This window comes from Pseudomonas sp. TH15, from assembly GCF_016651105.1.
Taxonomy (GTDB): domain Bacteria; phylum Pseudomonadota; class Gammaproteobacteria; order Pseudomonadales; family Pseudomonadaceae; genus Aquipseudomonas.
The window spans coordinates 5,223,962-5,280,705 of record NZ_JAEKEL010000001.1 but is presented as its reverse complement, the minus strand read 5'-3'; the positions used below and the strand labels follow the sequence as shown (position 1 = coordinate 5,280,705).

Genomic DNA, 56,744 nt, shown 5'->3' with positions numbered 1-56,744 from the left:
TCTATAATTCGCCCCACTTCCGGCGCAGTCGAAACGGAAAACTCCTTGAGATTCAATGAGTTATGTAGGTTTCGGCGGTAGGTTGCTTCAGTTCATCGAAGCCAAAAGGAAGTTGAAAAAGAGGTGTTGACAGCAGCGTGTAACGCTGTAGAATTCGCCTCCCGCTGACGAGAGATCGGAAGCGCAAGTGGTTGAAGTTGTTGAAGAATTCTTCGAAAACTTCTGAAAATAATCACTTGACAGCAAATGAGGCTGCTGTAGAATGCGCGCCTCGGTTGAGACGAAAGATCTTAACCAACCGCTCTTTAACAACTGAATCAAGCAATTCGTGTGGGTGCTTGTGGAGTCAGACTGATAGTCAACAAGATTATCAGCATCACAAGTTACTCCGCGAGAAATCAAAGATGTAACCAACGATTGCTGAGCCAAGTTTAGGGTTTCTTAAAAACCCAAAGATGTTTGAACTGAAGAGTTTGATCATGGCTCAGATTGAACGCTGGCGGCAGGCCTAACACATGCAAGTCGAGCGGATGAGAGGAGCTTGCTCCTGGATTCAGCGGCGGACGGGTGAGTAATGCCTAGGAATCTGCCTGGTAGTGGGGGACAACGTTTCGAAAGGAACGCTAATACCGCATACGTCCTACGGGAGAAAGCAGGGGACCTTCGGGCCTTGCGCTATCAGATGAGCCTAGGTCGGATTAGCTAGTTGGTGAGGTAATGGCTCACCAAGGCGACGATCCGTAACTGGTCTGAGAGGATGATCAGTCACACTGGAACTGAGACACGGTCCAGACTCCTACGGGAGGCAGCAGTGGGGAATATTGGACAATGGGCGAAAGCCTGATCCAGCCATGCCGCGTGTGTGAAGAAGGTCTTCGGATTGTAAAGCACTTTAAGTTGGGAGGAAGGGCAGTAACTTAATACGTTGCTGTTTTGACGTTACCGACAGAATAAGCACCGGCTAACTCTGTGCCAGCAGCCGCGGTAATACAGAGGGTGCAAGCGTTAATCGGAATTACTGGGCGTAAAGCGCGCGTAGGTGGTTTGTTAAGTTGGATGTGAAATCCCCGGGCTCAACCTGGGAACTGCATTCAAAACTGACAAGCTAGAGTATGGTAGAGGGTGGTGGAATTTCCTGTGTAGCGGTGAAATGCGTAGATATAGGAAGGAACACCAGTGGCGAAGGCGACCACCTGGACTGATACTGACACTGAGGTGCGAAAGCGTGGGGAGCAAACAGGATTAGATACCCTGGTAGTCCACGCCGTAAACGATGTCAACTAGCCGTTGGGAGCCTTGAGCTCTTAGTGGCGCAGCTAACGCATTAAGTTGACCGCCTGGGGAGTACGGCCGCAAGGTTAAAACTCAAATGAATTGACGGGGGCCCGCACAAGCGGTGGAGCATGTGGTTTAATTCGAAGCAACGCGAAGAACCTTACCAGGCCTTGACATCCAATGAACTTTCCAGAGATGGATTGGTGCCTTCGGGAACATTGAGACAGGTGCTGCATGGCTGTCGTCAGCTCGTGTCGTGAGATGTTGGGTTAAGTCCCGTAACGAGCGCAACCCTTGTCCTTAGTTACCAGCACGTAATGGTGGGCACTCTAAGGAGACTGCCGGTGACAAACCGGAGGAAGGTGGGGATGACGTCAAGTCATCATGGCCCTTACGGCCTGGGCTACACACGTGCTACAATGGTCGGTACAAAGGGTTGCCAAGCCGCGAGGTGGAGCTAATCCCATAAAACCGATCGTAGTCCGGATCGCAGTCTGCAACTCGACTGCGTGAAGTCGGAATCGCTAGTAATCGTGAATCAGAATGTCACGGTGAATACGTTCCCGGGCCTTGTACACACCGCCCGTCACACCATGGGAGTGGGTTGCACCAGAAGTAGCTAGTCTAACCTTCGGGAGGACGGTTACCACGGTGTGATTCATGACTGGGGTGAAGTCGTAACAAGGTAGCCGTAGGGGAACCTGCGGCTGGATCACCTCCTTAATCGACGACATCAGCTGCTCCATAAGTTCCCACACGAATTGCTTGATTCATTGAAGAAGACGATAAAGAAGCAGCCCGAAATTGGGTCTGTAGCTCAGTTGGTTAGAGCGCACCCCTGATAAGGGTGAGGTCGGCAGTTCGAATCTGCCCAGACCCACCAATTTTGCTTGTGTGGGACACCTGTAGAAATATGGGGCCATAGCTCAGCTGGGAGAGCGCCTGCCTTGCACGCAGGAGGTCAACGGTTCGATCCCGTTTGGCTCCACCACTACTGCTTCTGTTTGTTGAAAGCTTAGAAATGAGCATTCCATCCTGGTGATGGTGAATGTTGATTTCTAGTCTTTGATTAGATCGTTCTTTAAAAATTTGGGTATGTGATAGAAAGATAGACTGGACGTTACTTTCACTGGTAACGGATCAGGCTAAGGTAAAATTTGTGAGTAATTGCGAATTTTCGGCGAATGTCGTCTTCACAGTATAACCAGATTGCTTGGGGTTATATGGTCAAGTGAAGAAGCGCATACGGTGGATGCCTTGGCAGTCAGAGGCGATGAAAGACGTGGTAGCCTGCGAAAAGCTTCGGGGAGTCGGCAAACAGACTTTGATCCGGAGATGTCTGAATGGGGGAACCCACCTAACATAAGTTAGGTATCTTAAGCTGAATACATAGGCTTAAGAAGCGAACCAGGGGAACTGAAACATCTAAGTACCCTGAGGAAAAGAAATCAACCGAGATTCCCTTAGTAGTGGCGAGCGAACGGGGACTAGCCCTTAAGTGGCTTTGAGATTAGCGGAACGCTCTGGAAAGTGCGGCCATAGTGGGTGATAGCCCTGTACGCGAAAATCTCTTAGTCATGAAATCGAGTAGGACGGAGCACGAGAAACTTTGTCTGAATATGGGGGGACCATCCTCCAAGGCTAAATACTACTGACTGACCGATAGTGAACTAGTACCGTGAGGGAAAGGCGAAAAGAACCCCGGAGAGGGGAGTGAAATAGATCCTGAAACCGTATGCGTACAAGCAGTGGGAGCAGACTTGTTCTGTGACTGCGTACCTTTTGTATAATGGGTCAGCGACTTATTTTCAGTGGCGAGCTTAACCGAATAGGGGAGGCGTAGCGAAAGCGAGTCTTAATAGGGCGTCTAGTCGCTGGGAATAGACCCGAAACCGGGCGATCTATCCATGGGCAGGTTGAAGGTTGGGTAACACTAACTGGAGGACCGAACCGACTACCGTTGAAAAGTTAGCGGATGACCTGTGGATCGGAGTGAAAGGCTAATCAAGCTCGGAGATAGCTGGTTCTCCTCGAAAGCTATTTAGGTAGCGCCTCATGTATCACTGTAGGGGGTAGAGCACTGTTTCGGCTAGGGGGTCATCCCGACTTACCAAACCGATGCAAACTCCGAATACCTACAAGTGCCGAGCATGGGAGACACACGGCGGGTGCTAACGTCCGTCGTGAAAAGGGAAACAACCCAGACCGTCAGCTAAGGTCCCAAAGTTATGGTTAAGTGGGAAACGATGTGGGAAGGCTTAGACAGCTAGGAGGTTGGCTTAGAAGCAGCCACCCTTTAAAGAAAGCGTAATAGCTCACTAGTCGAGTCGGCCTGCGCGGAAGATGTAACGGGGCTCAAACCATACACCGAAGCTACGGGTATCACCCTCGGGTGATGCGGTAGAGGAGCGTTCTGTAAGCCTGTGAAGGTGAGTTGAGAAGCTTGCTGGAGGTATCAGAAGTGCGAATGCTGACATGAGTAACGACAATGGGTGTGAAAAACACCCACGCCGAAAGACCAAGGTTTCCTGCGCAACGTTAATCGACGCAGGGTTAGTCGGTCCCTAAGGCGAGGCTGAAAAGCGTAGTCGATGGAAAACAGGTTAATATTCCTGTACTTCTGGTTATTGCGATGGAGGGACGGAGAAGGCTAGGCCAGCTTGGCGTTGGTTGTCCAAGTTTAAGGTGGTAGGCTGAGATCTTAGGTAAATCCGGGATCTTAAGGCCGAGAGCTGATGACGAGTTATCTTTTAGATGACGAAGTGGTTGATGCCATGCTTCCAAGAAAAGCTTCTAAGCTTCAGGTAACCAGGAACCGTACCCCAAACCGACACAGGTGGTTGGGTAGAGAATACCAAGGCGCTTGAGAGAACTCGGGTGAAGGAACTAGGCAAAATGGCACCGTAACTTCGGGAGAAGGTGCGCCGGTGAGGGTGAAGGACTTGCTCCGTAAGCTCATGCCGGTCGAAGATACCAGGCCGCTGCGACTGTTTATTAAAAACACAGCACTCTGCAAACACGAAAGTGGACGTATAGGGTGTGACGCCTGCCCGGTGCCGGAAGGTTAATTGATGGGGTTAGCTAACGCGAAGCTCTTGATCGAAGCCCCGGTAAACGGCGGCCGTAACTATAACGGTCCTAAGGTAGCGAAATTCCTTGTCGGGTAAGTTCCGACCTGCACGAATGGCGTAACGATGGCGGCGCTGTCTCCACCCGAGACTCAGTGAAATTGAAATCGCTGTGAAGATGCAGTGTATCCGCGGCTAGACGGAAAGACCCCGTGAACCTTTACTATAGCTTTGCACTGGACTTTGAATTTGCTTGTGTAGGATAGGTGGGAGGCTTTGAAGCGTGGACGCCAGTCTGCGTGGAGCCAACCTTGAAATACCACCCTGGCAACTTTGAGGTTCTAACTCAGGTCCGTTATCCGGATCGAGGACAGTGTATGGTGGGTAGTTTGACTGGGGCGGTCTCCTCCTAAAGAGTAACGGAGGAGTACGAAGGTGCGCTCAGACCGGTCGGAAATCGGTCGTAGAGTATAAAGGCAAAAGCGCGCTTGACTGCGAGACAGACACGTCGAGCAGGTACGAAAGTAGGTCTTAGTGATCCGGTGGTTCTGTATGGAAGGGCCATCGCTCAACGGATAAAAGGTACTCCGGGGATAACAGGCTGATACCGCCCAAGAGTTCATATCGACGGCGGTGTTTGGCACCTCGATGTCGGCTCATCACATCCTGGGGCTGAAGCCGGTCCCAAGGGTATGGCTGTTCGCCATTTAAAGTGGTACGCGAGCTGGGTTTAGAACGTCGTGAGACAGTTCGGTCCCTATCTGCCGTGGACGTTTGAGATTTGAGAGGGGCTGCTCCTAGTACGAGAGGACCGGAGTGGACGAACCTCTGGTGTTCCGGTTGTCACGCCAGTGGCATTGCCGGGTAGCTATGTTCGGAAAAGATAACCGCTGAAAGCATCTAAGCGGGAAACTTGCCTCAAGATGAGATCTCACTGGAACCTTGAGTTCCCTGAAGGGCCGTCGAAGACTACGACGTTGATAGGTTGGGTGTGTAAGCGCTGTGAGGCGTTGAGCTAACCAATACTAATTGCCCGTGAGGCTTGACCATATAACACCCAAGCAATTTGAGTACTCGAAAGAGCATCAGATTGCGGTGTGTGAAGACGAAACGAACCGAAAGTTTGACCGCCCTTAAAGGCAGCACAAAACACCGAAAACTATCCCATACCCAATTTGCTGAAGCGAGGCCATCTGGCCACGATTCGGTACCCGAATTTCTTGACGACCATAGAGCGTTGGAACCACCTGATCCCATCCCGAACTCAGCAGTGAAACGATGCATCGCCGATGGTAGTGTGGGGTTTCCCCATGTGAGAGTAGGTCATCGTCAAGATTAAATTCCGAAACCCCTATCTGCGTATGCAGGTAGGGGTTTTGTTTTGCCTGCAGGAAAGTCTTCTTCACCTTATGACGGCCCCAACCGTCGCACGCGCTGCCATTGGAGCAAATCGTTCTGAAGTGACCGTGCAGTTTTTGGTATGGTGCAGCTCGTTTTTTAACGGACTGATTACAACGCTGAGGATCGGCACCCCCTTCATCGTCAAGAGCTGCTGCAGAAATGCCTGAACCGATACCCATCAAGGATCACGAAAAAGAGACGCGCCTGGTCAATAAAAGACTGATGGCCTGCGCCTTGTTTGTGGTCGCCATCACCTGCGCACTGGTGGTGCGCATGTACGTTCTGCAAGTGGTTGAGTTCGACTACCACTCGACCATCTCCGAAAACAACCGCGTCCACGTTTTGCCGATCACCCCGACGAGAGGGCTGATCTATGACCGCAATGGCGTGATCCTGGCGGACAATCGGCCCAGCTTTAACCTGACCATCACCCGCGAACGCGCCTCCGACGTCAAAGGCGAGTTGGATGAGGTGGTCAACCTCCTGCATTTGCCAGCCGAAGACCGCACGTTGTTCGACAAGGCTATGAAGCAGGCACGGCATCCGTTCGTGCCGGTAACCTTGTTCTACGAGCTCACCGAAGAGCAGATCGCCGTTCTCGCGGTTAACGAGTTCCGCCTACCGGGGCTTGATGTCGAACCACAGTTCGTCCGTCATTATCCGTTGGGCGTGCACTTCGCCCACTCGATCGGTTACGTCGGTCGCATCAACGAGAAAGAGTCCAAGGCTCTGGACGGGGTGGAATACCGTGGCACCCAATCCATCGGCAAGACCGGTATCGAAAAATTCTACGAGTCCGAGCTGCACGGCCACGTCGGTTATGAAGAAGTCGAAACCAACGCTCAAGGCCGCGTGCTGCGAGTGCTCAAGCACACCGACCCGACGCCAGGCAAGAACATCGTTCTAAGTCTGGACGTCAAGCTTCAAGAAGCCGCCGAGGATGCCTTGGGTGACCGTCGTGGCTCAGTGGTCGCGCTCGATCCGTCGACTGGCGAAGTGCTGGCCATGGTCAGCAAGCCAAGCTTCGATCCGAACATGTTCGTGACCGGCATCAGCTTCAAGGAGTACGCGGCGCTGCACGATTCCATCGACCGGCCACTGTTCAACCGCGTCCTGCGTGGCCTCTATGCCCCCGGCTCAACCATCAAGCCAGAAGTGGCGATTGCCGGTCTTGACGCCGGCGTGGTCACCCCACAAACCCGCGTTTTCGATCCTGGTTACTACCAACTGCCAGATTTCGATCACAAGTACCGCAACTGGAACCATAGCGGCGACGGTTGGGTAGACATGGACGCAGCGATCATGCGTTCCAACGACACCTACTTCTACGATCTGGCGCATAAGCTGGGCATCGATCGACTACACGACTACATGGCCATGTTCGGGCTGGGTGAGAAGGTGTCCCTGGACATGTTCGAAGAGTCTGCCGGTCTGATGCCATCTCAAGCCTGGAAGCGCGCCACACGCCGTCAGCCATGGTTTCCCGGCGAAACCGTGATTCTCGGCATCGGCCAGGGCTACATGCAGGTCACACCGTTGCAGTTAGCCCAAGCCACCGCGTTGATCGCCAACAAAGGCGTTTGGAACCGACCGCACCTGGCCAAGACTGTCGACGGCGTAGCCCCAGTGGATGCGAACCCGATGCCGAATATCCTGCTCAAGGATCCGCGTGACTGGGAACAGGTCAACCACGGTATGCAAATGGTGATGCACGACCCTCGCGGCATTGCCCGAGCGGCCGCGGTGGGGGCTCAGTACCGAATCGCCGGCAAGAGTGGTACCGCGCAAGTGGTGGCGATCAAGCAAGGTGAGCGTTACAACCGGGCGAAAACCCTGGAACGTAACCGCGATAACGCCTTGTTCGTCGGTTTCGCGCCGGCCGAACATCCGAAGATTGTGATCTCGGTGATGATCGAAAACGGCGAGGCCGGTGGTCGTGTGGCCGGTCCTGTGGTGCGGCAGATCATGGACGCCTGGCTGCTCGATCAGGACGGCCATCTCAAGCCGCAGTACGCCACGCCCGCCAAACCGCCGGGCGATCCTCACGTCTAACTGAAACCGGCAACGGCTTCCTGGCACTGGCTCATGCAAGTTGAGCAGGTGCTGGAAGCCGTCGAGTTACGATTCGTCGGGCAACGTACTATTTGCAGCGATAGCCCTCGGGCATTGTGACGCTGTAGTTGCGTTGTACGCGGTCCTCGAAATTCAGGTTCTGCAGCCCTTGCTCTACCAGGAAGGTTTCGACCTTGGCTGGCTGGCAGTCTTCGTTATAGGACGAAGCCCGCAACAGGTAGACCGCACGTTTGCTCACTTCATCCTTGGCAGTCGCAATGAACGTACTGAGGGTGGTGTAGCCGGTTCGCTCCGAGGTACCTACCGGGCCATAAGTGGTGTTTGGCGTGCTTGTGCAGGTCAGCCGGTCATCTTTTTTCTTACTGTTCTTGCACACAGTCGAGGTGCTGGTTGCCACCTGCCCATAATCGGTAGCGGTATAGCGATAAGACACCTGTCGGCTGCTGACATCGAGGGTGACGGTCATTTTGATCGGAGCGTGCTTTTGGGGTAGATCAGTGTCGGTATAGACCTCCTGAAAGCCCTTTTCTTTTAACGCATTCACCATGTCTCGAAGATAGTAGCGGGCATTCAGTGCGCTTTCATCGCTGCCATTGGCAGACGTCACAAGAACAGTGGCCTTGCGGTCAAATTGATAGTCCGGATCAGGTGTTGCATTGAGTGCCACTTCTAATTGTGTGGCGCAGCCGCTGAGTAACGCCGTCAGCCATAACAGCGCGCAGGAATAGTAACGGGACATGAAATAGAAACCTTACAACCAAGAATTGAATAACAGTTAAACGGTTGGGACTTGCCAAAAACAACTCGCCGCCATGAGCAGGCTCAGTCTTTCTGGAATTCCAGCAGATCGCCTGGCTGGCAATCGAGCGCGGCACAAAGCTTGTCGAGCGTTGCTATCTTCACGCCTTTGACCTTGCCATTTTTCAGTAATGACAGATTGGCCTCGGTGATCCCGAGCAGGGCGGCCAGCTCTTTCGAGCGAATTTTTTGTGTGGCCATGACAACGTCAAGGCGGACGATAATGGTCATTCTATTGTTCTATATGTATTGACTTTGCTCATCGCTGAGTACTTTTGCATCTCGCATGATAATTGAAAACAAACAGAGCAATACGCCTTTGACAATCTCGTAGGCGGAAGAGGAAGACAGGCCGATCGAGAATTGAAAAATCCGCTCCCCAGGTGGCAGATCTATCGACAACGCCAAACCCTGCAAGGTCTCTACCAGCGGGTAGGCTGCCGGAGAAATGATGCACAGTACTCCGACTCGCCACAAGAGCCTGATATTGCGTTCGGTCCAGGTTTCACCGCGCGACAAGCGCAGGAAAAACAGCCCTGTCAGCCATAACGCGTAGGCCGATAACGCAACGGGCAGGAAGTCCAGAAAGACGATTAGCGCAGTGACCAGCGGCGATAGCCAGGTGTCGGGATTGAGCAGCGCGCCTTCGACAAACGGGTCAAGTAATTGCGGCGAGTTTTCAGCAAACGCATAGAGCAAGGCTGCCAGCATTTCGTCCGTTTTAGAGATCCAGAGCGTAGCGCTACCGCCAACCTCCGTGGCGCCCAGGATCCAGACAAGGATCGCTGCCAGCAGTCCGACCCAATGCATGCGCTGCAGCGCCACGCCGTTGATGCGAGTACTCATGAAAATTCCTGGTTGTGTCGTAAGAGTGATTGATTTTCGATGCTAAATTATCGATTTGCAATAATTAATTGTGCTTAAAGGCGTCTGCAATGCCCTGCACAGCAGCTTTTCGGGCGTTCACAGGAGATGGATAGGATCCGGGCTCATCCACCTGGCGGAACACAAGTGCCCCGCAGTGCTTGCCATCGCCCTGACGTTAACGTAAAGATTGGCATCAGGGCGCTGATTTCAAAAAGCGCCGAGCGGACCGCTGCGGAGCGCTTGATGACACTCATAAAAACAACACATCCCAAACCGCAACAGGAAGCACGGCTGGCCCGGGAAAAGCTTCACCTCGAAGGCGAAGTCCCCGATGGCGTATTGCGTGCGGAAATCGATGCCTCGTGGCGGCGCAGCCTCAGCCACGGCGTGCATTTCAACGGCAAACACGAACTGAGCCTCGAATCGAGCGCCAGCCTTGAAGTGTTGCTGGCGAGCAATCGCCTGCTGATCGACGCCGCGATGCCGGCCATCGATTACCTGGCCGAGCGCCAGGGCAAGGAAGGGCTGATTATCCTCGCCAACTCCGACGCGACCATCCTCGCCGTCGAAGGCCGCGCCGACCGCCTCAAGGGCTCTGGCCTGCAAGACATCACCCTCGGTGCCTGCTGGAGTGAAGCCGCTCGCGGCACCAACGCCCTCGGCACCGCATTGGTCGAAGCCCGACCGACCCTGATCGATTGCGGCGAACATTACCTGGATCGGCTGAGCGATTTCTCCTGCACCTCAGTGCCGATCCACTGCCCGCAAGGCGACATCCTCGGCGTCCTCGACCTCACTCGCGAAGGCCCACTCGGCCGGGTTCACGACAGCACTGCGTTGTTGGCCATGGCCGTCAGCCAGATTGAAAGCCGGGTGTTCAACGCCAGTTATCCGGATCAAATCGTCCTCGCATTCCACAGCCGTCGGCAGTACCTCGAATCGCCGTGGCAAGGCCTGCTGGCGGTGAGCCTCGGCGGGCAGATCCTCGCGGTCAGCGCCCAGGCCTGCCAATTGCTGCGCGCCGAGCGTTCGGCACTGGTGGGGCACCGCTGCGAGGAGTTTCTCGGGGTCGATGGCCTGCAACTGCTGGCCCGGCTGCAACAGGGCGGCATCGGCAGCCTGCAAACCGCCAAGGGCGAATTCTTCTACAAAACCCTGCGTGCACCGCAGCGTTCGATCAACGTCGGCACCACGCCGCGCCCGGTTGCCAAACCCGCCAAACCACAACCGGACCTCGAATCCCTGGCCGGCAGCAATGTCCGTTATGCCCGCGCCTTGCGCATGGCCCGACAAGGCCTGGCGAATGAACTGCCGGTGTTGCTGCTCGGCGAAACCGGCACCGGTAAAGAGGTCATCGCCCGTGCCCTGCACATGGCCGGCACGCGCTGCGACAAACCCTTCGTCGCGGTGAACTGCGCGGCGATCCCCGAAGGCCTGATCGAGTCAGAATTGTTCGGTTACCGCGAAGGCGCCTTCACCGGTTCACGCCGTGGCGGCATGGTCGGGCGCCTGCAACAGGCTCACGGCGGCACCTTGTTCCTCGATGAAATCGGCGACATGCCGTTGGCCTTGCAAGCGCGACTGCTGCGGGTGTTGCAGGACCGCAAAGTCGCGCCATTGGGCGCTGGCGAAGAGCAGGACATCGACGTCGCACTGATCTGCGCCACCCACCGCGACCTCAAGCGTCTGGTCGAGGACAAACACTTTCGCGAAGACTTGTTCTACCGGGTCAACGGCATCAGCGTGATGCTCCCGCCGCTGCGCGAACGCGAAGATTTCAGTGGCCTGGTCGGTCGACTGCTGGCCAAACTCGACGCCCCGACCGTCACCTTGCACGACGACCTGAGCAAATTGCTCGGCGGCTATCACTGGCCGGGCAACATCCGCCAATTGGAGATGGTCTTGCGCACGGCGTTGGCGATGCGCGAGGTGGGGGACACCGTGCTCACCCTCGACCACTTGCCCGACAGCATGCTCGATGACTTGACCGCCACCGAACGCCCGCAGGCCGGGAGCATTCGCGAAAACGAACTGGAGCTGATTCGCCAATCCCTCGACGCGCATCAGGGCAATGTCTCGGCCGCCGCCGACGCGTTGGGCATCAGCCGCGCGACCCTGTATCGCAAACTCAAGCAGTTGCGCCCGTGATGCAGCGCCTGATCGTTCGGCTGATCGACAGCCAGAATCCGCAAGCCCTGCAATCTTCGTTGCGCTGGCTCTACAGCTTCGTGCGACCGCATCGACTGGCGATTGCCGGGTTGCTCGGGTTGTCGGTCTGCGCTTCGTTGTTGGTGCTGGTGCAACCGTGGTTGACCAAACTGCTGATTGACGACGGCCTGCTGGGGCGCAATTTCCCGGTGTTGGTGCTGATCGCGGGGTTGATGATCGTCGCCGGTTTGCTCGGTACGGCGCTGTCGGGGATCAACCGTTACCTGCACACGCGGCTGTCCGGACGGATCCTGTTCGCCCTGCGCGATGACCTGTATCGGCACTTGCAGACCTTGTCGCCGAGCTTCTACGGCCAGCGGCGGATCGGCGACCTGATGTCGCGCCTCGATGGCGACGTCGCAGAGATTCAGCGCTTTGCCGTGGACTCGCTGTTTTCGGCGGTATCGAGCGTGATTGGTTTGTTCTTCTCGGTGGCGATGCTGCTGACCTTGTCCTGGAAACTCTCGCTGCTGGCGCTGGTGCTGATTCCGCTCGACGTGCTCTGGCTGCGCTGGATGCGGCGCAAGGTCGAGCGCGATGTGCGGCAATTGCGCGAGCGTTCGGCGGACATGTCGTCATTCATGGTCGAGACCCTGCCGGTGATGAAATTCATCCAGTCCGCCGGCCAGCAACAACGCGAAGCGCGACGGCTGGAGAGCTTGGGCCAGGGTTATATGAGCCAGTTGCTGCGCCTGCAAGTCACCGAGTTTTTCACCCAGGCTGTGCCCGGCACACTGACGTCGTTGTCGCGGGCCTGTGCGTTTTTGATCGGCGGTTATTGGGTGGTGCAGGGGACGTGGCAACTCGGCGCGCTGATCGCGTTTTCAACTTATCTCGGGATGGCGGTGGGGCCGGTGCAAAGTCTGCTCGGGCTCTATGTCGCCATTCAGCGGATGACCGTCAGCCTCGGGCGCGTCATGGAGTTGCGCGGCGAAGAGCCGACCGTGCTCACACCGGTCACGCCGCAGCCGATACCGCGCTGCGGCGAGCTGCGTTTTGACAACGTGCATTTCAGCCATCCGGGGCGTCCGAGCACCTTGCGCGGGATTGATGCACGCATTCCCTACGGTTTGAAAGTCGCCCTGAGTGGCGGCTCGGGTGTCGGCAAATCGACCCTGATCGACCTGCTGCAGCGGCATCACGATCCGCAATCTGGCCGGGTGTTGTTGGGGGAAATCGATCTACGGGAACTGGACCTGTTCGAGCTGCGTCGACGGATTGCGATCGTCAGTCAGGACATCGTGCTGTTTCGCGGCAGCCTCGCCGATAACCTGGCGTATGCGGTGCCGGATGCCAGTCGCGAGGCGATTGCCGGTGTTGCGCAGTTGGCGCAACTCGACAGCCTGATCGCATCCTTGCCCGAAGGCCTCGACAGTCCGTTGGGTGAGCGCGGTCAGCAGCTCTCCGGCGGGCAGAAACAGCGGATCGCCATTGCCCGGGCACTGTTGCAGGACCCATTGATTCTGGTGCTCGATGAGGCCACGTCGGCAGTGGATGAAGCCACCGAGCGTGAAGTGATCGAAGCCATCGACCGACTGTTTGCCGGGCGTACGCGCATCCTTATCAGCCATCGTCCATCGACTCTGGCGGACGCCGATCTGCGCTTTGAATTGCTCGACGGTGTGCTCACCTCGAAAACGGTGATGCATGAAGCCTGAACTGCGAATTGGCGTGGTGGACAGCGGTCATTCGGCGGTGCAGCGAGTGCAGGTTGTTGCGGGGCGCCGGTTTTCGTTGCTGGAGGATGGGTTGGCGGAAAGTGATTTACGCGACGATCCGCTTGGCCACGGCAGCGCGGTGATCGAGGCCATCGGGCGGCGCACGCCGGCGGCGGTGTTTTGTGTGGCGCAGGTGTTTGACCAGCGTGGCGTCACCAGTGCCTTGCAGATCGCCACGGCGATTGACTGGCTGGTGGCGCAGGATGTGCGGCTGATCAATTTGAGCCTGGGGTTGCGGCAGGATCGCAGCTTATTGCGCGAAGCCTGCGCGGCAGCCGTGGCGAGCGGCGTGTTGTTGTGTGCATCGAGTCCGGCTCAGGGTGAGGGCGTGTTTCCGGCGAATTATCCACAGGTGTTGCGCGTCACTGGTGATGCCCGTTGTGCCGAGAACGAATGGTCGTGGCTCAACAGCGCCCAGGCGGATTTCGCGGCGTGTGTGCATGGGACGTATCCGGGGCAGTCCGGGGCCAGTCTGGGGTGTGCGGCGTTGAGCGGACACATTGCCGGTTTCCTGGTTGCTCATCCTGATGTGAGCAATGAGCAGGTCATTGAATGGCTGCGAGAGAACGCTCGTTATCGTGGTCCAGAACGGCGCAGCGGGCCATGATTTTGATTCTTGGCGCAGGGCCCGCAGGAGCGGCGGTTGCCTTGGGTTTGCGTCGACTCGGTTACCCGGTGACGCTGGTCAGCGAATGGCGACGGTTTGCCGCGCTCGAAGGGGTTTCCATTCGAGTGCTGGAGGCGTTGCGCGGCGCGGGACTGAATCACGCATTGGCGGACGCGGCGCTACCTTCCCAGCGACAGGTGTCGTGGAATGGTCAGCAGCATGCGCAGAACATCGAATATTTGTTGGACCGTCCGAGTTTTGATCGTGGATTGCGCGAGGATTTGCGTCTGGCTGGTGTTGAGATGATCGAAGGGCGGGTGCTGACGGTGCGGTCCTCGGCTACCGGGCATCGGGTCGAAATTGAAGGACACGACGTGTTGGTCGCGGATTTTCTGGTGGAGGCTCGTGGACGTTCCGCTCCAGCGCTCGGTAAAGGCTTGCGCGGGCCGGAGACGGTCAGCCTGCTCAATCGCTGGCAAGGCACGCCGGGCAGTACCGCCAGCGCTGTGGAAAGTCTTGAGGACGGCTGGGCCTGGATGGCGCGGCGGGCCGACGGTCAATGTTATTGGCAATGGACGGTGGACGTGGCCAGTGCTTCGTTACCGGGTAAGGCTCAGTTGCTTGATTACTGTCGTCAGCGGCGCCACGGTTCGGAAGTGGCTCGGGCGTTTTTCGATCATCAACCTGAATACGATCTGCAACTGCACGCCCGCAGCAGCACAGCGATTTTGTGCCCACAGGTCTGCGGCGATAACTGGATTCGGGTGGGTGACGCGGCGATGGCGGTAGACCCGTTATCGGGCAACGGGATTTTTCAGTCGTTGTCCTCGGCATTGCAGGCGCCCACGGTGATCAACACCTTGCTGCGTAAGCCGCAGCGAACGGCGTTGGCCCAGCGCTTTCATCAGCGGCGGGTGGAGCAGTTGTTTTTGCGCTTTGCCCGGATCGGACGAGATTTTTATGCCGATGAGCAGCGCTGGCGGGATCAACCGTTCTGGCAGGCTCGGCGACAGTGGCCGGATGCCGAGGTGGCGCATGTCGAGGCGGATTTTGCGGCGTTGCGGATTGAGCGGGCGCCGGTGCTGCGGGATGGGTTTGTAGATGAGGTTGAAGTGGTGGTGACAGCGGATCAGCCGCTGGGGATCTGGCATGTTCAGGGGGTTGAGTTGGCGCCGTTGGTGCGGCGGTTGCGCAGCGAGCCAGCGGAGCAGGCGTTGGCCGGGTTGAATGAAGCGCAGGGCAGGGTGATCAGGGCATGGTTATTGAGTCAGGGATATCGGCCTTGACTCGGCTGGCCTCTTCGCGAGCAAGCTCAGCGCCTACAAAAACGGGGATCTGTAGGCGCCGAGCTTGCTTACGAAAGCGGACTTGAGGGTGAGGCAATCACAACTTGATCAACACCGACTTCAATTCGGTGTAATGCTCGATCGCTGCATAGCCCATCTCGCGCCCGACCCCGGACATCTTGTACCCGCCAAATGGCAGCGCCGGATCCAGCGCACTGTGGCAGTTGACCCACACCGATCCTGACTTGATCCGCGGAATCATCCGGTGCACCGCCGCCAGATCATTGGACCAGATACTCGCCCCCAATCCATACGGACTGTCATTGGCCATGCGCAGCGCATCGGCTTCGTCATCAAACGGAATTGCCACCAGCACCGGGCCGAAGATTTCTTCCTGCACCAGCGAGTGCTTCTGATCGACATCGACAATCACTGTCGGTTTGACGAAGAACCCCGGCCCGAACTGCTCGCCGCCGCACGCGATGGTCGCGCCGCTTTCCCGACCCTTTTCGATATATCCGTAAACCCGCTCCTGCTGACGCTTCGAAATCAACGGCCCCATCTCGACGCTCGGGTCCATGCCGTTGCCGAGTTTCATGGCGTTGGCGATGTCGGCGATGTCCGCCACCACATTCTCGAAATGCTTGCGCTGCACATACAGCCTGGAACCGGCGCAGCAGACCTGGCCCTGGTTGAAGAAAATCGCACTTGCAGCACCGGCGGCGGCAGTCTTCAGGTCGGCGTCGGCCATGACGATGGTTGGCGATTTACCGCCCAGTTCCAGGGTCACCCGGGTCATGGAGTCCATGGCGATCTTGCCGATCTGCTTACCCACGGCGGTCGAGCCGGTGAAGGTCAGCTTGTCCACCAACGGGTTGTGCGTCAGGGCCGAGCCAGCCGTGATGCCGGTGCCGGTGACCACGTTGAACACGCCTTCGGGGTAGCCGGCTTCCAGCACCAGTTCGGCGAGTTTCAGTGCGGTCAGCGGGGTTTCGTCGGCGGGTTTGAGCACCATGGTGCAGCCGGTGGCCAGGGCCGGGCCGAGTTTCCAGCAGGCCAGCAGCAACGGAAAATTCCAGGCGACGATGGCACCGACCACGCCCACTGCTTCGCGCCGGATGAAACTGTGGAACTGATCGTTGGGCATCAGCGGTAACGAGACTTCAACGCTGGAGCCTTCGATTTTGGTCGCCCAACCGGCCATGTAGCGCAGGAAATCGATGGACAATTGCACGTCCATCACCTGAGCCACCGCCGCACTTTTGCCGTTGTTCAGGCATTCCAGTTGCGCCAGCAGCTCGGCGTCGCGCTCCATCAGGTCGGCGAGTTTCCACAACAGGTTTTGCCGCTCACGCGGGCGGGTGCGGGTCCAGGCTGAATCATCGAAGGCCTGGCGGGCGGCGAGTACTGCACGGTCGACATCCTCGGGCGTCGCCCGTGGCACCACGCACAGCATTTCGCCAGTGGCCGGGTTGTGCAGCGGCATGGTCTGGCCGTCGGCGGCCTCGACCCAGTCGCCGCCGATCAGCATGCGCGGCGCGCGCTGGATGAAGGCCGAAGTGGCGGGAAGCAAATAAGGAAGCGACATGGCGAAGCCTCTTGTTGTTCGTTGTCGTAAAGAGGGCTTTCGCAATGGCTGTGCCAAATGCGCGAACGCGGCACATGAGCCTTTGAAGTTGGGCATGTGCGGTGAGTGACAGAGCGAGCGAAGTGGTGAATTTGTCTCAAAAAGCGACAGGCCGTGAGATGCAAGATACGGATCGGACCAGGCCCGGAAGGCTCCGGACAAACAGTGGCCGAACTGCTGTAGGAAGAGTCGCTGGTCTGCCGGTTTTGGGTGTCTGGTGTGTTAAAGAGGTTCGAGCTAAGTTCTTTATTGACCGGCGTATCGAGTGTTGATGCGCGGTATTTGGCGCCGATGGCTGATGGATTTATCACAGCCGTTTTTCTGGAGGATAAATCATGATCATACTGATCATCACCCTATGGTCGCTCAGCATGATTTTGCTTGCCGCGTTTGCGCTTTGGTGGGGGAACCGGGTCGAAGCCATCAAGCGTAAGTCCAGGGAGTCAGCAGCCAAAGAGCGCCCTCGAGGGACGTGCCCGATGTGCTGCGAATCTTGCGGGCGGTACCAGGTTCACCCGGACAACTCCGTTCGCTGACTCACCATCCCCACTGCGCAACAACTATGCTTGTCTCACACTGCAACAGTTGTCGCGAAATTGGACGCCGGTCGACCTCTGCGCCGTCTCTGCAACTCAGTGATCTTCACGTAAATGCTTGATTGAAAAGCTTATCCGCAAGCTGGCACGCTCCGTGTATTGCTCATCGCAGACGTTTCTCTTGCCTCCGCCAGCGGCTCGCCGCCGGTGGCAGAAACCATAAAAACGATAAGCCACAACAATAAGAAAGCACCGTGCGAGGTTCGACGTTGATGAAGAGAAGACTCCGATCAGGCATGAGCGCCGGCCTGCTGGCCGTGGCCGCTTGTGTGGCGCTGCATTCGCCTTACAGCCTGGCAGCCCGCGACGCCCAGACCATCCTCAAGGAAACCTGTCAGGGCTGTCACACCCCCGAAGCCGATAACGCCCTGAGCCGCATCAGCCACCAGCGCAAGACCCCGGAAGGCTGGCTGATGAGCATCGCCCGGATGCAGACCATGCACGGTTTGCAGATCAGCGATGACGACCGCCGCACCCTGGTCAAATACCTGGCCGACACCCAGGGCCTGGCGCCGAGCGAGACCGATGGCGTGCGCTATGCGCTGGAGCGCCGGCTCAATACCGTCGAGCATTTCGACGACCAGACCAGCCAGATGTGCGGCCGCTGCCACTCCGGTGCGCGGGTTGCGCTGCAACGCCGTCCGGCCCAGGAGTGGGAGCGTCTGGTGAACTTCCACCTCGGTCAATGGCCGTCGCTGGAGTACCAGGCCCTGGCTCGGGATCGCGACTGGTTTGATATCGCCCGTAAGGACATGGTGCCCCTGTTGGCCAAGCGTTATCCGCTGGACAACCCGGCCTGGAAAGCCTGGCTGAAAGTCGCGCCGAAAGCCGATGCGCTGGTGGGCGACTGGAGCTTCAGCGGCCACTTGCCGGGTAAAGGCGAACTGGCCGGCGTGATGAGCGTCACGGCCGATGGCAGCGACACCTTCAAGGTCAGCGTCAAAGGCCAATACGCCGATGGCAGCCCGTTCAACGGCGACGGTAGCGCGATTCTCTACAGCGGTTATGAATGGCGCGGTAACGTGACCATCGACGGCGTGACCATGCGCCAGGTGTTCGCCGCCCAAGGCACCGCGATGCAGGGCCGGATGTTCGAGGCTGAGCACGATGAGCGTGGTCTGGACTTCGTTGCCGCCAAGCAGGGCAGCAGCCGTTTGCTGGCCGTTCAACCGGGTTATCTGAAGGCTGGTGCTGAAACCGAAGTGACGTTGATTGGCAGCGGCCTCACCGGCAAACCGAACTTCGGCAAAGGCGTGGAAGTGGTCGCCGTCGTCGAGCAAAGCCCTGACCGGATCAAGGTCAAACTCAAGGCTGCTGCGAATGCTCAACCGGGCCTGCGCAACGTCACTGTCGGCATGCTGAAAGGCCCGACCCTGTCGGTCTACAGCAGCATCGATGCCGTCAAAGTCGTGCCGGAATTCTCGGTGGCGCGGATCGGCGAGGGCGGAGGTTCGACGCCGAAAGTCCAGGGCCGTTTCGATGCTGAAGCCTGGGGCAAGGGCGCCGACGGCAAGTCGTATCGCATCGGCGTGTTCCCGGCGCAGTGGAAGGTCGAAGCTTTCGATGACCGCGCCAAGGAAGACCAGGACGTCAAGTTCGCCGGCACCATGCAGGCCGACAGCGGCGTGTTTACACCGGGCGATGCCGGGCCGAACCCGCAGCGCAAAATGTCCACCAACAATGCCGGCAACCTCAAGGTGATCGCCGCCGTCGACGACGCAGGAAAATCCCTGACCGGCGAAGGCCACATGATCGTCACCGTGCAACGCTGGAACAATCCACCCATTCCATGATGTTGAAAACGTGAGCTAGCTGACCGCAACGGCTTCAGACACTTTTTCGGAATGACCGCAGGCCTCGAAACCGGGGTTTGCACAGGAGGTTGCAATGGGCGCTATTTTGAATCTGGTTGAACGCAATCTGCACGAAGTGCACGTCGACGCCGACCGCATGCTGTTCCACATCCCCAGCAGTTCGCTGTTCGCCAGCGATGAGCTGACCGGCACCATCATCGATACCTTGCGCGGTCCCGGCTGTTCGTCGGAGGACCTGATCCAGCGTTTGGCCGCACGCTTTAACGGTGACGAAATCACCGAAACCCTGCGCGAGCTGATGGCCCTGGAACTGGTCAGCGACGGCTCGCCACTGACCCCGGACATCGGCACCAAACGAGTCGAGCGCACGGCGATCAATACCGTGGTGCTCAACGTGAACACCGGCTGCAACTTGAGCTGCACCTACTGCTACAAGGAAGACCTCGACAAGCCGTCGGCCGGCAAGAAAATGGACGTTGAAACGGCGGTCGCGTCGGTAGAAATGCTGCTGCGCGAATCCCCGGATGAAGAGCGTTTCACCGTGGTGTTTTTCGGTGGGGAGCCGTTGAGCAACCGCAAGCTGATCGAGTACATGGTCGATTATTGTGAAAAGCGGTTTGCCGAGGCGGGCAAGTTCGTCGAGTTCGTCATGACCACCAACGCCACGCTGCTCACCGAAGACACCGTGGACTACCTCAACGCCCACCGTTTCGGGCTCTCTGTGAGTATCGACGGGCCGAAAACCGTGCACGACCGCAATCGCATCACCGTGGGCGGGCAGGGCACCTATGACGTGGTGCGGCGCAAGGCCGAGATGCTGCTGTCGCGCTACAACAGCCGCCCGGTCGGCGCGCGGGTAACCCTGACCACCGGCGTCACCGATGTCGAAACCATCTGGGATCATCTGTTCAACGAACTGGGGTTTGCCGAAGTCGGTTTCGCCCCGGTGACGTCTGGCGACATCAGCACCTTCAACCTGTCCAGCGAGGAGCTGATCGAAGTCTTTGCCAACATGAAGAAACTCGGCCGGCGTTACCTGGAAGCCGCGTTGGAGCACCGCAATATCGGTTTTTCCAACCTGCACCAGTTGATCACCGACATCCACGAAGGCCATAAAAAAGCCCTGCCATGTGGCGCGGGTTTGAAGATGCTGGCAGTGGATCACAAGGGTGAGCTGAACCTGTGCCACCGCTTTACCGGCTCGTCACTGCCGACGTTTGGCAACGTCCACAGCGGTGTAAAACAGGTCGAATTGAACGACTTCCTGTCCCAGCGCCTGGACCGCACCAACACCGGTTGCGAGGACTGTCAGATCCGCAACCTCTGCTCCGGCGGCTGCTATCACGAAAGCTATGCCCGTTACGGCGACCCGACCCACCCGACCTATCACTACTGCGAACTGATGCGTGACTGGGTCGACTTCGGCATCGAGGTCTACACCCGGATCATGGCCCACAACCCTGCGTTTATCAGCAGCTACATCACTCCGCGCAAGGCTCACTGATATGAAACATCTCAAGGCAATCAATAACAAAGCGCTGAAGCTCGATCAGGCCGCAGCCGAAAACCGCATTGAAGAAGTGGTGGCGATGAGCTCGGTCGCCGGCTGCGCCTCGACCACCGACCCGGGTTGGGAAATCGACGCCTTTGGCGGTGTGTCGTCGCTGTGCCAGCCGATGGAAGCGGATCTTTATGGCTGTTCCGACCCGTGCTGGTGGCCGGCCCAGGTGCCCGACATGATGAGCACTTACCCGGACTGGAACAAGGACGCGCAGGCCTCGAACGAGAGTTGGCGCAACCTCGGGACTGTTTTCCCAAAAGATAAGTGATCGGACCTCAGAAGGATTTCAGCATGCTTATTGTCAAAGCCTGCGGCCTGGCCGCGTTCGCCGTCCTGAGCGTCTGTTCGCTTAACGTTCTGGCCGATGAAAACACTGCACTGCAAGACGGTCACGAGTACATGTTGACCACCAATTACCCGAACAACCTGAATGTGATCGACCTGGCCACCGACACCTTGTTCAAGACCTGCAAAATGCCGGACGCCTTCGGTCCTGGCACCGTGCAACTGTCGCCGGATCACAAGACCGCGTACGTGCTGAACAACCACTATGCGGACATCTACGGCGTTGAGCTGGATAACTGCAAACAGGTGTTCCACGCCAGCATCACCCAGAAACCCGGTGAGAAAGCGCGCTCGATGTTCGCCTTCACCCTCAGCCATGACGGCAAGGAACTGTTCGCCGTCGCCAACCCGACGCTGATGCTCAACGACCGCTATGAAGTGCAGCAACCGCGGCTCGATGTCTACGCCACCGACGCTGGCATGGACGCCAAACCCGTGCGCAGTTTCCCGGCGCCACGGCAGTTGACCATCATGCAAAGTGGCGACGATGGCACGCTGTATGTGGCGGGGGCGGACGTCTACAAGGTCGATATCAAAACCGGCAAGTTCGATGTGCTGATCCCCAGCCGGCACTGGAAACGTGAGAACTACAGCGCGCCGGATGTGCTCTACGTGTGGAACCAGCAGACCTATCGCCATGACTTCTCGCTGCTCTACACCGCGGCGAAATTCAAGGACAAGAAGCAGGACCCGCTGACCGCCGAATACCTCTACGGGCTGTTCAGTATCGACCTGAAAACCGGCAAGACCGAAACCACCGATTTTGGTCCTTTGACGGAAATCTACTTCAGCGGCATGCGCTCACCGAAGGACCCGAACCTGATGTTCGGTGTGCTCAACCGGTTGGCCAAGTACGACATCAAGCAGAAAAAACTGCTGCAGTCGGCGACGCTGGATCACTCCTACTACTGCATTTCCTTCAACAAGGACGGCAGCAAGATCTACCTGGCCGGGACGTTCAATGATGTGGCGATCTTCGATGCCGAGAGCCTGAAACAGATCGGCAGCATCAAAATGCCGGGTGGGGATATGGCGATTACCACGGCGCAGATCTTTGTCCGGTAATTTGCGGCGGCTGTTCTGACGCCTTCGCGAGCAAGCTCGGCTCCTACAAAGAAGGAGCCGAGCTTACTCGCGAAGAGGCCCTCAAATCCGCCGAAAAATCAGGCTCCGGGTACCGGACAACTCATGTCACCTTCCTCACACTTCAAATACTCTTTCAGCGCCTCGACCCGCACTTTGGTCACCCCCGTCAGGCAATTGGCGTAAATCAACGGATAAACACTCCCGCCCGTGACCCCGGAGGCCGAAAACTCGCACTCGGCATCCCGAAACGCCACCCAGCTACGCTGGGCGCTGACCAGCAGCTTCTTGGCATCGGGACTGTCCTTCAATCTTTTGGTGATCTGCTGATACAGCACATTCAGCTCTTTATCCGCAGCCTTGTACTGCTCGGCGGAGCACTGATTCATGGTGCTCTGGTCGTTGGCGTTGGCGCAGTCCACGGCGGCGTGGGCGAAGGAGGCGAATAGAAAGGGTGTCAGGGCCAGCAGCAGGCGCGGGGACATGGGCATCTCTCTGTGTCGAATGTAGGTGCCAAGCAGTGTAGCGCTTGTGTCGCCTCTATTCAGGTACTCGCAGTCTGGAGGCTGTCAGCAGACGATCTGCGGTCGCTGCAATTTCTTCGCCTTCATGGAGCATTTCCAGCCAGTTGGCGGGAATCGCCCGTACGCCGTAATAGGCACCGGCCAACTGGCCGACGATGGCGGCCGTGGTATCGGCATCATCTCCGAGGTTGGCGGCCTGCAGAATCGCTGCGGCGAAGCTGTCAGTGTGATGGAAACACCATAGCGCGGCTTCCAGGGATTCAACGCTGTAACCGCTGCCACGGATTTCGCGGATCGATTTTCCGAGGTAATCACCACGTGCAATCGCCGCGACTTCCGGTTGCCTGAAGGAGGTGGGTGGCAGCGTGCGCAGTTCGCTTTTGGCAGCGCCCAGCAGAGCCTTGCCGATCAGCTCGGCGAACAGTTGGCAGCACTCGATGGCGGCAGGGGCGGCGTGGGTTGTTCGCGAGCTGTCGGCGGCGAACTTTCGGATCTGCCGGGCATCCGGAAAGTAAAACAACACCACCGGCACCAGGCGCATCAGCGAACCGTTGCCAGCGGTATACGGGTCGGTTGATCCGGCAAAGGGTTCAGCGGTCTGCTGGTACTTCGCCAATGCCTGACTGACCGTCGTGCCGATATCGAAACACTCGCCGGTCGAGCTCAGATAACCCCATTGCCACCAGTTCAGGTAACGCCCCATCTGATCAACGGCGTTGAAGGCGTTTTTTGTCAGCAGGCTTTCCGCCAGGCACAGCGCCATGGAAGTGTCATCCGTCCATTGCCCCGGTTTCAGGTGGAAAGGGCCACCACCGACCATATCGGTCAACGGTTGGAATGAACCGCGTGGCTTGAACTCAACCGTAGTACCCACTGCGTCGCCGCAAGCCAGGCCGAGCAGGGCACCGCGATAACGTTCGGGAAGGGATGGCTGCATGATTCGTCCTTGTCTGATTCTATTTCGCGGGCCAAGGTAACAGTTTCATTGCCTGGGTGACGCTTGAAACTGCCGGGGCAGCGCTCGGTAAATGCCGCTGGATGTTTCCTTTCAGATGAATGGCTGCACCGGTTTGATACAACTTCACATTGGATATGTGGTCATACAGGCCTAGTGTTCAAAACAGGAGGTGACGTATGAAACCAGTACCCAATAGTTTCGAACGCAAAATCATGCTCAAGGCACCGCGCTCACATGTCTGGCGCGCATTGGTCGATGCCGAGGCGTTTGGCCAGTGGTTTGGTGTGGCGCTGGAGGGGCGGCGCTTTATTGCCGGTGAATGGACGCAGGGGCAAGTCACGTATCCGGGTTATGAACATGTGTTGTGGAATGTGCTGATCGAGCGGGTGGAGCCGCAGCAGTTGTTCTCGTTCCGGTGGCATCCGTATGCGGTCGATCCGAAGATCGACTATTCCCAGGAGCCGACGACGCTGGTCAGGTTTGAACTGACGGATTACGACAGCGGCACGTTGCTCAAAGTCTCTGAATCGGGCTTCGCGCATATCCCCGACATTCGCCAGAAAGCGGCGTATTACATGGACAGTCGTGGTTGGGAGGAACAGTTGAGCCGGCTCGAACAGTTTCTTGCCGAAAGCGCCAAGGCTCGCGAGCGTGACGGTGGCTGATATTTTCCAACCGTGGCTGAAACGCTGGGCGCTCATCCCGGACGGCGCGCCAATCACTACCCCTGCAGCCGTTTGTTGCCGGTGCGTTCGGGTTCGATCGCCGGATGATGCTCCAATGGTGTTGGCGTTTGCCGGCCTGTCCGCTGCGTGGTTCCTGGAGGATGACGCGCTGGAGCACGCCTCAGGGCAGTTGAAAGTCGCGAAAATCGTCGCGCCCATGCTTGATACCTGACAGGTCTAAGGGTTTTCGGAAGGGCAGCTATAGCGAATGTCTTACACGCGATGGTAGCTATGTCGTCTATTGCACATTGGATCCGAAGCGTAATCTAGCCTCATCAACTGAAGCACAGGGAGTGCTCAGGATCATGGATGATCGACCATAAGCAAGGATTCGCTGCCGACAGGGAGTCGCAATGGTCTTGGGAAAAACCCGCTTCGGCGGGTTTTTTTCGTCCCCGGAAAACCACGGAAGAACTTGTGGCGAGGGGATTTATCCCCGTTGGCCTGCGCAGCAGGCCCGTTCTTTGAGGGGAAAACAGGGTCGCTGCGCAGCCATCGGGGATAAATCCCCTCACCACAGGGGATCCAGGCGTTAAGAGGCAATCAACTGCCGCAACACATAATGCAAAATCCCCCCCGCCTTGAAGTACTCCACTTCGTTCAACGTGTCGATCCGGCACAACACCTCGATCTTCTCGCTGCTGCCGTCTTCACGGGTGATCACCAGCGTCAGGTTCATGCGCGGCGTCACTTCAACCCCGGTCAAACCGAGAATATCCACTGTTTCCTTGCCCGTGAGGTTCAGGCTTTTGCGGTTCTGATCCAGCTTGAACTGCAGCGGCAGCACACCCATGCCCACCAGGTTGGAGCGGTGAATCCGCTCGAAGCTTTCAGCGATGACCGCTTTCACCCCCAGCAGATTGGTGCCCTTGGCCGCCCAGTCACGGCTCGACCCGGTGCCGTATTCTTGCCCGGCGATCACCACCAGCGGCGTGCCCGAGGCTTGATAGCGCATGGCCGCGTCGTAGATCGGCAGTTTCTCGCCGGTCGGAATGTAGATCGTGTTGCCACCTTCTTCACCACCGAGCATTTCATTGCGAATGCGGATGTTGGCGAAGGTACCGCGCATCATCACTTCATGGTTGCCACGACGGGAGCCGTAGGAGTTGAAGTCCCGTGGCTCCACGCCTTTCTCGCGCAGGTAATGCCCGGCCGGGCTGTCGGCCTTGATGTTACCAGCGGGGGAGATGTGGTCGGTGGTCACCGAATCGCCGAGTAGCGCCAGTACATTGGCTTTCTTCACATCCTGGATCACCGGCAGCGGGCCGCCGATGTCATCGAAGAACGGCGGATGCTGGATGTACGTCGAATCCTCCTGCCAGACATAAGTCGCGGCTTGCGGCACTTCGATCGCCTGCCATTGCTCGTCACCGGCAAACACTTCGGCGTATTCCTTGTGGAACATCGCGGTGTTGACCTGACTCACCGCGTCGGCGATTTCCTTGGAGCTCGGCCAGATGTCCCGCAGATAAACCGGATTGCCGTTCTTGTCATCGCCAAGGGATTCGCTGCTGATGTCGATCCGCACCGTGCCGGCCAATGCATAAGCGACAACTAGCGGCGGCGAGGCCAGCCAGTTGGTTTTGACCAGCGGATGCACCCGGCCTTCGAAGTTGCGGTTACCGGACAGCACCGAAGCCACGGCCAGATCGGCTTTCTGAATCGCCTTCTCGATGGGCTCCGGCAACGGCCCGGAGTTACCGATGCAGGTGGTGCAGCCGTAGCCGACCAAGGCAAAACCCAGTTCATCGAGGTATTGGGTCAGGCCGGCTGCTTTGTAGTAGTCGGTGACCACTTTCGAACCGGGCGCGAGGGAACTCTTGACCCACGGTTTGCGCCTGAGGCCTTTCTCCACGGCTTTTTTCGCCACCAACCCGGCCGCCATCATCACGCTCGGGTTGGAGGTGTTGGTGCAGGAAGTGATGGCGGCGATCACCACCGCGCCGTTTTTCAGCCGATAGGTATGGCCTTCAGACTCGTAGTCCGCTTCGCCAATCAAATCAGCGTTGCCCACCGCGACACCGCCGCCACCTTCACTTTCCAGGCGACCTTCTTCTTTGCTGGTAGGTTTGAGTTGCAGGCCGATGAAGTCGCTGAAGGCTTGGGCGACATTCGGCAGCGAGACGCGGTCCTGCGGGCGTTTAGGCCCGGCGAGACTGGCTTCGACACTGCCCATGTCCAGCTCCAGGCTGTCGGTGAATATCGGTTCCTTGCCCGGCAGACGCCACAGGCCCTGGGCCTTGGTGTAGGCCTCGACCAGTTTGACCACTTCGGGCGGCCGGCCGGACAGGCGCAGGTATTCCAGCGTCACGTCATCCACCGGAAAGAAACCACAGGTGGCGCCGTATTCCGGGGCCATGTTGGCGATGGTCGCGCGGTCGGCCAACGGCAGGTCAGCCAAACCGTCGCCGTAGAACTCGACGAACTTACCGACCACGCCTTTTTTGCGCAGCATCTGGGTGACCGTCAGCACCAGGTCGGTGGCCGTGATGCCTTCCTTGAGCTTGCCGGTGAGTTTGAAGCCAATCACTTCCGGAATCAGCATCGACACCGGTTGGCCGAGCATCGCCGCTTCCGCTTCGATCCCGCCGACGCCCCAGCCGAGGACGCCGAGGCCATTGATCATGGTGGTGTGGGAGTCGGTGCCGACCAACGTGTCGGGGAAGGCGTACGTGCGGCCGTCCTCGTCCTTGGTCCAGACCGTGCGGCCGAGGTATTCCAGGTTCACCTGATGGCAGATCCCGGTGCCTGGCGGCACGACGCTGAAGTTGTCGAAGGCGTTCTGGCCCCAGCGCAGGAACGCGTAACGCTCACCGTTGCGCTGCATTTCGATGTCGACGTTCTGTTCGAAGGCGCTGGAACTGGCGAACTTGTCGACCATCACCGAGTGGTCGATCACCAGGTCCACCGGCGACAGCGGGTTGATGCGTTGCGGGTCGCCGCCGGCCTTGGCCATGGCGGCGCGCATGGCTGCCAGGTCGACCACGGCGGGCACGCCGGTGAAGTCTTGCATTAACACGCGGGCAGGGCGGTACTGGATTTCGCGATCGGAGCGGCGCTCCTTGAGCCACGCGGCAATCGCCTTGAGGTCGGCGCCAGTGACGGTTTTTTCGTCTTCCCAGCGCAGCAGGTTTTCCAGCAGGACTTTCAACGACATCGGCAACTTGTCGAGATCACCGAGGCTCTTGGCAGCGTCGGGCAGACTGAAATAGTGGTAGGTCTTGTCGTCGATTTGTAAGGTCTTAAGGGTTTTCAGGCTATCGAGGGACGGCATTTGAAATGACTCCTTTAAGTCCGCACGGCTACGGACTGGGGGAAGGACAGAGCATTAAACCTAGCCCTGTTTTAAGTAGCTGGCTAATAACTGGACTCTATCGACAAGTCCAAGGTTCCGAACTCGGCTATCATGCGGCGGTTTTCGTGACAGGCTTTGCTTCAACGCAAGCCTGGGCATCGCGCAGTGGTTGAATTTCTCGCCATCTGCCCAGGAGTAAGAATGAACACCCTCTTTATGCATTGCCGGCCGGGCTTCGAAGGCGAAGTCTGTTCCGAGATTTCCGAACACGCGGCACGGCTGAACGTGGCCGGTTATGCCAAGGCTAAAACCGCCAGCGCCTGTGCCGAATTTATTTGTACCGAAGAAGATGGCGCCGAGCGCCTGATGCGCGGCCAGCGGTTCGCCGAATTGATCTTCCCGCGTCAGTGGGCTCGGGGGATCTTCATCGATCTGCCGGAAACCGACCGTATCAGCGTGATCCTGGCGCACATTGTCGACTTCCCGGTGTGCGGCAGCCTGTGGCTGGAAATGGTCGACACCAACGATGGCAAGGAACTGTCGAACTTCTGCAAGAAGTTCGAAGGTCACCTGCGCAAGGCACTGATGGCGGCCGGCAAACTGGTGGAAGACGCCAGTAAACCGCGCCTGCTGCTGACGTTCAAAAGCGGCCGTGAAGTGTTCGTCGGTTTGGCTGAGTCGAATAACTCTGCGATGTGGCCGATGGGCATCCCACGGCTGAAGTTCCCGCGTGACGCACCAAGCCGTTCGACCCTGAAGCTGGAAGAGGCCTGGCACCATTTCATCCCGCGCGACCAGTGGGACGAGCGTTTGCACAGCGACATGACCGGCGTTGACCTGGGCGCCGCGCCGGGCGGTTGGACCTGGCAACTGGTCAACCGTGGCATGCTGGTGACCGCCATCGACAACGGCCCGATGGCCGAAAGCCTGATGGACACTGGTCTAGTGCAACATTTGATGGCTGACGGTTTTACCTTCAAGCCTCGTCAGCCAGTGGACTGGATGGTCTGCGACATCGTCGAGAAACCGGCGCGCAACGCCGCGATGCTCGAAGAATGGATTGGCGAAGGGCATTGCCGCGAAGCGGTGGTCAACCTCAAACTGCCGATGAAACAGCGTTACGCTGAAGTGAAGCGCTTACTCGAACGCATCGCTGATGGCTTCAAGGAACGCGGCATCAAGGTCGAAATTGGCTGCAAACAGCTGTATCACGACCGCGAAGAAGTGACCTGCCACCTGCGCCGACACGACATCAAGAAAACCAAATCCCGCTGAAACACTGCAAAACCCTGTGGGAGCGAGCCTGCTCGCGAAAGCGCTGTCCGCTACAGCAATGATGTCGGCTGATACGACGCCTTCGCGAGCAGGCTCGCTCCCACAGGGGAGATGATGTAAAGCCACAGATGACCGAATACCCGGCAATGCGCGACAATGCCGGCCAGTTTCAGGAGTGAATCATGAGTGAAATGCTTGATACGCCGGTAGACGGCACCCTCGATGCCACCGGCCTCAATTGCCCGGAGCCGGTGATGATGTTGCACCAGCACATTCGTGACCTGGCGCCCGGCGGCTTGCTCAAGGTGATCGCCACCGACCCGTCGACCCGTCGCGATATCCCCAAGTTTTGCGTGTTCCTCGACCACGAACTGGTCGCGCAGCATGAAGAGGCAGGCACCTACCTCTACTGGATCCGCAAAAAGCAGGCTTGAGCCCAAGGCAAACGTAAAACCAAATGTGGGAGCGAGCCTGCTCGCGAATACGCTACATCAGTCACTGATAAGGGTGACTGACACACCGTATTCGCGAGCAGGCTCGCTCCCACTTTTTCGTCCCGCGTAAGGGTTTTAGCCCATCGAGCGACTGATGCGGATCCGCTTGCGTGCACTGCGCGTCAGGCGGATTGACAGCATCAGCGCCGCGCAACTCAAGCCCACGATCAAACCCTGCCACAGCCCGCTCGGGCCACTTGGCGTGCCGAACCAATCGGTCAGCCCCAAGGCGTAACCCACCGGCAAACCAATCCCCCAGTACGCAAACAGCGTCAGGATCATCGTCACCCGTGTGTCCTGATAACCGCGCAGCGCGCCGGCAGCGGTGACCTGGATCGCGTCGGAAAACTGGAACAGCGCCGAATACACGATCAGCATCGCCGCGATGTGAATCACGGTCGGGTCAGCGGTGTAGATCGCCGCAATCGGCTCGCGCAGCAGCAACATCATGCTGGCCGACAGGCAGGCGTAAGCCAACGCACTGCCCATGCCGACGCCCGCTGCGAATCGGGCTTCACGCGGTTCATTTCGGCCCAGTGCCTGACCGACGCGCACGGTGACGGCCATCCCCAGCGAGTAAGGGATCATAAAGACCAGCGAGCTGACGTTCAGCGCAATCTGGTGGCCGGCCACGACGGTCGCGCCGAGGCTGCCGATCAGCAGGGCAATCACCGCGAAGATGCTCGATTCGGCAAACACCGCAATGCCGATCGGCAGGCCGATGCCCAGCAGGCGTTTGATCACCGACCATTGTGGCCAGTCGAAGCGGCTGAACAGCTCGCTTTTTCGGTAGGCGGGCGCCCCGCGTGTATAGGCCGCCATGCCGAGGGCCATGAACCACATCACAATCCCCGTTGCCCAGCCACAGCCGGCACCGCCCATGGCGGGTACGCCCAAGTGGCCGTAAATGAATACGTAGTTCAACGGGATGTTCAGCGCCAGGGCGCACAGACCGAGGATCATCGCCGGGCGAGTGCGGCCCATGCCGTCACTGAAGCAGCGCAACACGTGATAGAACGCGACCGCTGGCAAACCTGCGGCGATGCCATGCAGGTATTGCATGCAGGGGCCGATCAGCTCGGGATCGACTTTCATGATGTGCAGGATCGGTTCGGCAGCGATCAGCATGCCAGTCGCCATCAACCCCACCACCAACGCCAGCCATAGCGCCTGACGCACGATCGGGCCGATCTCGCTGTGAGTGCCGGCGCCGAAGCGCTGGGCAACTTTCGGCGTCGTGGCGAGCAACGTGCCGGTCATCAGCAGGAACACCGGCACCCAGATCGAGTTACCCAGCGCCACAGCGGCGAGATCTCGTGGCCCGACACGGCCGGCCATCACCGCATCGACGAAGCCCATGGCGGTGGTCGCCAGTTGCGCGATCATGATCGGCAGCGCCAGGGCGAACAGGTTTCTCAGCTCCAGGCGAACCCGGGCCGGGCGGGTGAGGGTGGTTGCAGCGGGGCGGTCAGTTACGGAATTCAAGGGCGAAACGTCCAGGGATATTTGATGCGCTAGGCGGCGCATTCTACCCGTTGACGCAGTGGTCAGGAAAAGAGCTGTGTTAGGGATTTGTAATCCACTCTTGGCTGTTTCGACATTCCCTGTGGCGAGGGAGCTTGCTCCCGCTGGGCTGCGAAGCGGCCCCAAAATCAACAACCCGGTTTTGTCAGGCCCACCGCGTGCGCAGATTTTACGACTGCTGCGCAGCCGAACGGGAGCAAGCTCCCTCGCCACAGAGGCGCGCTGCGATCCTGAATACGCGCTGGCCCATCACATCCTTCTGCGCCTAAACTGCCGATCCGCCAAAGGAGCCTCGCCATGCTGATTGTTGCCGATGAAAATATCCCGCTGCTTGATGCCTTCTTCGAAGGTTTCGGCGAAATCCGCCGGGTGCCGGGGCGTTCCATCGACCGCGCCGCCGTCGAACAGGCCGATGTGCTGCTTGTGCGCTCGGTGACCAACGTCAACCGCGGATTGCTCGAAGGCAGCAAAGTGAAGTTCGTCGGCACCTGCACCATCGGCACCGATCACCTGGACCTGGATTACTTTCAACAGGCCGGCATCACCTGGTCCAGTGCACCCGGCTGCAATGCCCGGGGCGTGGTCGACTACGTGCTCGGCAGCCTGCTGACCCTGGCCGAAATCGAAGGCGCCGACCTGACGCAGCGCACCTATGGCGTGGTCGGTGCCGGGGAAGTGGGCGGGCGGCTGGTCAAGGTCCTGCGAGGCCTGGGCTGGAACGTACTGGTCTGCGATCCGCCACGACAAGCGGCTGAAGGCGGCGATTACGTCAGTCTTGAGCAGATCATCGAGCAGTGCGACGTCATCAGCCTGCACACGCCTTTAAAGAAGCATGGCGCTAAAACGACTTGGCATCTGTTCGACAAGCCTCGTTTGAATCGACTCAAGCCTGGCACCTGGCTGATCAATGCCAGTCGTGGTCCGGTGGTGGACAACGCCGCCCTGCGTCAGGTGTTGCTGCACCGTGAAGACCTGCAAGCGGTGCTGGACGTCTGGGAGGGTGAGCCTGAGGTCGATGTGGCATTGGCCGAGCTCTGCGTGCTGGCGACCCCGCATATCGCCGGTTACAGCCTCGACGGCAAGCAGCGCGGCACGGCGCAGATCTATCAGGCGTATTGCGACTTTCTCGGTCAGCCGGCCCAGGTCAGCCTGAGCGATTTGCTGCCGGCGCCGTGGTTGTCACACGTGACGTTGAACGCTGACAGCGACCCGGCCTGGGCGCTGGCGATGTTGTGCCGCGGCGTGTACGACCCGCGCCGTGACGATGCAGATTTTCGTCGCAGCCTTGTAGGTAACGTGAACGAGCAGCGCGCGGCGTTCGATGCACTGCGCAAGCATTATCCGCTGCGGCGTGAGATTGACGGGTTGCAGGTGCGCATTGAGGGGGATTCGCCGGTGTTGCGCCAGATTGTGGCGGCGTTGGGTGCAGTGGCTGTCTAAGGACCGAGTTGGCCCATTCGCGAGCAAGCCCGCTCCCACATTTGATCTCGGCTGAACACGAGATCTGTGTTCACCACAAGACACCTGTGGGAGCGGCTTGCTCGCGAATGGCTGCACCACAATTTTGGATAATCACCCATAAAAAACCCGGCCAACGAGGGCCGGGTCAAGAAGACGGTGGCTATATCACTTTTGTTCGGCAGGCTTGACCAATCGCTTCTCCAGTTCGCGGCAAGCGTCCTGGATCATGTCTTCAGTGATCGGTACTTCACGTCCATGCTCATCAATAATCGAGCAACCCAGAGACTGATGCGGCTGCGTGCGGATCACTTCAATTTTGTCATCGCTGCTGTTTTGCAAGGACATGGCCTGTCTCCTCATCAGGTTGTGTGCTTACTCTAAAACCGCCAGGTGACCGGGCTGTGACAACTCCCTGCGATCTTCCAGGTCGGCAATACCAGTCCACCAGAAATACTTCGGCGTTGCCACCCGGACTTTAGACCAATAGCGTCTAGGCGCTAGTCTTGGCGGTCATAATTAACCTGACTCATTGTGATTTACAGCGTTCCACCCCATTGAGTGTGTAGGCTGGCCCCATCAACGCTTGTGTTGTGAACCTGGATGAACCCGATGCTCTCTTCCCGTCACCGTCGTGCCATTCGCTTGGCCAGTCATTTTGTTGCGCCTTATCGCTGGCATGCGTTCGGTGCCTTGCTGGCGCTGATTGTCACTGCGGGCATCACCTTGTCCATGGGGCAGGGGATTCGCCTGTTGGTGGATCAGGGTTTCATGACCCAGTCACCGCATTTGCTCAATCAGTCCATCGGACTGTTTATGGTATTGGTGGTTGGGCTCGCCGTCGGTACCTTTGCACGCTTCTATCTGGTGTCGTGGATCGGCGAGCGGGTTGTCGCGGACATCCGCCGTCAGGTTTTCAATCATCTGGTTTACCTGCATCCCGGTTTCTACGAAGACAACCGCAGCTCCGAGATCCAGTCGCGGCTGACCGCAGACACCACGCTGCTGCAATCGGTGATCGGCTCGTCGTTATCGCTGTTCCTGCGCAACTTGCTGATGGTGATCGGCGGGATCGTGCTGCTGTTTATCACCAACCCCAAGCTCACCAGCATCGTGGTGATTGCGTTGCCGCTGGTGGTCGCGCCGATTTTGATCTTCGGCCGTCGGGTGCGCAGCCTGTCGCGCGAGAGCCAGGACCGGATTGCCGATGTCGGCAGCTACGTCTCCGAAACCCTCGGCCAGATCAAAACCGTACAAGCCTACAACCACCAGGTCCAGGACGAGCAACGCTTTGCCGTCACCGTGGAAGAAGCATTCGAAACGGCTCGCAAACGTATCGTCCAGCGTTCGTGGTTGATCACGCTGGTGATCGTGCTGGTGCTGGGTGCAGTCGGCGTCATGCTCTGGGTCGGCGGCATGGATGTGATCGCCGGGCGGATTTCAGGTGGCGAACTGGCGGCGTTTGTTTTCTACAGTCTGATCGTCGGCAGCGCCTTCGGCACGTTGAGCGAGGTGATCGGCGAGTTGCAGCGGGCGGCCGGTGCCGCGGAACGGATTGCCGAATTGCTGCGCTCGGAAAATATCATCCAGCCACCGAGCACCGGACTGGTGACCTTGCCGGAACGGGTCAAGGGCAATCTGGTCCTTGAGGATGTACGTTTTTCCTACCCCTCGCGCCCTGAAAGCTTCGCTGTCGACGGCTTGAATCTGACGATCAACGCGGGCGAAACCCTGGCGCTGGTTGGGCCGTCCGGCGCGGGCAAGTCCACGGTGTATGACTTGCTGTTGCGTTTTTACGATCCTGCCGAAGGGCGCATCTTGCTGGAAGGCGTACCGCTGACTCAGCTTGATCCACTGGACCTGCGCCGCTGCTTCGCGCTGGTCTCGCAAAACCCGGCGCTGTTCTTCGGCAGCATCGAAGAGAACATCCGCTACGGCAATCCGGGCGCGACCCTGGCCCAGGTTCAGGAAGCGGCAAAAATCGCCTACGCCCACGACTTCATCGAACAAATGCCCAACGGCTACCAGACCCACCTCGGTGACGGTGGCCTCGGCTTGTCCGGCGGCCAACGCCAACGCCTGGCCATCGCCCGGGCGCTGCTGGTGGACGCACCGATCCTGCTGCTGGACGAAGCCACCAGCGCCCTCGACGCCCAGAGCGAACACCTGATCCAGCAAGCCCTGCCAAGCCTGATGAAAAACCGCACCACCTTGGTCATCGCCCACCGCTTGGCCACGGTGAAAAACGCTGACCGGATCGCGGTCATGGATCAGGGCAAACTGGTGGCGGTGGGCACGCACCAGGAGCTGGTGGCGAGCAATGCGTTGTATGCGCGGCTGGCGGCGTTGCAGTTCAGTGATGGAAAAGTAACCGCTGATCAACTCTGATGGACAGTGCTCGCATCGGGCATGAGCCGCTAACGGACCGTCAGCTCCAGGCACCTGTAGGCGCTGCCGAAGGCTGCGATCTTTTGATCTAAAAAAATGCCCGCATGAGAATGCGGGCATTTTTTAAGCTGAATCAAAAGATCGCAGTCTTCGGCAGCTCCTGCGTAACCGGCATTACCGGTTACTGATCGTCAAAATACCGCTCATGCCAATCCACCAGCGGCTGTGGCGAGTTGAGTTTCTGGCCGTAGATCACCGAGTACGACAGCACGTTCTGCACGTACTGGCGGGTTTCGTCGAACGGGATGCTTTCCACCCACACGTCGAAGCTCAGGTGATCGGCACCGCGTAACCATTGGCGCACGCGGCCGGGGCCGGCGTTGTAGGCAGCGGTGGCGAGGACGCGGTTGCCGTTGAACTGGCTGTGGACCTGGCTCAGGTACGCGGCGCCAAGCTGGATATTCTTGTCCGGGTCGAGCACTTGCTGCGGCGAGGCCAGGGGAATACTGAACTTGCGCGAGGTTTCCTTGGCGGTGCCGGGCATCAGTTGCATCAGGCCGCTGGCGCCGACCCCGGAACGGGCGTCGTCCATGAAGGCGCTTTCCTGGCGGGTAATGGCGAACACCCAGCTCGAATGCAAGCCACGCACCTTGGCTTCACGCACCAGGGTATCGCGGTGGGCCATCGGGAAGCGGATGTCCAGGTCATCCCAGTACTTCGCCTCGCTGATGGTGCGGATCGCCGGGAAATACCATTTCAGGTCATAGGCCAGTTTCGCCTGGGCGACCATCTCGTCACGGTTGAAGTGGCGGCTGACGTAATACCACTCGCGACGACCATCGACGACTTGTCCGCGGGCGTGGAACTCAAGAGCCCGACGAATACCCGGCGTGTTGCGCACTTTGTTGATGGTGGCCTGGCTGAGTACCAGCGGTTTGTTGACCAGCGAGTAGGGCAACTGCGAACGGTCGGCGGCCAGGAAACCATAGAAATCACGTTCGCGGGCGAGGCCCTTGTAAAGCGTCTGCGCTTCCGGATTCTGCGGTTGCGCCAACTCAAGGCTGCGGGCCTGCCAGTAGCGCCAGCGGTTGGTGGTGGCCAGGTCTTGTGGCAAACGACGGGTCAACTGATAGGCGTCGTCCCAGCGAGCCAGTCGAAGCAATAGGCGCAGACGCCATTCGGACACGGTGTTGTCCCGCAGTTCCGGGTCGTACTTGGTCATGACATCGAGTGCGCGAGGGTCATAACGCCGTGCCAGGGTCAGGCCGATTTCCCGGGCGATCGCTACTTTTTCATCGCGGGAGAAGTGCATGCTGCTCGCATAACCGTCGAGCAGGTCCATGGCCTTGTCTGGGTCCTGCTTGGCCAGGCGGCGCAGGCCAAGGCTGACGATGTCGGACATCGGCTCATCGGCCGGGATAAACCGCGACGGCTGATTGAGCAGCTCGGGTTTCTGCGCCACATCCACCAACAAGCGACCACGAGGGGCGAGGGTGGTCAGGCTGTTCACCAGGCTGTTGGCCAGCGGATAATTGCGCGCCTGGGCGGCGAGTTTGGCGCGCTCCCAGCGTTTCTGTTCGGTCAGTTGACCTTCGGCGGCCCAGGCTCCGAACAGACCATCGCAGGCCTCGGGTTGGGATTTACCGGTCAGCCAGAGCTTGTCGGCATTGGCGTAACCCTGGGCTTTGAGGTTATGGCCAATCTCATACTGCGCGTTCAGGCAGTCCAGTTCGGTGAAGTTGAGCTTGGGATCGTAGTACTTGACGAAGGTGGCCCAGTCGCCGCGATCGGCCAGCCAGCGCAACCAGCGCAATTTCATCCAGTTGGCCTGGGGCAGGTCCCCATGTTCAGCGAGGAATTTCTCGATTTCCGGGTTGCTCGCGGTTTTCAGGCGCGCGGTCAGCTCGTCATAGGCCAGGTACGGTTCCAGCGGATAATCACTGAGGGCCTGGCTGTAGCGAAAATAGGGGCCGGAGTCGCCGTTGGCCAAGGCGCGCTTGGCCTCATCGTAATACTGGCGTTGGGTGGACAGGTCTACCGCCTGGACTGATTGAGCGGCAGTGGCAGAGAGGAGCAAACAAGATAGAAGACTGAACAGGCGACTGCGCATGAGACATCCGGGCAGAAAAATCATGACAAGTGCTGACAGCATCAGCACTGATTGCTTGTAGCTTAGCCTTTTGCCAGCAACGGGCGAAAGCTTTGCCGGCCTGTCGGTGCAAGATCGCAACATTTGTTATGCAGAGTGCTTCGACATTGAAATTGCCGGCCTTCTGAAGCCTCAAGTCAGGTAGAATGCGCGCCCGGTTTTTGGAGAAGCTCATGACCCTGCTCAAATTCAGCGATGTGTCCCTTGCTTTCGGCTCTACGCCGTTGTTGGACAAGGTGTCCTGGCAGATCGCCCGTGGTGAGCGGGTGTGCATCATCGGCCGCAATGGCACTGGCAAGTCCAGCATGATGAAGCTCGTCAAGGGCGACCAGAAGCCCGACGACGGCTCCGTTTGGCGCGCACCCGGCCTCAAGATTGGCGAATTGCCGCAAGAATTGCCGGTAGCCGACGGGCGGACCGTGTTCGACGTAGTGGCTGAAGGCCTGGACGGTGTGGGCGAGCTGCTTGCGCAGTATCACCACCTGAGCCAGAACATCGTCACCGACGCCGACCTGGACAAGCTGATGCACGTCCAGCATGACCTCGAAGCCCGCGATGGCTGGCGTTTGCAGCAATTGGTAGACAGCACCTTGAGCCGTCTGCAGTTGCCGGCCGACAAGACCCTCGCCGAATTGTCCGGCGGCTGGCGTCGCCGCGTCCTGTTGGCCCAGGCCCTGGTTTCCGAACCGGACCTGCTGCTGCTCGACGAACCGACCAACCACCTGGACATCGGTGCAATCGCCTGGCTCGAAGAAGCGTTGAAGGATTTCCAGGGCGCCGTGCTGTTCATCACGCACGACCGTTCCTTCCTGCAGAACCTCGCCACGCGCATCCTCGAACTGGATCGCGGCGGCCTGATTGACTGGAACGGCGACTACGCCAGCTTCCTGGTGCACAAAGAAGCGTCTCTGGCGGCTGAAGATACGGCGAACGCGCTGTTTGACAAAAAACTGGCCCAGGAAGAAGTCTGGATCCGCCAGGGTATCAAGGCTCGTCGCACCCGTAACGAAGGCCGCGTCCGCGCCCTCAAAGCCCTGCGCAACGAGCGTAGCGAGCGTCGTGAGCGCACCGGCAAAGCCAACATTCAGCTGGATACCGCTGACAAGTCCGGCAAGCAGGTGATGGTCCTCGAGAACGTGAGCTTTGCTCACCCGGGTGGCCCGTTCCTGATCAAGGACTTCTCGATGGTCCTGCAGCGCGGCGACCGTATCGGTCTGCTGGGCGCCAACGGTACCGGCAAGACAACCTTGCTGAAACTGATGCTCAACGGTTTGCAGCCAACCAGCGGCACAGTGGAAGAGGGGACGCGTATCGACGTGGCTTACTTCGACCAGTTGCGCCATCAACTGGACCTGGAAAAGACCGTGATCGACAACGTGGCCGAAGGTCGCGACTTCATCGATATCGATGGTCAGAGCCGTCACGTGTTGAGCTACCTCGGCGACTTCCTGTTCAGCCCGCAGCGTGCCCGCACGCCGGTCAAGGCGCTGTCCGGTGGTGAGCGCGCTCGCCTGTTGCTGGCCAAGTTGTTCAGCAAGCCGGCGAACCTGCTGGTACTCGATGAGCCGACCAACGATCTCGATGTCGAAACCCTCGAGCTGCTGGAAGAGGTCTTGCTGACCTTCAACGGCACCGTGCTGATGGTCAGTCACGACCGGGCATTCCTCGACAACGTCGTGACCAGCACCCTGGTCTTCGAAGGTGAAGGCAAGGTTCGCGAATACGTCGGTGGTTATCAGGACTGGCTGCGTCAGGGCGGCTCGCCGCGCCTGCTGGGCGTGACTGAGAGCAAGTCCGGCAAAGCCGACCTGACCTCCGCTGTAGTGACAGCCGAAGCGGCGCCAGTTGCTGCGGTAGAAGCGCCGGTGGCGAAGAAAAAGCTCAGCTACAAGTTGCAGCGCGAGTTGGAAATGTTGCCGGCTCAGATCGAAGCCATGGAAAAGCAGATCGCTGCGGTTGAAGCGCAGATGGCGGATTCCGCTTTCTATCAGCGGCCTGCGGCAGAAACGGCCAAGGTGATTGCTTCTCTGGAACAGTTGACGGCTGAGCTGGATGCCTTGATGGAGCGTTGGGCCGAGCTGGATGCCTGATTGATCCTGCAATAAAAAAAGCCCGGCGTTCAGTGATGAATGCCGGGCTTTTTTTATGGAATGCGATCTACAAGCGGGTGCAGATTAATGTGGGAGCAAGCCTGCTCGCGAATGCAGTGTCTCAGGCAGCATTAATGCTGACTGTGTCGACGCCTTCGCGAGCAGGCTCGCTCCCACAATGATCAGTGTGTTTCAGCGTTTTGTCAGGCGTACCGCAAGCACATCGCAGGGCGCACCGTGCAGAACGTCGTTGGCGGTGGAGCCCAGCAACAGCGCCAAGCCATGCCGGCCATGGCTGCCGACCACGATCAGGTCGCAGGTCTGTTCCTTGGCCAAGTGGTGAATCTCCTGGCGCGGCTGGCCGTAAGTCAGGTGGCTGTACTCCTTGGAGAGTTCCGGATACTTCAGGATCAGCCGGTCAAGGCGTTCCTTGGCTTGATCGAACTGTTGCTGTTGCAACTGGGACAGGTCCATTGGTACGTCGCCGCCAAAGGCCATGGCCATCGGCTCGACAATATGCACCAGGGACAGCTTCGCGCCGTTGCTCACCGACAGTTCGCGAGCGCGGTGGATAACAGGGTCGCACTCTTCGGTTAGATCTACAGCGACCAGAATGTGGTGGTAGGGCATGAAGTGCTCCTCCTGAGGATTGCAATATTGGTAAGTATGGCTGGTTTCAAGCGCATTGGTTCCAAAGTGACTGAATGCGCCCATCAAGAATCGGGAGTACAGATATGACGGTCTGGATAGTGGTGTCAATCCTGCTGGTGGTACTGAGTCCACTGGCATGGTTGCGACCGTCCCGCCACCAGAGCGGCCGCATGGCCTTGCGCATGGAAGCGCGGCGCATCGGGTTGGCCATGCAACTGGCGCCTCAGGAGTGGCCGCACTGGCTGAGCCACGAGCCGCCGAGCCCGTGTGCTCAGTACCACCGCCCGCGTCGAGGTAACCAACCCAAGTGCTGGAGTTATTGGCAGAAGTCGCCAGGAGTGTGGGTCAATCAGTGGCAGGAGGTCTGTGAGGATCCGGCGTTGCTGATTCATTTCGAGAAATTGCCGGACAACGTTTACAAGATCGAGGCGGACAAGCAGATGATCACGTTGTACTGGGGCGAGAAGGGCGAGGCCGAGGTTTTGCAGCAGATCGATGCCACGCTGAAGGCGTTGGCCTGAAACACAATCCTCGCAGGAGAGCTGCCGAAGGCTGCGATCTTTTGACGTTGTTTTTAAGGGCAAGATCAAAAGATCGCAGCCTGCGGCAACTCCTACACAGGCAAACTCCTGCGCCTGACAGACAGGCAATAAAAAGCCCGACATCATCATCGGGCTGGAGTTGGCCAGGCAGGCCGGAAATTCTTTGTGGCGCTGATCTTACGCTGGGCATTCGCCAAAAGCGTTCAAATTTTTTCCTCAATGTCCCGCTAGCGTAGCTGCTCAAACGCAGGTTGCCGCGAATTAGGGCGACTTTTCTAACTATTGATCCTATGAATGGCCTCACATGCATCCGCGTGTTGCAGGACTTCGTGTTACGGAAGTGACCGGAAAGTCGCGTTTAAACCAGCATTTTGGGCGATTGACAATTGTCGGAAATTCCGTGAAGGTGACGTACCCAAATCAAACGGGCGTATGAATTGAGCGTTTGTATTTCAGACCGCTCCTACAGAATCCCGACTATCGCGTTGGCGGGTGTGCCGGGTGGATTGGCGTTAGCATCGACGAAAAGCGTCCTGCCGAGCCATTCGCCTGCGTCCGACGTGTACTGTTCAGCTTCCATATCGTGGAGATCAGTTGATGATTTACGAAGGTAAAGCCATCACGGTTAAGGCTCTTGAAAGTGGCATCGTCGAACTGAAGTTCGATCTCAAGGGTGAGTCCGTCAACAAGTTCAACCGTCTAACCCTGAACGAATTGCGTCAGGCTGTAGACACCATCAAGGCAGATGCTTCGATCAAGGGTGTGATCGTCAGCAGTGGCAAGGACGTGTTCATCGTCGGCGCCGACATCACCGAATTTGTCGAAAACTTCAAGCTGCCTGATGCAGAGCTTGTCGCTGGCAACCTCGAAGCCAACAAGATTTTCAGCGATTTCGAAGACCTCAACGTCCCGACTGTCGCCGCGATCAACGGTATCGCCCTGGGTGGCGGTCTGGAAATGTGCCTGGCGGCGGACTACCGCGTCATGTCCACCAAGGCCAAGATCGGTCTGCCAGAAGTCAAACTGGGCATCTACCCAGGCTTCGGCGGCACCGTGCGCCTGCCGCGCATCATCGGTGCCGACAACGCCATCGAGTGGATTGCCTCTGGCAAGGAAAACCGTCCTGAAGACGCACTGAAAGTCAGCGCCGTCGATGCGGTGGTTGCCCCTGAGAAGCTGCAGGAAGCTGCCCTGGAACTGATCAAGCGCGCCATCTCCGGCGAGTTCGACTTCAAGGCCAAGCGTCAGCCGAAGCTTGAGAAACTCAAGCTGAATGCAATTGAACAAATGATGGCTTTCGAAACCGCCAAAGGTTTTGTTGCCGGTCAAGCTGGCCCGAACTACCCGGCGCCGGTCGAAGCGATCAAGACCATCCAGAAAGCCGCGAACTTCGGTCGCGACAAAGCGCTGGAAGTCGAAGCCGCCGGTTTCGTCAAACTGGCCAAGACATCTGCCGCGCAGAGCTTGATCGGTCTGTTCCTGAACGATCAGGAACTGAAGAAAAAGGCCAAGGCCTACGACGAAATCGCCAAGGACGTGAAACAGGCTGCTGTATTGGGCGCTGGCATCATGGGTGGTGGTATCGCTTATCAGTCGGCCTCCAAAGGTACGCCGATCCTGATGAAGGACATCAATGAGCACGGCATCGAGCAAGGTTTGGCTGAGGCCGCCAAACTGCTGGTCGGTCGCGTTGATAAAGGTCGTATGACTCCAGCGAAAATGGCTGAAGTGCTTAACGCCATTCGTCCGACCCTGTCCTACGGTGATTTCGGTCACGTTGACCTGGTCGTTGAAGCAGTCGTCGAGAACCCTAAGGTCAAGCAAGCCGTACTGGCCGAAGTCGAAGACAACGTCAAAGAGGACACCATCCTCGCGTCCAATACCTCGACCATTTCCATCACCTTGCTGGCCAAAGCCCTCAAGCGTCCGGAAAACTTCGTCGGCATGCACTTCTTCAACCCGGTGCACATGATGCCGCTGGTTGAAGTGATTCGCGGCGAGAAGTCCAGCGAGCTGGCCGTTGCCACCACCGTTGCCTACGCCAAGAAAATGGGCAAGAACCCGATCGTGGTCAACGACTGCCCGGGCTTCTTGGTCAACCGCGTGCTGTTCCCGTACTTCGGCGGTTTCGCCAAGCTGGTCAGCGCCGGTGTGGACTTCGTCCGTATCGACAAGATCATGGAAAAATTCGGCTGGCCAATGGGCCCGGCATACCTGATGGACGTGGTCGGCATCGACACCGGTCACCACGGTCGTGACGTGATGGCTGAAGGTTTCCCGGACCGCATGAAGGATGATCGCCGTTCGGCCATCGATGTGCTCTACGAAGCCAAACGCCTGGGCCAGAAGAATGGCAAGGGTTTCTACGCTTACGAGACCGACAAGAAAGGCAAGCAGAAGAAAGTCGCCGACCCGTCGGTACTGGAAGTGCTCAAGCCGATCGTTTACGAGCAGCGCGAAGTCACTGACGAAGACATCATCAACTGGATGATGATCCCGCTGTGCCTGGAAACCGTGCGTTGCCTGGAAGATGGCATTGTCGAAACCGCCGCCGAAGCCGACATGGGTCTGGTCTACGGTATTGGTTTCCCTCCATTCCGTGGCGGCGCGTTGCGCTACATCGATTCTATCGGTGTTGCAGAGTTCGTTGCCCTGGCTGACCAGTACGCTGATTTGGGCGCGCTGTACCACCCGACCGCAAAACTGCGTGAAATGGCCAAAACCGGCCAACGGTTCTTCGGTTAAGCGTCCAAACACTTGAGCGAGAGTGAAATTTTATGAGCTTGAATCCAAGAGACGTCGTGATTGTCGACTTCGGTCGTACTCCGATGGGCCGCTCCAAGGGTGGCATGCACCGTAACACCCGCGCCGAAGACATGTCGGCGCACCTGATCAGCAAATTGCTGGAACGCAACGTCAAGGTTGATCCGAACGAAGTCGAAGACGTGATCTGGGGCTGCGTAAACCAGACCCTGGAGCAGGGCTGGAACATCGCGCGCATGGCGTCCCTGATGACTCAGATTCCGCACACTGCTGCCGGCCAGACCGTCAGCCGCCTGTGTGGCTCGTCGATGAGTGCGCTGCACACAGCTGCGCAAGCGATCATGACCGGTAACGGTGACGTGTTCGTGGTTGGCGGCGTCGAGCATATGGGTCACGTGAGCATGATGCACGGTGTCGATCCGAACCCGCACATGTCCCTGTACGCGGCGAAAGCCTCGGGCATGATGGGCCTGACCGCTGAAATGCTGGGCAAAATGCACGGCATCACTCGCGAACAACAGGATGCTTTCGGGGTGCGCTCTCACCAGCTCGCCTACAAAGCGACCCTGGAAGGCAAGTTCAAAGACGAAATCATCCCGATGCAAGGCTACGACGAGAACGGTTTCCTGAAACTGTTCGACTACGACGAAACCATTCGTCCGGAAACCACCCTGGAAAGCCTGGCGGCTTTGAAGCCAGCGTTTAACCCGAAGGGCGGCACCGTGACAGCCGGGACTTCGTCGCAAATCACTGATGGTGCTTCGTGCATGATCGTGATGTCGGCGCAGCGTGCGCAGGACCTGGGCATCCAGCCTATGGCTGTGATTCGTTCGATGGCAGTGGCAGGTGTGGACCCGGCGATCATGGGCTATGGTCCAGTACCGGCCACCCAAAAAGCACTGAAGCGTGCGGGCCTGGGTATTAACGATATCGACTTCTTTGAGCTCAACGAAGCTTTCGCCGCACAGGCCCTGCCAGTGCTGAAAGATTTGAAAGTGCTCGACAAGATGAACGAGAAGGTTAACCTGCACGGCGGCGCGATCGCCTTGGGTCACCCGTTCGGTTGTTCCGGTGCACGTATCTCCGGCACTTTGCTGAACGTGATGAAGCAAAATGGCGGCACCTTTGGGGTAGCCACCATGTGCATTGGTCTCGGCCAAGGCATCTCCACCGTCTTCGAACGCGTTTAAGCGTCTCGTTGATGGAAGCCGGGGCCAAGTGCCCCGGTTTTTGTTTTTCTGAATTTATTTTTGTTTTTATTTTGAAAAGATTTGAGTGAGGGCCAAACCATGCCGATACAACCTGGGCTCTACCAGCATTACAAAGGTCCGCAGTACCGCGTATTCAGCATTGCGCGGCATTCCGAGACCGAAGAAGAAGTGGTCTTCTACCAAGCCCTGTATGGCGATTACGGCTTTTGGGTGCGTCCCTTGAGCATGTTCCTGGAGTCGGTCGAGGTTGACGGCGAACAGGTCCCACGCTTTGCTTTGGTGCAAGCCGAACCGAGCCTTTTTTCCAAGCCATAAGCTGAGTGCGCGCAAAACCCTGCGCTTGACCTCACCTTGTAGCCACTATATATAGCGGTGCCGCGTCAGGCGCCAACCGCCTTTCACTTCTAGAATTCAGGAATTTTCTGATCCATGGGCAAATCGCTGGTCATTGTGGAATCCCCGGCTAAGGCCAAGACCATCAACAAGTATCTGGGTAACCAATACGTGGTGAAGTCGAGTATCGGCCATATCCGAGACCTGCCCACCAGCGGTTCGGCTAGCGCCAGCAAAGAGCCAGCCGCCAAGCGCGGCAAGGCTGCCGCGGGTGAAGGTCCGGTGCTCACGCCGAAAGAGAAAGCGCGCAAGCAGCTTGTCTCGCGCATGGGTGTCGATCCCGATCATGGCTGGAAAGCCAAGTACGAGATCCTCCCGGGCAAAGAGAAGGTCATCGAAGAGCTGCGCCGGCTCGCCAAAGATGCTGACACCATCTATCTCGCAACCGACTTGGATCGCGAGGGGGAAGCCATTGCCTGGCACCTGCGCGAAGCCATCGGTGGTGACGACAGCCGCTACAAGCGCGTGGTGTTCAACGAAATCACCAAGAAGGCGATTCAGGAAGCTTTCTCCAAACCAGGCGAGCTGGACATTGACCGTGTCAACGCCCAGCAGGCGCGGCGGTTCCTTGATCGCGTGGTCGGTTACATGGTTTCGCCGCTGCTGTGGGCCAAGGTCGCTCGCGGCCTGTCCGCCGGTCGCGTGCAGTCGGTTGCGGTAAAACTGGTCGTTGAGCGTGAGCGAGAAATCCGCGCGTTCAACCCGGAAGAGTACTGGGAAGTTCACGCTGACCTCGGCACCGCCAAGGGCGCCACCGTGCGCTTTGACGTGGCTCGCGAGAAAGGCGAAGCCTTCAAGCCGCTCAACGAAACCCAAGCCATGGCCGCGCTGGAGAAGCTCAAGTCTTCCAGCTACAGCATCGTCAAGCGTGAAGACAAACCGACCAGCAGCAAGCCGTCGGCACCGTTCATCACCTCCACCCTGCAGCAGGCCGCGAGCAACCGCCTGGGCTTCGGTGTGAAGAAAACCATGATGATGGCCCAGCGTTTGTACGAAGCTGGCTACATCACGTATATGCGTACCGACTCCACCAACCTCTCGGTTGATGCGGTGGCGATGGCGCGTACTTATATTGAAGGCGAATTCGGCAAGAAGTACCTGCCGGAAAATCCGAACGTCTACAGCAGCAAGGAAGGCGCACAAGAGGCTCACGAAGCGATTCGTCCCTCCGACGCCAATACCGAGCCAAGCAAGCTGTCGGGCATGGAGCGTGACGCTGAGCGGCTCTACGAGCTGATCTGGCGCCAGTTCCTCGCTTGCCAGATGCTGCCTGCGCAATACCTGTCGACCACGGTGACTGTGGGTGCCGGTGATTTCGAGTTGCGTGCCAAGGGCCGCATCCTGAAGTTCGACGGTTACACCCGCGTCATGCCGCAAATCGCCAAGCCAGGTGATGACGACGTGCTGCCGGACATGGTTCAGGGCGACGCGATGAAGCTGATCAAGCTTGATCCGACCCAGCATTTCACCAAGCCGCCGGCCCGTTATTCGGAAGCGAGCCTGGTAAAAGAAATGGAAAAACGCGGCATCGGTCGTCCTTCGACCTACGCAGCGATCATTTCGACCATCCAGGACCGCGGCTACGTGGCACTGCACAACCGTCGTTTCTACTCAGAAAAGATGGGCGATATCGTCACCGAGCGTCTGGCCGAGAGCTTCTCCAACCTCATGGACTACGGCTTCACCGCCGGCATGGAGGAGAACCTCGATGACGTGGCCCAGGGCGAACGCGACTGGAAAAACGTGCTCGACGAGTTCTACGGCGACTTCAAGAAGAAGCTCGAAGTAGCCGAAAGCGCTGAAGGCGGCATGCGCGCCAACCAGCCAGTGATGACTGACATTCCATGCGTGGTATGCGGCCGTCCGATGCAGATTCGTACTGCGTCGACTGGTGTGTTCCTCGGCTGCTCGGGCTACAGCCTGCCGCCGAAGGAGCGCTGCAAGGCCACCGTCAACCTGGTGCCGGGCGATGAAATCGCTGCGGACGACGAAGGTGAGTCGGAATCCCTGGTCCTGCGCGGCAAGCACCGCTGCCCGATCTGCAGCACGGCGATGGACGCTTACCTGCTGGATGAGAAGCGCAAGCTGCATATCTGCGGTAACAACCCGGATTGCTCTGGCTACGAAATCGAAGAAGGCACTTACCGCATCAAGGGCTACGAAGGTCCGAGCCTGGAATGCGACAAGTGCGGCAGCGAGATGCAACTCAAGACCGGTCGTTTCGGCAAGTTCTTCGGTTGCACCAATGCGACGTGCAAAAACACCCGCAAACTGCTGAAAAGCGGTGATGCGGCACCGCCGAAGATGGATCCGGTGAAGATGCCTGAGCTGAAATGCGAAAAGGTCAACGACACCTACATCCTGCGCGACGGCGCATCCGGCCTGTTCCTGGCGGCGAGCCAGTTCCCGAAAAACCGCGAGACTCGTGCTCCGCTGGTGATCGAGATCGTGCCGCACAAGGATGAAATCGATCCGAAGTACCACTTCCTCTGTGAAGCGCCGAAGAAGGATCCGGATGGCCTGCCTTCCGTGATCCGTTACAGCCGCAAAACCAAAGAGCAGTACGTTCAGACTGAAGTCGACGGCAAGCCGACCGGTTGGAAGGCGTACTACGACGGCGGTAAGTGGAAGGTTGAAGACAAGCGGCCAGCCGCTAAAGCTTAAAAAGAAGCTGTACATAAAAGGCCGCATGACAATCCTCGGATTTTCATGCGGCCTTTTGTTTTGGGCTTGCGGTCAGATCGGGTGATCCACGACACTGTCCGACCTGTGTGAAGCAATTATTTCGCTGTGGAGGCTGCCGTCATGGCCCACGAACTCTATACCCGTACCAACCAGAAAATTTATTTCGCCGGCCTGTCGCTCGAAGCGCTCGCCAGAGTCGAAGAGGGGCGGGCGATGAACTCCCTGGCGCTGATTCAGGCCGGGCGCGAATCGGCGCTGTTTCACCTTTATGGTGCGTTGCTGGGGCTGTGCCATGAAATCGCCGGTTTCTATCGCTTGCCTCAGGCGAATGCGCCGCGAGCGGAGATGTTGCTGACTCGCGAAGTGCTGGAAGCCATCGCCATTCCGGAAATGGCTGAGCTGGTCGAACTGGCCAACAATTCGGAAACCTGGCTGGCCAAGCTGCTGGCAGCCCATGCCGCACTGTTTCAGCCACCGCGGGTGCCGCACAAGCCGAAGGGTGACGTGACACAGCCACTGATCATGGCGGTTAACCTGGACGAAGAAGAGGCGCCTCAAGAGCTGAGTCGAGAGGAGTTGGAGAGCTGGCGTCAGAACCTGAAGGGGTTGGCGATTCGCTTTCGTGAAGGGTTGAACGAGTGCTAACGGATTGATCGATGAGACGGATGACCTGTTGGGCTGTCCGTTTTGGAATGAGTGCTAACAGATATTTCTTCGCGATGACTTCTGGTCAAGATCCCGAGCGAAGCTTGGCCGATGCCTATATAATCCCCGCCTTTCGTGGAGAACAGACCTTTATGCCAACGTCCTTTCTAGAAATTGTCGAGTTACCAGACGGCCGAATCGAGCTGCGCAGGGCTGAGGACGAGGGTTCTCTGGTTACTTTGGATTTCTCCGAGGACGCCAAAGCGTTCCTGCAAGGCAATCACGTGGAAGTCGCCAAAGCGATGTTAAGCGTCGGTGTGCAGATGGCGGGGCGCCTGGTTGAAGGCGAATTCAATAAAGATGAAGAGCCGCGGATCCTGCATTGATCCCGCCCGTCGGTTTCTGCTGATACCGCTACAGATCGGCTTCTCTATCCTTGGAGAAGCCCGGCGCTGTTCAAGGCGCGCATTATTTGTCAGTTAGCCTAATCGAATATTCAGACTTTGAGCGTCCCCGGTGCGGGCGGCGCTGATCAGCTGTTGCCGTGCACTGGCGTTCAGCGGGTTGAGCCAGCTAACGACCGTGTGGCTGCGGCCCAATCGCAAGGCTTCGCAGGTCAACTGTTGAGCGCTCTGGGTGCCGCGCGGTTGCAGTAGCAGGATGCGTTCGCGATTCAGGCCGGCGTCCCGCAGCCAAGCCTGGGTCAGGCTGGCCGGTGGGGCGATCAGGGTTAGCCAGCGTGCATCCTGGTCTTGACTCAACTCCCGGAGAATCGGCGCCAGAAGGTTCAGGCAGCTCCCTGCTGCACCACGCAGTGACAGTTCGCTGAAGACCTCGGGTTCTGCGCTCCAGGGCGACTCGACCACGTTCTTCAGGATCGGCGCCAGCGGTTGCGCCATGAACGCCTCGAACAACGGCAGTTGGGCTTGCTGTGGTGTGTGTGGGAACTGCATAAAGCCTCCTTTAGCGGCGAATCACGCCGACACTCAAGCCTTCGATCACCAGTTCCTGATCTTTCAGGTTGACTTCGATGGGGGCGAACTCGGGATTTTCGGCTATCAGCCAAACCTTGCTGCCATCGCGCTTGAAGCGCTTGACGGTCACTTCATCGCCGATCCGCGCTACCACGATCTGGCCATTGCGGGCTTCACGGGTGGTGTGAACGGCCAGCAGGTCGCCGTCGAAGATGCCCACATCCTTCATGCTCATGCCATGAACCCGCAGCAGATAGTCGGCACGCGGATGGAAGAAGGTCGGGTTGATGTTGCAGGACTCTTCGATGTGTTGCTGGGCCAGAATGGGCGCACCGGCAGCCACACGGCCAATGATCGGCAGAGTGGATTCGTCGGCCTTGGCTTCGAAGCCGGGGATGCGGATGCCACGGGAGGCGCCCGGGGTCATCTCGATCGCGCCCTTGCGGGCTAGCGCCTTGAGGTGCTCTTCAGCCGCGTTTGGCGATTTGAACCCGAGTTCCTGCGCGATTTCCGCGCGGGTTGGTGGGTAGCCGTTGTCGTCGAGGCAACGTTTGATGAAGGCCAGAATCTCTGCTTGGCGTGGCGTCAGTTTTATCATAGTGATCGCTCTGTCTTTTTATACAGTGACTGGGATTATATACAGTGAACTGCGCTTGGCAATGCCCCTTTTTTTGCCTGCCGCTGGACGGTCTGTTCCTCGACTGATTAACGCGTTGCTGTTGTATGGTTAAATAGCTGACCGACCATTCCCAAAACGAACCGCCAGGCTTGACAACGCCTAGGCTGAAACGTATGTTTCAAACAAGTGTTTGTCAGGCGGAGTAGTCATGGCCCAGTCGGAAACCGTTGAACGCATTCTCGATGCTGCCGAGCAGTTGTTCGCGGAAAAAGGTTTCGCCGAAACCTCGTTGCGTTTGATCACCAGCAAGGCCGGGGTCAATCTGGCGGCGGTGAACTATCATTTCGGCTCCAAAAAGGCGCTGATTCAAGCGGTTTTCTCGCGCTTTCTCGGGCCGTTCTGCATCAGCCTCGATAAGGAGCTGGAGCGGCGTCAGGCCAAGCCGGAAAACAAGCCGACGCTTGAAGAGCTGCTGGAAATCCTCGTCGAGCAAGCCCTGGTGGTGCAGCCGCGCAGCGGCAATGACCTCTCTATCTTCATGCGTTTGCTGGGTCTGGCTTTCAGTCAGAGCCAAGGCCACTTGCGTCGTTATCTGGAAGATATGTACGGCAAAGTGTTCCGTCGTTACATGATGCTGGTCAACGAAGCTGCGCCGCGTATCCCGCCGATCGAACTGTTCTGGCGCGTGCACTTCATGCTCGGCGCTGCAGCGTTCAGCATGTCGGGGATCAAGGCCTTGCGCGCCATTGCCGAGACCGATTTCGGCGTCAACACCTCCATCGAGCAGGTGATGCGCCTGATGGTGCCGTTCCTGGCCGCCGGCATGCGTGCCGAAACCGGCGTCACCGATACGGCCATGGCCACCGCGCAGTTGCGTCCGCGCAGTAAATCGGTCCCGGCTGCCGCCAAGGTTTAACCGTACACGGGTGGGCGCGGCAGCTGACATCCGCTAAGCTAGCCGCCCATGCCGACTCTCGTTTTGAACCCGCTTCCCATTGATATCGCCGACCTGCCGGGCACAGCCCATGGCGGCGAGTCCGTGCGAGGCGGGTTTTTCGTTTTCAAGGAATCTCTATGACTGCTGGCCTGCAAGGCTCGTTGATGGTGGACGTCGCCGGTACCTGGCTGACGGCCGAAGATCGCCAATTGTTGCGTCAGCCTGAAGTGGGCGGCCTGATCATTTTCGCCCGCAACATCGAGCACCCGCGACAGGTGCGCGAGCTGAGCGCCGCAATCCGCGCTATTCGTCCTGATCTACTGCTGGCAGTGGACCAGGAGGGCGGTCGGGTCCAGCGTCTGCGCCAGGGCTTTGTGCGGCTGCCGGCCATGCGCGCCATTGCCGACAATCCAAATGCTGAATACCTGGCCGAACAGTGTGGCTGGATCATGGCGACCGAAGTCCTCGCCGTCGGCCTCGACCTGAGCTTCGCCCCGGTGCTGGACCTTGATTACCAGCGCAGCGCTGTAGTCGGCACCCGCTCGTTCGAAGGCGATCCCGAGCGTGCAGCGCTGCTCGCCGGCGCCTTCATCCGCGGCATGAACAGTGCTGGTATGGCGGCCACTGGTAAGCATTTTCCGGGTCACGGTTGGGCTGAGGCGGATTCTCACGTCGCCATTCCCAACGACGAGCGCAGCCTCGACGAGATCCGCGCTAAAGACTTGGTGCCGTTCGCTCGACTGAGCAAACAACTGGCCGCTGTCATGCCGGCACACGTTATTTATCCACAAGTCGATTCCCAGCCCGCCGGTTTCTCCCGGCGCTGGTTGCAGGACATCCTGCGTGGCGAGTTGCAGTTCGATGGTGTCATCTTTAGTGACGATCTTTCCATGGCCGGTGCCCATGTAGTCGGCGATGCTGCCAGCCGTATCGAAGCCGCGCTGACCGCTGGTTGTGACATGGGCTTGGTGTGCAACGACCGCGCAGCTGCGGAATTGGCCCTGAGCGCCGTCCAGCGGATGAAGGTCAAGCCGTCGGCGCGTATCGCGCGGATGCGCGGGCAGTCCTTCGCTGGCACTGAATACCGCCAAGATCCGCGCTGGCTGACCGCTGTCGGCGCGCTCAAAGAAGCTCAACTGATTGATTAAGGACGTTTCGTTATGACGATTTACGCGATTATCGGCGGTACCGGCCTGACTCAACTCGAAGGTCTGAGCATTCGTCAGTCACTTGCAGTAGACACGCCCTACGGCCCACCTTCGGCCGAGGTGCAGATCGGTGAGTACGCCGGCAAGGAAGTGCTGTTCCTTGCGCGCCACGGTCACCCGCATCGTTTCCCTCCGCATCAGGTGAACTACCGCGCCAACCTTTGGGCGCTGAAGCAGGCCGGTGCCGAAGCGATTCTCGCGGTCAACGCCGTGGGTGGGATTCATGCCGCGATGGGCACCGGACATTTTTGCGTGCCCCATCAACTGATCGATTACACCAGCGGTCGCGAACACACTTATTTCGCCGATGACCTTGAACACGTCACGCACATCGATTTCAGCTTCCCCTACAGCGAACCGCTGCGTCAGCAATTGATTGCAGCGCTGGCCGCTGAAGGTTGTGAGTTCAGCGATCAGGGCGTTTACGCCTGCACGCAAGGCCCGCGCCTGGAGACTGTGGCGGAGATCGTGCGTCTGGAGCGTGATGGTTGCGACATCGTCGGCATGACCGGTATGCCGGAAGCGGTGCTGGCTCGCGAACTGGAACTGGACTACGCCTGTTTGTCGCTGGTAGTGAACCCGGCAGCGGGCAAGACCACGGAAGTGATCACCATGGCCGAGATCGAGCAGGCGCTGCATGACGGGATGGGCAAGGTGAAGTCGACGTTGGCGCGGGTGCTGGCGGGTTGAAGGACAGATAAACCTCATGACGATCATCATCGAACAGCTTCACTCGCTGCCGTGGACTGAGGCATTCAGCCGAAATGCTCTGGCCAAGGCTCGCGATTACGCCGTTGAGGATCGGATAGAAATTCAGTCAGTCGATGACGAAATGATAGAGGCGGCCTGCGCCGGATCTGAAAATTACGTTTATCAACAGGTCATCTATCTGGTTAAAGATCATCGCGAGCAATTCGGTCTGCGTTGCTTTTGCTCCTGCCCGGTCGAGATCAACTGCAAGCACAGTGCGGCGGTACTCTTTCACTTGCAGGCTCGCGCCGACAAAACGCCTGAAAGTGATGCCCCGGTTCAACTCAGTCGATCACTGGAGCACTGGCTCTCCAGTATTCCTGTGGCGACCCAGCCTGCTGAAGAAACCCCGCAAGCGGCCAGTACCCGGCTTTTTTACAAGCTCAAGGCAACGCCGGTTACAGGCAAATGGCTGGTAGAAATTTTCAAGGTCTACCAACTCAAGAGTGGCGAACTGCGCGACGTTAAACCGTTGTTTTCGCTATCAGACCTGTTAATGCGTCAGCCCGGTTATCTGACCGAGCTCGATTTGCGGATTGCGCGGTTGCTGGTGGCCATGCACTCCCATCATGCGTATTACAGCGGCTATCCGCTAGACGGCAGCAGTGGCGCCGAGTTGCTCGAAATGCTGTTGCGAACGTCGCGACTGTTTCTGGATTTTGAAGCGTTGCAGCCGCTGAATGCGGGCCCAAGAAGAAGCGCGCAGTTCGCCTGGGCCGAGCAAGCCAATGGCAGTTTTCGCCCGCAGTGGAGCAGCGATGAGGCGTCGGCAGAAACCGTGCTTGCGCTCGAGCCGCTTCATTATCTGGATCGCGAGCGGCAACAAATCGGCCCACTGTTTAATGAACTCGATGAGAAACTTGCCTGTCATCTGGCGTTGGCACCGGAAATTCCCGCCCGTCAGGCAATGCAGTTCAGTCATCGGATGAGTGCGGCAACTCAAGTGGCCCCACCACACAAGCTGTCGGAACGAATCATCGACGATGTGTTGCCCAAGGCTCATCTGACACTTGTCAGTATCGAAAGCACCAAGCCCTGGCGTTACCCAGCGGAACACCGTGCGGCATTACTGTTCACCTATGACGGGCATCCTGCCGAAGACCGCAACCCGGAAGTGTTGATCCTTTCGGGCGTTGAAACCCTGCGTATTCAACGTCAGCCTGCCGCCGAAAAAGCATTGCGTCAGCAACTGCAGAAACACGGTTTGAAGAAGTCAGCGCGTAAAAGTGGCGTTAATCATCCGGGTGAGCGGTTTAATTTGTCCGATGATTCAGCTTGGCTCGCATTTGCGCAGAACGGGATTCCCGTGCTGCGCGAGGCAGGGTGGCAGGTTGACGTCAGGCCTGGCTTTCACTTCAACGTGCAGCCTGTAGAGCAGTGGTATGCAGACGTTGAGGAAGAGTCGGGGCATCAGTGGTTTGATCTGCAACTGGGCATCGTCGTTAACGGTGAACGTCACAGCCTGTTGCCGATCTTGCTGCATCTATTACGCACTCAGCCGCTGCTTCTCGATCCAGCGAAACTCGCTCAGCGCGGCGATGATGAACTGCTGTTGGTGGAGTTGGGCGCTGGTCGTTATAGCAATAAAATCAGTGGCAAAGTCGCGCTACCCTATGGTCGGATCAAGCCGCTGATGGCCACCCTTGGCGAGTTGTATCTGGGTGTGCACCTGGGCGATTCACTGCGTTTGAGTGCTCCAGACGCCGCGCGGTTGAGTGTGTTGGAAGGCGTGCCGCTGGTTTGGCAGGGCGGCGAGCGACTGCGCAGTTTTGCGCAGCGATTGCGTGAGTCGACGCATGTTCATGTTCCGGCTCCCGAGGGTCTCAAGGCGACACTGCGACCGTATCAGCTGGAAGGGCTGAACTGGATGCAAACCCTTCGCGAGCTAGGAGTCGGCGGCATCCTCGGCGACGACATGGGACTGGGGAAAACCCTGCAAACCCTGGCGCATTTGTTGACGGAAAAACAGGCTGGACGGCTTGATCGTCCAGCACTGGTCGTGATGCCCACCAGCCTGATCCCCAATTGGATCGACGAGGCTGCACGCTTTACCCCGCAACTGAAGGTTTTGGCACTGCATGGCTCGGCGCGGCAAAAAGACTTTGCCGGTCTTGCCGAATACGATTTGGTGTTGACCACCTACGCGTTGCTGCCGCGGGATCTGGAAGTATTGCAGCCACAGGACTGGAGTGTGCTGATTCTCGATGAGGCGCAGAACATCAAGAACCCGATAAGCAAAGCTGCGCAGGCTGCCCGTGATCTACAGGCTGGCCAGCGACTGTGTCTGTCCGGCACACCATTGGAAAACCACCTCGGCGAGCTGTGGTCCCAGTTTCACTTTTTGTTGCCCGGTTGGCTTGGCGACAGCAAAACCTTCAATCGCGACTACCGCACGCCGATCGAGAAGCACGGCAACAGTGAGCGGATGCAGCATCTGACGGCCCGAATTAAGCCCTTCCTGCTACGTCGCAAGAAAGATCAGGTGGCTACCGAATTGCCGCCGAAAACCGAGATCGTGCATTGGGTTGATCTCAGCGATGGGCAGCGGGATGTGTATGAAACCGTACGCGTGGCGATGGACAAAAAGGTGCGCGACGAAATTGCCCGAAGTGGCGTGGGGCGCAGTCAAATCATTATCCTTGATGCGCTACTCAAGCTCCGTCAGGTCTGCTGCGATCTGCGCTTGATCAAAACGCCGCTCACGGCAAAGGCACTTCGTGCAGGCAGTGGAAAGCTGGTCAGTTTGATGGAAATGCTGGAAGAACTGCTCAGCGAAGGTCGCAAGATTTTGCTGTTTTCGCAGTTCACGTCAATGCTGGCCTTGATTGAAGAGGAATTGCAGCAGCGTGGCCTCGCCTACTCATTGTTGACCGGTGAAACGACGGATCGGCGCACGCCGGTCAAGGACTTCCAGGGCGGTAAAGTGCCGCTGTTTCTGATCAGTTTGAAGGCCGGCGGCACAGGTCTGAACCTGACGGCGGCGGATACGGTTATTCATTTCGATCCTTGGTGGAACCCAGCGGTCGAAAATCAGGCCACCGACCGTGCCTACCGGATTGGGCAAAACAAGCCTGTGTTTGTCTACAAGCTGATTGCCCGGGGCACGGTTGAAGAAAAAATACAGGCACTGCAACAGGAAAAAGCCATCCTGGCCGAAGCGGTGCTCGAAGGTGGAGCGACGGGTGGGTTGAAGCTTGAGCAGAGTGATATTGAGGCGCTGTTCGCCCCGCTGCCTGTTTCCAAGGGTTGAGCCTGGGTTTTAACCGTTAGACCGAGGTGAGCCATTCGCGAGCAAGCTTTGCTCCTACAGGGATCAGCGGCGTCCACCTGTAGGAGCAAAGCTTGCTCGCGATAGCTATTTAACAGGCGACAAACATCTCAGCGCTTTTCCAGTTTGTCCGGCAACGGCGCAAACAACGCCTCGATATCATCACTCTGCAACTTCCAGTCCCCGGCTGAGCGTCCATCCAGTACGCCAGCCGCCAGGTCGGACTTTTCCTTTTGCAGATGTTGAATCTTCTCTTCCACCGTGCCCCGAGCAATCAACTTATAGACGAACACCGGTTTTTCCTGGCCGATGCGATAAGCCCGGTCAGTCGCCTGGTTTTCCGTCGCCGGGTTCCACCACGGGTCGTAGTGAATCACCGTATCGGCTTCGGTCAGGTTCAAGCCCACGCCGCCAGCCTTCAGGCTGATCAGAAAAATCTGACGCTTGCCGCTCTGGAAGTCCTTCACCGGCGCGCGCCGGTCGCGGGTTTGTCCGGTCAATATTGCGTATTCAACGCCACGCTTCTTCAGTTCATCCTCGATCAACGCCAGCATTGACGTGAACTGCGAGAACAGCAAAATCCGCCGACCTTCCTCAAACAGCTCTTCCAGCATCTCCATCAAGCTGTCGAGCTTGCCAGACGTGCTGCCGCGAGTGGGCAGGACGGCATCGTTGACCAGGCGAAGATCGCAACACACCTGCCGCAGCTTCAGCAGCGCCTCAAGAATGATGATCTGGCTGCGGGCCACACCTTTGCGGGTGATCTCGTCGCGTACTTTTTTGTCCATGGCCAGGCGCATGGTTTCGTACACGTCGCGCTGCGCTTCGTTGAGTTCGACCCAATGGATAATCTCGGTTTTCGGTGGCAGTTCTGTCGCGACCTGTTCTTTG

At 58.3% G+C, this 56,744-nt stretch carries 40 protein-coding genes, 2 tRNA genes and 3 rRNA genes (1 of these 45 cut by a window edge); 31 read left to right on the top strand and 14 right to left on the bottom strand.

Translation table 11 applies throughout. From position 1 onward, the window contains the following. Positions 1-461: 461 nt before the first annotated feature. From JFT87_RS23740 to mrdA, 6 genes are all read left to right on the top strand, one after another. Positions 462-1,998 (top strand): 16S ribosomal RNA (locus JFT87_RS23740). Between the two features lie 83 nt (positions 1,999-2,081). Next, positions 2,082-2,158 (top strand) — tRNA-Ile (locus JFT87_RS23735). A gap of 32 nt (positions 2,159-2,190) precedes the next feature. Then, positions 2,191-2,266 (top strand) — tRNA-Ala (locus JFT87_RS23730). Between the two features lie 234 nt (positions 2,267-2,500). After that, positions 2,501-5,393, top strand: a 23S ribosomal RNA gene (locus JFT87_RS23725). Between the two features lie 169 nt (positions 5,394-5,562). After that, a 5S ribosomal RNA gene (rrf, locus tag JFT87_RS23720) occupies positions 5,563-5,678 on the top strand. The 16S, 23S and 5S rRNA genes sit together here with 2 tRNA genes alongside, the layout of an rRNA operon. Positions 5,679-5,903: 225 nt before the next feature. Continuing rightward, the gene (gene mrdA / locus JFT87_RS23715) at positions 5,904-7,796 is read left to right on the top strand and encodes a penicillin-binding protein 2 (protein WP_201205028.1); all 1,893 of its coding nucleotides are present in this window, start codon (positions 5,904-5,906) and stop codon (positions 7,794-7,796) included. 88 nt (positions 7,797-7,884) lie between these two features. Here the strand turns inward: mrdA and JFT87_RS23710 are convergent, their stop codons facing one another. From JFT87_RS23710 to JFT87_RS23700, 3 genes are all read right to left on the bottom strand, one after another. Continuing rightward, on the bottom strand, positions 7,885-8,556 hold the full coding sequence (locus JFT87_RS23710) for a hypothetical protein (RefSeq protein ID WP_201205026.1): 672 nt from the start codon (positions 8,554-8,556) through the stop codon (positions 7,885-7,887). An 83-nt stretch (positions 8,557-8,639) separates the two neighbouring features. Then, positions 8,640-8,846, bottom strand: coding sequence for a helix-turn-helix domain-containing protein (locus tag JFT87_RS23705; protein WP_201205025.1), 207 nt, complete (start codon positions 8,844-8,846; stop codon positions 8,640-8,642). Positions 8,847-8,855: 9 nt separating this feature from the next. Beyond that, the gene (locus JFT87_RS23700; RefSeq protein ID WP_201205024.1) at positions 8,856-9,461 is read right to left on the bottom strand and encodes a hypothetical protein; all 606 of its coding nucleotides are present in this window, start codon (positions 9,459-9,461) and stop codon (positions 8,856-8,858) included. Between the two features lie 264 nt (positions 9,462-9,725). On the opposite strand from JFT87_RS23700, the gene JFT87_RS23695 reads away from it, so the two are divergent. Genes JFT87_RS23695 through qhpG form a run of 4 tightly spaced genes read left to right on the top strand, consistent with a single transcriptional unit; the run spans position 9,726 to position 15,301 of the window. After that, on the top strand, positions 9,726-11,630 hold the full coding sequence (locus JFT87_RS23695; protein WP_201205022.1) for a sigma-54-dependent Fis family transcriptional regulator: 1,905 nt from the start codon (positions 9,726-9,728) through the stop codon (positions 11,628-11,630). Beyond that, positions 11,630-13,348, top strand: a complete 1,719-nt coding sequence (locus JFT87_RS23690) for an ABC transporter ATP-binding protein (protein ID WP_201191679.1) — start codon at positions 11,630-11,632, stop codon at positions 13,346-13,348. The genes JFT87_RS23695 and JFT87_RS23690 overlap by 1 nt, the downstream gene beginning before the upstream one ends. After that, positions 13,338-14,015 carry a subtilisin-like serine protease QhpE gene (qhpE, locus tag JFT87_RS23685; protein WP_201205020.1) on the top strand — a complete coding sequence of 226 codons (678 nt, stop codon included), beginning with the start codon at positions 13,338-13,340 and terminating at the stop codon, positions 14,013-14,015. Before JFT87_RS23690 ends, qhpE begins: the two co-directional genes overlap by 11 nt. Next, positions 14,012-15,301 (top strand): flavin-dependent monooxygenase QhpG, encoded by a 1,290-nt coding sequence (qhpG, locus tag JFT87_RS23680; protein WP_201205018.1) that lies wholly within the window; start codon positions 14,012-14,014, stop codon positions 15,299-15,301. Before qhpE ends, qhpG begins: the two co-directional genes overlap by 4 nt. A 97-nt stretch (positions 15,302-15,398) precedes the next feature. Here the strand turns inward: qhpG and JFT87_RS23675 are convergent, their stop codons facing one another. Further along, positions 15,399-16,889 carry an aldehyde dehydrogenase family protein gene (locus tag JFT87_RS23675; RefSeq protein ID WP_201205016.1) on the bottom strand — a complete coding sequence of 497 codons (1,491 nt, stop codon included), beginning with the start codon at positions 16,887-16,889 and terminating at the stop codon, positions 15,399-15,401. An 847-nt stretch (positions 16,890-17,736) separates the two neighbouring features. Between JFT87_RS23675 and peaA the strand changes: the two genes are divergently transcribed. From peaA to peaD, 4 genes are all read left to right on the top strand, one after another. Next, positions 17,737-19,317 carry a quinohemoprotein amine dehydrogenase subunit alpha gene (peaA, locus tag JFT87_RS23670; protein ID WP_201205014.1) on the top strand — a complete coding sequence of 527 codons (1,581 nt, stop codon included), beginning with the start codon at positions 17,737-17,739 and terminating at the stop codon, positions 19,315-19,317. Positions 19,318-19,411: 94 nt separating this feature from the next. Beyond that, positions 19,412-20,842 (top strand): quinohemoprotein amine dehydrogenase maturation protein, encoded by a 1,431-nt coding sequence (peaB, locus tag JFT87_RS23665; protein WP_201191091.1) that lies wholly within the window; start codon positions 19,412-19,414, stop codon positions 20,840-20,842. A 1-nt stretch (position 20,843) separates the two neighbouring features. Next, entirely contained in the window at positions 20,844-21,167 is a 324-nt protein-coding gene (qhpC, locus tag JFT87_RS23660; RefSeq protein WP_201205012.1) for a quinohemoprotein amine dehydrogenase subunit gamma, read from the top strand. A gap of 23 nt (positions 21,168-21,190) precedes the next feature. Beyond that, positions 21,191-22,309, top strand: coding sequence for a quinohemoprotein amine dehydrogenase subunit beta (gene peaD, locus JFT87_RS23655; RefSeq protein WP_201205010.1), 1,119 nt, complete (start codon positions 21,191-21,193; stop codon positions 22,307-22,309). Positions 22,310-22,407: 98 nt separating this feature from the next. Here peaD and JFT87_RS23650 read toward each other — a convergent pair whose 3' ends face one another. Both JFT87_RS23650 and JFT87_RS23645 read right to left on the bottom strand, forming a co-directional pair. Then, entirely contained in the window at positions 22,408-22,812 is a 405-nt protein-coding gene (locus tag JFT87_RS23650; RefSeq protein WP_201205008.1) for a lysozyme inhibitor LprI family protein, read from the bottom strand. Positions 22,813-22,867: 55 nt separating this feature from the next. Next, positions 22,868-23,788 (bottom strand): ADP-ribosylglycohydrolase family protein, encoded by a 921-nt coding sequence (locus JFT87_RS23645; RefSeq protein WP_201205006.1) that lies wholly within the window; start codon positions 23,786-23,788, stop codon positions 22,868-22,870. 197 nt (positions 23,789-23,985) lie between these two features. Here JFT87_RS23645 and JFT87_RS23640 point away from each other — a divergent pair, with 197 nt between their 5' ends. Next, positions 23,986-24,474, top strand: coding sequence for an SRPBCC family protein (locus JFT87_RS23640; protein WP_201205004.1), 489 nt, complete (start codon positions 23,986-23,988; stop codon positions 24,472-24,474). Positions 24,475-25,066: 592 nt separating this feature from the next. Here the strand turns inward: JFT87_RS23640 and acnA are convergent. Beyond that, complete coding sequence (gene acnA, locus JFT87_RS23630) at positions 25,067-27,808, bottom strand: aconitate hydratase AcnA (protein ID WP_201205002.1); 2,742 nt, start codon at positions 27,806-27,808, stop codon at positions 25,067-25,069. 222 nt (positions 27,809-28,030) lie between these two features. Between acnA and rlmM the strand changes: the two genes are divergently transcribed. Next, positions 28,031-29,104, top strand: a complete 1,074-nt coding sequence (gene rlmM / locus JFT87_RS23625) for a 23S rRNA (cytidine(2498)-2'-O)-methyltransferase RlmM (RefSeq protein ID WP_201205000.1) — start codon at positions 28,031-28,033, stop codon at positions 29,102-29,104. 182 nt (positions 29,105-29,286) lie between these two features. Continuing rightward, positions 29,287-29,538, top strand: coding sequence for a sulfurtransferase TusA (gene tusA / locus JFT87_RS23620; RefSeq protein ID WP_201204998.1), 252 nt, complete (start codon positions 29,287-29,289; stop codon positions 29,536-29,538). A gap of 135 nt (positions 29,539-29,673) precedes the next feature. Here the strand turns inward: tusA and JFT87_RS23615 are convergent, their stop codons facing one another. After that, a complete protein-coding gene (locus JFT87_RS23615; protein ID WP_201204996.1) occupies positions 29,674-31,083 on the bottom strand; it encodes an MATE family efflux transporter in 1,410 nt (469 codons plus the stop codon). 336 nt (positions 31,084-31,419) lie between these two features. On the opposite strand from JFT87_RS23615, the gene pdxB reads away from it, so the two are divergent. Continuing rightward, positions 31,420-32,562, top strand: coding sequence for a 4-phosphoerythronate dehydrogenase PdxB (pdxB, locus tag JFT87_RS23610; protein ID WP_201204994.1), 1,143 nt, complete (start codon positions 31,420-31,422; stop codon positions 32,560-32,562). Positions 32,563-32,748: 186 nt separating this feature from the next. Here the strand turns inward: pdxB and JFT87_RS23605 are convergent, their stop codons facing one another. Beyond that, positions 32,749-32,928 carry a PA1571 family protein gene (locus JFT87_RS23605; RefSeq protein ID WP_201204992.1) on the bottom strand — a complete coding sequence of 60 codons (180 nt, stop codon included), beginning with the start codon at positions 32,926-32,928 and terminating at the stop codon, positions 32,749-32,751. A gap of 255 nt (positions 32,929-33,183) precedes the next feature. Between JFT87_RS23605 and JFT87_RS23600 the strand changes: the two genes are divergently transcribed. After that, complete coding sequence (locus JFT87_RS23600) at positions 33,184-34,968, top strand: ABC transporter transmembrane domain-containing protein (protein ID WP_201204990.1); 1,785 nt, start codon at positions 33,184-33,186, stop codon at positions 34,966-34,968. A 181-nt stretch (positions 34,969-35,149) separates the two neighbouring features. Here JFT87_RS23600 and JFT87_RS23595 read toward each other — a convergent pair whose 3' ends face one another. Then, positions 35,150-37,078, bottom strand: coding sequence for a transglycosylase SLT domain-containing protein (locus JFT87_RS23595; protein WP_201204988.1), 1,929 nt, complete (start codon positions 37,076-37,078; stop codon positions 35,150-35,152). A gap of 212 nt (positions 37,079-37,290) precedes the next feature. Here JFT87_RS23595 and JFT87_RS23590 point away from each other — a divergent pair, with 212 nt between their 5' ends. Further along, the gene (locus tag JFT87_RS23590; protein WP_201204986.1) at positions 37,291-39,207 is read left to right on the top strand and encodes an ATP-binding cassette domain-containing protein; all 1,917 of its coding nucleotides are present in this window, start codon (positions 37,291-37,293) and stop codon (positions 39,205-39,207) included. 192 nt (positions 39,208-39,399) lie between these two features. On the opposite strand, the gene JFT87_RS23585 is transcribed toward JFT87_RS23590, so the two are convergent. Next, positions 39,400-39,837 carry a universal stress protein gene (locus JFT87_RS23585; RefSeq protein ID WP_201204983.1) on the bottom strand — a complete coding sequence of 146 codons (438 nt, stop codon included), beginning with the start codon at positions 39,835-39,837 and terminating at the stop codon, positions 39,400-39,402. 104 nt (positions 39,838-39,941) lie between these two features. On the opposite strand from JFT87_RS23585, the gene JFT87_RS23580 reads away from it, so the two are divergent. The 7 genes from JFT87_RS23580 (at position 39,942) to JFT87_RS23550 (ending at position 48,483) form a co-directional block, all read left to right on the top strand. Beyond that, the gene (locus JFT87_RS23580) at positions 39,942-40,379 is read left to right on the top strand and encodes a hypothetical protein (protein WP_201204982.1); all 438 of its coding nucleotides are present in this window, start codon (positions 39,942-39,944) and stop codon (positions 40,377-40,379) included. A gap of 618 nt (positions 40,380-40,997) precedes the next feature. Next, positions 40,998-43,145 (top strand): fatty acid oxidation complex subunit alpha FadB, encoded by a 2,148-nt coding sequence (gene fadB, locus JFT87_RS23575; protein WP_201204980.1) that lies wholly within the window; start codon positions 40,998-41,000, stop codon positions 43,143-43,145. Positions 43,146-43,177: 32 nt separating this feature from the next. Continuing rightward, on the top strand, positions 43,178-44,353 hold the full coding sequence (fadA, locus tag JFT87_RS23570) for an acetyl-CoA C-acyltransferase FadA (protein ID WP_201192830.1): 1,176 nt from the start codon (positions 43,178-43,180) through the stop codon (positions 44,351-44,353). Positions 44,354-44,452: 99 nt separating this feature from the next. Further along, on the top strand, positions 44,453-44,689 hold the full coding sequence (locus JFT87_RS23565) for a DUF1653 domain-containing protein (protein WP_046047845.1): 237 nt from the start codon (positions 44,453-44,455) through the stop codon (positions 44,687-44,689). Positions 44,690-44,803: 114 nt separating this feature from the next. Continuing rightward, the gene (gene topA / locus JFT87_RS23560; protein ID WP_201204978.1) at positions 44,804-47,431 is read left to right on the top strand and encodes a type I DNA topoisomerase; all 2,628 of its coding nucleotides are present in this window, start codon (positions 44,804-44,806) and stop codon (positions 47,429-47,431) included. 141 nt (positions 47,432-47,572) lie between these two features. Then, complete coding sequence (locus JFT87_RS23555; protein ID WP_201204976.1) at positions 47,573-48,097, top strand: DUF6586 family protein; 525 nt, start codon at positions 47,573-47,575, stop codon at positions 48,095-48,097. Between the two features lie 152 nt (positions 48,098-48,249). After that, entirely contained in the window at positions 48,250-48,483 is a 234-nt protein-coding gene (locus JFT87_RS23550) for a hypothetical protein (protein WP_123403749.1), read from the top strand. 93 nt (positions 48,484-48,576) lie between these two features. Here the strand turns inward: JFT87_RS23550 and sulA are convergent, their stop codons facing one another. Both sulA and lexA read right to left on the bottom strand, forming a co-directional pair. Continuing rightward, a complete protein-coding gene (gene sulA / locus JFT87_RS23545; protein WP_201204974.1) occupies positions 48,577-49,050 on the bottom strand; it encodes an SOS-induced cell division inhibitor SulA in 474 nt (157 codons plus the stop codon). A 10-nt stretch (positions 49,051-49,060) separates the two neighbouring features. Beyond that, on the bottom strand, positions 49,061-49,669 hold the full coding sequence (gene lexA, locus JFT87_RS23540) for a transcriptional repressor LexA (RefSeq protein ID WP_201192821.1): 609 nt from the start codon (positions 49,667-49,669) through the stop codon (positions 49,061-49,063). Positions 49,670-49,898: 229 nt separating this feature from the next. Between lexA and JFT87_RS23535 the strand changes: the two genes are divergently transcribed. The 4 genes from JFT87_RS23535 (at position 49,899) to JFT87_RS23520 (ending at position 55,835) form a co-directional block, all read left to right on the top strand. Beyond that, on the top strand, positions 49,899-50,606 hold the full coding sequence (locus JFT87_RS23535) for a TetR/AcrR family transcriptional regulator (protein ID WP_201204972.1): 708 nt from the start codon (positions 49,899-49,901) through the stop codon (positions 50,604-50,606). Positions 50,607-50,776: 170 nt separating this feature from the next. Next, entirely contained in the window at positions 50,777-51,775 is a 999-nt protein-coding gene (gene nagZ / locus JFT87_RS23530; RefSeq protein WP_201205327.1) for a beta-N-acetylhexosaminidase, read from the top strand. 12 nt (positions 51,776-51,787) lie between these two features. Next, positions 51,788-52,525 carry an S-methyl-5'-thioinosine phosphorylase gene (locus tag JFT87_RS23525; RefSeq protein WP_201204970.1) on the top strand — a complete coding sequence of 246 codons (738 nt, stop codon included), beginning with the start codon at positions 51,788-51,790 and terminating at the stop codon, positions 52,523-52,525. A 16-nt stretch (positions 52,526-52,541) separates the two neighbouring features. Further along, entirely contained in the window at positions 52,542-55,835 is a 3,294-nt protein-coding gene (locus JFT87_RS23520; RefSeq protein ID WP_201204968.1) for a DEAD/DEAH box helicase, read from the top strand. Between the two features lie 128 nt (positions 55,836-55,963). On the opposite strand, the gene JFT87_RS23515 is transcribed toward JFT87_RS23520, so the two are convergent. Next, on the bottom strand, positions 55,964-56,744 hold the 3' portion of the coding sequence (locus tag JFT87_RS23515; RefSeq protein WP_201204966.1) for a DEAD/DEAH box helicase. It continues 1,913 nt past the right edge of the window; only the last 781 of its 2,694 coding nucleotides appear in the window; its start codon lies beyond the right edge, outside the window — the gene reads right to left on this strand; it ends in the stop codon at positions 55,964-55,966.

Bases quoted from the DNA above. Each gene is read 5' to 3' on its own strand.
- mrdA (WP_201205028.1), top strand. From the start codon at position 5,904: ATGCCTGAACCGATACCCATCAAGGATCACGAAAAAGAGACGCGCCTG.
- JFT87_RS23710 (WP_201205026.1), bottom strand. From the start codon at position 8,556: ATGTCCCGTTACTATTCCTGCGCGCTGTTATGGCTGACGGCGTTACTC.
- JFT87_RS23705 (WP_201205025.1), bottom strand. From the start codon at position 8,846: ATGACCATTATCGTCCGCCTTGACGTTGTCATGGCCACACAAAAAATT.
- JFT87_RS23700 (WP_201205024.1), bottom strand. From the start codon at position 9,461: ATGAGTACTCGCATCAACGGCGTGGCGCTGCAGCGCATGCATTGGGTC.
- JFT87_RS23695 (WP_201205022.1), top strand. From the start codon at position 9,726: ATGACACTCATAAAAACAACACATCCCAAACCGCAACAGGAAGCACGG.
- JFT87_RS23690 (WP_201191679.1), top strand. From the start codon at position 11,630: ATGCAGCGCCTGATCGTTCGGCTGATCGACAGCCAGAATCCGCAAGCC.
- qhpE (WP_201205020.1), top strand. From the start codon at position 13,338: ATGAAGCCTGAACTGCGAATTGGCGTGGTGGACAGCGGTCATTCGGCG.
- qhpG (WP_201205018.1), top strand. From the start codon at position 14,012: ATGATTTTGATTCTTGGCGCAGGGCCCGCAGGAGCGGCGGTTGCCTTG.
- JFT87_RS23675 (WP_201205016.1), bottom strand. From the start codon at position 16,889: ATGTCGCTTCCTTATTTGCTTCCCGCCACTTCGGCCTTCATCCAGCGC.
- peaA (WP_201205014.1), top strand. From the start codon at position 17,737: ATGAAGAGAAGACTCCGATCAGGCATGAGCGCCGGCCTGCTGGCCGTG.
- peaB (WP_201191091.1), top strand. From the start codon at position 19,412: ATGGGCGCTATTTTGAATCTGGTTGAACGCAATCTGCACGAAGTGCAC.
- qhpC (WP_201205012.1), top strand. From the start codon at position 20,844: ATGAAACATCTCAAGGCAATCAATAACAAAGCGCTGAAGCTCGATCAG.
- peaD (WP_201205010.1), top strand. From the start codon at position 21,191: ATGCTTATTGTCAAAGCCTGCGGCCTGGCCGCGTTCGCCGTCCTGAGC.
- JFT87_RS23650 (WP_201205008.1), bottom strand. From the start codon at position 22,812: ATGTCCCCGCGCCTGCTGCTGGCCCTGACACCCTTTCTATTCGCCTCC.
- JFT87_RS23645 (WP_201205006.1), bottom strand. From the start codon at position 23,788: ATGCAGCCATCCCTTCCCGAACGTTATCGCGGTGCCCTGCTCGGCCTG.
- JFT87_RS23640 (WP_201205004.1), top strand. From the start codon at position 23,986: ATGAAACCAGTACCCAATAGTTTCGAACGCAAAATCATGCTCAAGGCA.
- acnA (WP_201205002.1), bottom strand. From the start codon at position 27,808: ATGCCGTCCCTCGATAGCCTGAAAACCCTTAAGACCTTACAAATCGAC.
- rlmM (WP_201205000.1), top strand. From the start codon at position 28,031: ATGAACACCCTCTTTATGCATTGCCGGCCGGGCTTCGAAGGCGAAGTC.
- tusA (WP_201204998.1), top strand. From the start codon at position 29,287: ATGAGTGAAATGCTTGATACGCCGGTAGACGGCACCCTCGATGCCACC.
- pdxB (WP_201204994.1), top strand. From the start codon at position 31,420: ATGCTGATTGTTGCCGATGAAAATATCCCGCTGCTTGATGCCTTCTTC.
- JFT87_RS23605 (WP_201204992.1), bottom strand. From the start codon at position 32,928: ATGTCCTTGCAAAACAGCAGCGATGACAAAATTGAAGTGATCCGCACG.
- JFT87_RS23600 (WP_201204990.1), top strand. From the start codon at position 33,184: ATGAACCCGATGCTCTCTTCCCGTCACCGTCGTGCCATTCGCTTGGCC.
- JFT87_RS23595 (WP_201204988.1), bottom strand. From the start codon at position 37,078: ATGCGCAGTCGCCTGTTCAGTCTTCTATCTTGTTTGCTCCTCTCTGCC.
- JFT87_RS23590 (WP_201204986.1), top strand. From the start codon at position 37,291: ATGACCCTGCTCAAATTCAGCGATGTGTCCCTTGCTTTCGGCTCTACG.
- JFT87_RS23585 (WP_201204983.1), bottom strand. From the start codon at position 39,837: ATGCCCTACCACCACATTCTGGTCGCTGTAGATCTAACCGAAGAGTGC.
- JFT87_RS23580 (WP_201204982.1), top strand. From the start codon at position 39,942: ATGACGGTCTGGATAGTGGTGTCAATCCTGCTGGTGGTACTGAGTCCA.
- fadB (WP_201204980.1), top strand. From the start codon at position 40,998: ATGATTTACGAAGGTAAAGCCATCACGGTTAAGGCTCTTGAAAGTGGC.
- fadA (WP_201192830.1), top strand. From the start codon at position 43,178: ATGAGCTTGAATCCAAGAGACGTCGTGATTGTCGACTTCGGTCGTACT.
- JFT87_RS23565 (WP_046047845.1), top strand. From the start codon at position 44,453: ATGCCGATACAACCTGGGCTCTACCAGCATTACAAAGGTCCGCAGTAC.
- topA (WP_201204978.1), top strand. From the start codon at position 44,804: ATGGGCAAATCGCTGGTCATTGTGGAATCCCCGGCTAAGGCCAAGACC.
- JFT87_RS23555 (WP_201204976.1), top strand. From the start codon at position 47,573: ATGGCCCACGAACTCTATACCCGTACCAACCAGAAAATTTATTTCGCC.
- JFT87_RS23550 (WP_123403749.1), top strand. From the start codon at position 48,250: ATGCCAACGTCCTTTCTAGAAATTGTCGAGTTACCAGACGGCCGAATC.
- sulA (WP_201204974.1), bottom strand. From the start codon at position 49,050: ATGCAGTTCCCACACACACCACAGCAAGCCCAACTGCCGTTGTTCGAG.
- lexA (WP_201192821.1), bottom strand. From the start codon at position 49,669: ATGATAAAACTGACGCCACGCCAAGCAGAGATTCTGGCCTTCATCAAA.
- JFT87_RS23535 (WP_201204972.1), top strand. From the start codon at position 49,899: ATGGCCCAGTCGGAAACCGTTGAACGCATTCTCGATGCTGCCGAGCAG.
- JFT87_RS23525 (WP_201204970.1), top strand. From the start codon at position 51,788: ATGACGATTTACGCGATTATCGGCGGTACCGGCCTGACTCAACTCGAA.
- JFT87_RS23520 (WP_201204968.1), top strand. From the start codon at position 52,542: ATGACGATCATCATCGAACAGCTTCACTCGCTGCCGTGGACTGAGGCA.